Raw genomic sequence first — 53,309 nt, 5'->3', positions numbered from 1 at the left:
GTGTGCTGCGGTCCCCGGCCCCCCCCCCCCCCCCCCCCCCCCCCCCCGACCCGAGCTTGACCAGGGCCGAAGGCTCCTTTCACCGCATTAGACGCGGCGAAGGGAGCCTTCATCCCACCATCCGCCCGCCCAAGAACGCCACGTTTGCCTTACCCCGGATCTCTCCGGTGTGCCGACGCCGCCGCGGCAGCCATCCCCGTGCCGTGGGTACACCTCGCGGGTACACCCACGCGGCCGTCAAGGAATTTAAGCTCGGAGCCATGGAAAGCCTCGGCGTGTACCTCAAGAGCCGCCGCGACCGCGTGACGCCCGCCGAGATCGGCCTGCGCACCTATGGCACCTCGCGCCGCGTACCCGGGCTGCGCCGCGAAGAGCTCGCCCAGCTCGCCGGGGTGAGCGCCGGGTACTACACGCGGCTGGAGCAGGGCCTCGCCGAGACCGCTTCACGGCAGGTGCTCGACGCGCTCGCCCGCGCGCTCCGGCTCGACGACGTCGAGGCGGCGCACCTGCACAACCTCGCCCGGCGGTCCTCGCTCCCGAAACTGTCCGATCCCGGCCCCGAAGACCCGCATCCCCGGGTCCTCGCGCTGCTGGAGAACCTCGGCGAGGCCGTGCCCGCGCTCGTCTTCGGCCGCCGCGGCGACGTGCTCGCGTGGAACCACGCCGGGCACGCGCTCATGGCCGGGCACCTCGATTTCGACGCGCCGGGCGATCCCGAGCGGCGGCCGTCACTGCCGCGCATGTTCTTCCTCGACCCGCTCACCCGCGAGCTGCACCGGAACCGGGCCGAACTCGCGCCGATCCACGTCGCCTATCTGCGGTTGACCGCGGGCCGCTACCCCACCGACGCACGCCTGGCCGCGCTCATCGGCGAACTTTCGATGCGCAGCGACGAGTTCGCGACGCTCTGGGCGACCGGCGATGTCGCCGACTGCACCGTCGGCGCCATGCGGCTGAGCCATCCCACGGTCGGCGCGGTCGACGTCGACTATCAGGTGTGGCTCCAGCCCGACAGCCCCGACCACCGGCTGGAGATCTACACGCCGAAGGACCCGGCCTCCTCCGACGCGCTGAAGATCCTGACCCGATTCGATCGCTAACCTGGGGTCATGGGGGCATTTCGCAGCGTTCTCCGCAACGAATCCCGCACGATGGCCGGGCTCTGGCTGTATCTGAGACGCCGGCGGGACGGAATCGACGGGGACGCCGTCGCGGTGCCGTACGGCGCGAACGGCAAGCCGATCTTCATCGTGCTGGCGGCGGTGAGCGCCGTCGAAGCGGGCCTGTTCTGGCTGATCGACTTCGGTCTCGTCGTGGACGTTCTGCTGCTCGTCCTCGGGGTGTACTCGGTGCTGCTGGTGTTCGGGGTCTACACCGGCACCGTCGTCCGGCCGCACGTGATCTCGTCGCGCGAGGTGCGGGTGCGCTACAGCTCGTTCTACGACGTACGGATTCCTCGCGAGAACGTGGTCAGCCTGCGGCACGTGAAGGAGAGCCACGATCCGTTGAAAGCGAAGCCCTTTCGCGACGAAACCTGGCTCAGCCACGACAATTTCTACGAAACCAACCTGATCGCCGAACTGCGCGAGCCGATCACGGTGACCCGGCCGCTCGGCGCGACCGAGAGCGTCCGCGTCGTGAAATTCCAGGCGGACGACCCGAAGGCCGCCGTCGAAGCCTACGAACGGCTCGGTGTCAGCTGAGCATGTACGTCCTGGCCACGATGGCCCGAGCCAGCTCACTGACGCTCATGTCCCGCGCGAAGGCATGCGCGCGGATCAGCGCCAGCGCGTCCGAAGCCGTGCAGTCGCGTCCGGCCATCACCACGCCCGTGGCCTGGTGTATCACCACCCGGAGATCGACATCGCCGAACAGCGGGTGCACGGGCAGCCCGTCGTCACGGTCGAGCCGCACGTCCGGGTTCAGCGCGGTGGTGGTCAGCGCCTCGGCCAGGCTTTCGAGGGAACGGGCGATGTCGGGGCCGGGTTCGGGCTCGAGCCGGTACGCGGTGAGGGTGCCCATCGGCGCTTCCGCCACGCCCAAGCGAGCCGAAACCACCGCGCGCACCCCGAGTTCCCGTGCGGCGGGGCCGAACTGGGGCCATCGGCTCATGAGTTCCGGCTCGAAACAGATCCCCGGTCTCAGGGGCTCGTCCCGAGACGGCCCTTCGCCGAGAACGTATTCGAGGTCGTGCGCTCGGGCGGCGATCGGATCGGACACCACGACCGACGCGTTGCGCCCACCGGCGGTGAACAGCGCCACCGCCAGGCTCGGGATACCGGACGATTCGGCGACCGCCGTCATGAAAGTCGGGGGCAGGCCGGGTGTTCGCTCCGGCCGATCCGCCCAGCGCCCGACGGCGTCGAGGTAGCCGGCGTGCAGGTTCGCGGACGCCCGGTGCTTGCGTTCGGTGTCGCGGTGCAGGGCCGCCATCCGCTGGTGGAAGGGGCGCATCGACGCGCTGGCCGTCTCCAGCAGGCCTTCGTGCCGCCGGGCCACGGCCGCCGCGCGCTCCGCCCGCCCGCGCTCGGTTTCGATCAGCCTGCGCAAGGCCGGAGGGTCGAATCGACCACCGGTGCCGTCCCACATGGGGTGAGCCTACGCCCGCACCGGTTCCCCCGAACTGACCCGAACGGCTGAGCCCCTACGGGTTCCCCGTCGTCCGGTGGAGGACTAGCGTTGATTGCCCAGTGCCCATCGGACAAAGTCCGCAGGAAGGCCGGATTCTGATGCAGAATCGCGAAAGATGGGTTGCCGACACGTTGGTGGAGTTGGCCGACACTTTGGCACCCGCGCTCGATCCGAAGAATTATTGGCTCTGTGTGGCGAATCGCTACGCCGAATTGATCGGCTCGTCCTCGATCCGGCTGACCGTGGAGGCCGGTCGCGCCGACCGGCCGTTCGTGGTGCACACCGACGATCGGCTCGAAAAGCCGCCGCTCGGCGGTATTCTCCCCGAAGAGGGCCCTGGCATCGACTGCCACACCGACGAAACACCGGTCGTCAACGTACTTCTCGACGAAGCGGGAGAACGTTGGGAACGGCTGGCCCCGGCCGCTCTTTCCCTCGGCTTCCGGTCGGCGCACGCGTTCCCGTTCAGCCGCCGCGAAGACGTGCTCGGTGAGGTCACGATCCTGACCACGGAATCCGCACCGCTGCCGGTGGCAGACCTGCGGATCGCGGTCGCGCTCGCCGACGCGGCGACGATCGGCATGCTCAATCACCGCGCGATCACCGGCCTCACCAGGACTTCCGAGCAGCTGCAGGGAGCGCTGGACAGCCGGGTGATCATCGAACAGGCGAAAGGCCTGGTCTCCGCCCGGTTGGAGATCGACCCGGCGGACGCGTTCCGCGTGTTGCGCCACTACGCGCGCGGCCACAACCGCCGGATCAGCGAGCTGTGCGAACTGCTGGTCAGCCGCCGCATGACGGCGGCCGATCTGGTCGGCGCGCTCCCCAAACGCGTGAAGCGCGCCGAACGCGGGCGCTGATTCAGTCGCCCGACCGCTTTTCCGTCATCACCACGACTCCGCCGCCCGGTCCGCTCAACGGCGAGCAACTGACCGCGGCGACGAGCCGTCTGCCCTTCCTGTCCACCGCGTCGACCTCGACCTGGGCGGCCCGTTGCCCGGTCTCGTTGCAGAGTTCGACGTTGTCGCGGATCCCGGCGAGCGGCAGGCCGAAGTCGAGGGTGAAGAACTCCTCCAGATAGACCTCTCCGGCCCGCAGGCCCCACAGTTCCTCCGCGCCGCGATTCCAGCTGCGCACCCGGAGATCGCCGTCCAGGACGACCACCCCGGCTTCGACGCTGGACAGGACTCCTTCGAAGAACATGCGCGTCTCGTCCAGCTCCGCGGTGCGGATGCGCATCTCCTCGTTCATCGTTTCGAGTTCCTCGTTGCCCGACTGGAGTTCCTCGTTCGTGGTCTCGAGTTCCTCGTTCGTGGACTGGAGTTCCTCGTTCGTCGTCTCGAGTTCCTCGATGCTGGACTGGAGTTCCTCGTTGACCGTTTCGAGTTCGGCGTTCGTCGATTGGAGCTCCGCGTAAGCCGTGGCCAGATCTTCCTGCACGCGTTTCACCTCATGCTGGAGCCTGGTGGCCTCGGTGGTGTCGATGAACGTGATCGCGGCACCGATGTCCTCGCCGTCGAGCGTGAGCAAGGGCCGGACGACGATGTCGAAGTACTGGGTCTCTTCGGTGGTCTTCTGCCGCCGCACGGCGTCGATCCGGATGCTGCGGCGCTCGCTGTGCGCCTGGTCGACGACGGACCGGAGCTCGATCGGCCGGTAGGAGACCTCCAGATCGTGGAACGGCCTGCCCACGTCGTGCGAGGAAAGCCCGAACTGCAGCCTCGCCGAGCCGTTGATCAGGGCGACCGTGCCGTCGCGGTCGATGCCCAGCACCGAATCGGGCGAAGAGGCCAAGGCGAGTTCACTCACGTGACGCCTTCGATTGGCGTCCCGCACCCCCGCTCCCGCCCGGACGTCGAAGCGCGCCGGCCGCACGGTGGTACCGCCCATGCGCAGTTTGAACACCCGGTTCCGGATGTTGGCGACGTCGAACCGGACACCGTCGGAAAGCAGCATTTCGGCCTTTCCGAGGAACAGGTGGCCGCCCTCGTTCAGCGCGAAATGGAAACGTTCGATGATCTTCGCCTGCGCCTCGACGTTGAAGTACATCAAGGTATTGCGGCAGGCGAGCAGATCGACCCTGGAGATGGGGGCGTCGCGCGTGATGTCGTGCCTGCCGAAGATCACCCGGCGGCGAAGATCCCGCCGGAAGGCGAACAGATTCCCGCTCGGTTCGAAATACCTCTTCTTCATCTCGTCGGGCAGCCGCTCCAGCGCCTTCGACGAATACAGTCCCGTCCTCGCCTCGCGCAAGGCCTCTTCGTCGACGTCCGTCCCGTAGATCTTGACCCGCCGGGTGGCCTCCTCGATGCCGAGATGCTCCGCGAAGGCCATCGCGAGCGAATAGGCCTCCTCGCCACTCGAACAGCCGGCGCTCCAGATCCTGATCTCTTCGTGTTCGGCCACTTTCGCGGCGAGTTCGGGCACGACGGTCTTCTGCAGGAACGTCCAGGCCTCGGGATCCCGGAAGAAGCTGGTGACGTTGATCAGAATGGTGTTGAAGAGCTGCGGGAACTCCTCGGCGTTGATCTCCAGGAAATCCCGGTATTCGGCGTATCCGTCGATCTTCACGGCTTGCATCCGCTTTTGGATCCGGCGGGCCAGCGAAGTCCGTTTGTAGCCGGTGAAATCGAAACCACGGGAATCCCTGATGAAGGTCAGCAGGTCCTCGAGTTCCTCGCCGTGGTCTATTTCGCCGTCCGGCGTGCTCATAACGTCCTCGTTCCCTCGACCAGGCCCACGAGCGCACCGGCGATCTCGTCCAGCGGCAGCACCAGATCGACCGATACGGACTTCGTCACGGCCTGGGGCATACCCTCGAATTCGGCGGTCTCCGGATCCTCGGCGATCACGGTACCGCCCCGCGACTTCACCACTCCGGCCCCCGCCGCGCCATCGGAACCCGTCCCGGTCAAAACGCAGACGAGCGCCGCCGGACCGTAGACCGCGGCGACGGATTCGAAGAGCAGATCGGCCGATGGCCGGACGAATTTGACCTTGTCCACCATCGACAGGCTGAGCTTCCCGCCGGAATCCACCAGCAGATGCCGGTCCGGCGGTGCCACATGGACGACACCGGGCTCGAGGAGGTCCCCGGTCTCGGCCAGCTTGATCCGCAGCCTCGACTGACGGTCGAGGATGTCGGCGAGAATCGTGTCGTGACGCGGGTCGAGGTGCTGGACGATGACCACGGGCACCGGGAAACCGGCGGGCAGGGCACCCAGCACCGCGAGCAGCGCCTTGACTCCGCCTGCCGAAGATCCGATGGCGACGATCTCGTAAGCCGTCTGATGACGGCCGGGGCCGGGCATCTTCCGAGCGTAGTGCTCCGGGGCTAGGCGGAACCGCCCACGCGCCGGATGATCTTGGCGAGGATTCCGGTGACGACCATCCAGAAGACCGCGGCGATGCCGTAGTTGATCAGCACGCGGAGCTTGGCGTCCGCGGGCATGAAGAGATCCTTGAAGCCCAGCAGGAGCCCGTCCGCCCAGCCGCGGACGAACGACACGATGCCGTTGTCCGGATTCGCCTCGCCGATCACGAAGACGACGTGCAGCACCAGGATAGCCGCGAAGATCAACCCGGCCCAGCGGACGACGCTCGCCAGGATCCCGGCCGCGCGACCGCCGCCCGCTCGCCAGTCGACCTTGCGCCTGGTCTCCTGATCAGCGGTTTCCTTCTCTTCAGCGTGCTCGCCCATGCCGGGCAGTGTGGCACGCCGCCTGGTCCGATTGCTACCCGTGAGTAACCCGAATGGGCGCCACTGTGGTCACGGTTCGATCGCGGCCCGGGTTTCCTTTCGGGAGATCGCGCGGTTAAGGTGGCGTCGTGGCTCGAGCTCTCCTGCTTCGCTGCCGCGACGGGGCCTGATCGGACCGGCTCCCCGTCGCGGGGCTTCGTGGTGCCGGTCGTCGCACCCGATTCTTCAGGAGAACCGTCCCCTCATGAGCATCCGCAAGCCCACCCGTCCTGCCCCTTCCGAGCAGGCTTCGTGGAACACCCAGCGCGGCACTTCGATGCCCGTACACCGCTACCGCCCCTGGTACGACCTGGTCGAGGACATCTCGCTGCCCGACCGCACCTGGCCGGACAAGCGCATCGACACCGCGCCGCTGTGGTGCGCCGTCGACCTGCGTGACGGCAACCAGGCCCTGATCGACCCGATGTCGCCCGCGCGCAAGCGCAAGTTCTTCGACCTGCTGGTCCGCATGGGCTACAAGGAGATCGAGGTCGGCTTCCCGGCGGCGTCGCAGACGGACTTCGACTTCGTCCGCGAGATCATCGACGAGGGCGCCATCCCGGACGACGTCAGCATCCAGGTGCTGACCCAGTGCCGCCCGGAGCTGATCGAGCGCACCTTCAAGGCGCTCGAAGGCGCGCCGCGCGCGATCGTCCACATCTACAACTCGACGTCGATCCTGCAGCGTCGCGTCGTGTTCCGCGAGGAGCGCATCGGCATTACGAAGATCGCTTCGCAGGCCGCTGAGCTGGTCGTCGACTACGCGGCGAAGCAGCCGGACACCGACTTCCGCTTCCAGTACTCGCCGGAGTCCTACACCGGCACCGAGCTGTCGTACGCGCTCGAGGTCTGCAACACCATCACCGAGATCTGGCAGCCGACGCCCGAGAAGCCGGTGATCCTGAACCTGCCGGCCACCGTCGAGATGGCGTCGCCGAACGTCTACGCCGACTCGATCGAGTGGATGCACCGCAACCTGGAGCGCCGCGATTCGGTGATCCTGTCGCTGCACCCGCACAACGACCGCGGCACCGGCATCGCCGCCGCCGAACTGGGCTTCCAGGCGGGCGCGGACCGGATCGAAGGCTGTCTCTTCGGCAACGGCGAGCGCACCGGCAACGTCGACCTGGTCGCGCTGGGCATGAACCTGTACAGCCAGGGCGTCGACCCGCAGATCGACTTCTCCGACATGGACGAGATCAAGCGGACCGTCGAATACTGCAACCAGCTGCCGGTGCACGAACGCAGCCCGTGGGCCGGTGACCTGGTGTTCACCGCGTTCTCCGGCAGCCACCAGGACGCGATCAACAAGGGCCTCGACGCGATGAAGGCCGCCGCCGACAAGGCGGGCACGCCGGTCGACGAGCACCCGTGGGAGGTCCCGTACCTGCCGATCGACCCGAAGGACATCGGCCGCAACTACGAGGCCGTGATCCGGGTGAACTCGCAGTCCGGCAAGGGCGGCGTCGCCTACATCATGAAGGCCGAGCACCAGCTCGACCTGCCGCGGCGGCTGCAGATCGAGTTCTCGAAGGTCGTCCAGCGCCACACCGACACCGAGGGCGGCGAGGTCGACCCGGCCACGATGTGGAACGCGTTCTCGGCCGAGTACCTGGAGCTGAAGACGCCGCTGGAGCTGGTACGCCAGCACGTCAGGGACAACGGTGACGGCGAGTACGACATCACCGCCACCGTGCGGGTCGAAGGTGACGAGCACGAGGTCACCGGCCGCGGGAACGGCCCGATCGCGGCGTTCTTCGACGCGCTGTCGACCGTCGGGTTCGACCTGCGGCTGCTGGACTACAGCGAGCACACGCTCTCGCCGGGCGACGACGCGCGGGCGGCGTCGTACATCGAGTGCGCGATCTCCGACCGGGTGTACTGGGGCATCGGGATCGACCCGTCGATCGTGACCGCTTCGCTGCGGGCCGTCGTCTCGGCGGTGAACCGGGCGAACCGGTAGTTTCCGGCGTTCCGTGAAGGCCTCCTTCACTACCTTGAGGGTAGGGAAGGAGGCCTTCACGGCATTCGGCTCAAAGGACGGCGGCGACTACAGGGCCTTCACAGCGGCCAGGACGTCGGCCGGATCGGTGCGGGTCGTGTAGTCCGGGTGCACGTCGATGTACCGGATGACGCCCTCGCCGTCCACGACCAGGACGGTCGGATACGGCAGTTCCCACTCCGCCGCGCCGTTGATCTTCTCGACGTCGCCGATGAGCGAGTCGAAAGCCGGCTTCGTCTCGGGGGCCAGCCGGAACGTGATGCCGAGCGCGCGCCCGAGCTCGTTGTCCACATCGGACAGCACGGCGAACTCCAGGTCCTTCGTGGACAGTGAGCCGTCCGGCAGCTGCGGGCTGACCGCGATCAGCTTCACGCCCAGATTCTCCAGCCGCGGCAACAGTTCCTGCTGATACGTGCGCAGGGCGAGGTTGCAGTACGGACACCACGCGCCGCGATAGAACACCACGACCGCGGGCCCGTCCGCCACCCGCACCCGGTCGCCACCGGCGTCCGGCAACGCGAGATCCGGCATCGCCGTTCCCGGCTTCGCGGCCGCTTCGGCGACCACTCCCATGAACGTCGCACGGTCGGCCTTGAGCACCTCGGCGACCTCGGCCGGGACGTGGCTCGCGACGGATTCCCGCAGCTCGGCGAGGTCGGTGTTGAGATCCCCCATGGTCAGCTCCTTTGATTGTACTGATCGGTACAGTGAAGCCGACTGTACTATTCGGTACATGAGTGGTCAACCGGCGAAGACGCCGCAGGGGCGGATGACGAGGGACGCGATCGTCGACGCGGCGGCGGAGCTGATGTACGTCAACGGCGTCGCCGGGACCAGCGTCGACAAGGTGCTCGCGGCGAGCGGGGCCGGGAAATCGCAGATGTACCACTACTTCAAGAACAAGGACCAGCTCGTCGAAGCGGTCATCACCCGCTTCCTCGAAAACATCCTCGGCAACCAGCCGACCATCTTCGAGCTGCGCGACTGGGCCGATTTCGACCAGTGGGCGAGCGAGATCCTGGCCATCCAGACCACCCCCAAGGGGCCGATCGCCTGCCCGCTGGGCAACCTCACCGGCGAACTCGGTGACGACCCCAAGATGGCGCCGCTGCTCGACAAGGCCTACCGCGAATGGGAGTCCTATCTCCAGCGCGGCCTGGAATCGTTGCGGGAACAGGGAAAACTGGCCGAGGACGCCGACCCGGCGCGGCTCGCGCAGGCCGCGATGACCTGCGTGCAGGGCGGTCTGCTGATGGCGCACCTGCGCCACGACATCACGCCGATCGCCGACGCGCTCAAGATCGCGCTGGACCACCTGAAGAGTCACGCTCGCCCGTGAGCGCCGCGACCTCGTCGGCGAGCGCGTCGAGCACTTTCGCCACAGCGGGCCGGGAAGACGCGCCGAGCCGGTAGACCGCCTCCACATGCCGGGCCGCCTTGATCCCGGAGAGCGGGCGGCACACCAGGCCGCTGCCGCGCCGAGTGTCCATTGTGTACCGGGGCAGCAGCGCGATCCCGTGCCCGGCGGCGACGAGCCGTTCGGTGATGCGGAAATCGTTGATGCGCTGGACGACCTGCGGCCGCACCCCGGTGCGGATGATCAGCGACTGGAGGATGTCGTCCACCGGGAAGCCGGCGTTGACGCTGATCCAGCGTTCGTCGGCCAGCTCGGCGAGCTCGATGCGGCGCCGTTTCGCGAGCCGATGCCCGGCGGGGAGCGCGACGTCGAGCGGTTCCCGCAGCAGATGCCGGGTTTCCAGCCGGTCCGAGCCCAATGACGGCGCGTGCTCGTCCCGGTGTGCCACCACGATGTCGTAATCCGCGACGAGCCCGGGAACCTCCGGCGGGGTCATGTCGACGTCGCGCACGATGACGTCCAGCCCGTCGAATTCCGCCGTCCGGTGCAACAGTCCGGGCAGCAGCATCAGCCCGGCGGACTGGAAGATCGCCACCCGGACCCGGCCGCGCGGGGCGCTGCGGTAAGTGTCCAATTCGGACTCCGCGCGCTCGAGAGCGGCGAGCACGTCGTCCGCGCGGGCGACTAGCGCGCGCCCGGCGTCGGTCAGCCGCAGACCTCGTCCGGCCGGTTCAGTCAGGGCGAGACCGACGTCACTCTGCAAGGCGCGCAGCTGCTGGGAAACCGCGGACGGGGTGCAGTGCAACGCCTTCGCGGCCGCCGTCACGCTGCCGCGGTCGGCGAACTCCCGCAGGGTCCGCAACCGGCCGATGTCCATCCCGCCAGCATATGTGAAGCCGAACTGAACGGTCGCTGCAAATATTCTCGCTGGTCCTAAATGGTCGTTCCCCGTAAGAGTGAAGACATGCCCGCCCGCGATCGTCTGCTCGCCCTGCTCGTCGCCGTCCTCTGGGGCTGCAACTTCCTCGCCATCCACGCCACCCTCGGCCAGTTCCCGCCCGTCTTCGCCGGCGGGCTCCGCTTCGCGGTCATCGCGATCCCGACGATCCTGTTCGTGCCGTGGCCGAAGGTGAAGATCCGCCACCTGCTCGGCTACGGGCTGGGCTTCGGCACCGGGCAGTTCGTGTTCCTCTTCATCGCGATGGACACCGGCATGCCGACCGGCCTCGCGTCGCTGGTGCTGCAGGCGTCGGCCCCGTTCACCGTTCTGCTCGGCGCCGTCTTCCTGCGCGAACGCGTGTCCGGACGGCAGCTCACCGGGATCCTGCTCGCCGTCGCCGGGATGGCGACGATCGCCTGGCAGCAGGCCGGGAACGCCGCCCTGCTGCCGGTGATCCTGACCCTGCTCGGCGCCCTGAGCTGGGCTTTCGGCAATCTGAGCACCCGGCAGGCGGCACCGGACAACCCGCTGAACTTCGTCCTGTGGATGTCGGTGGTGCCGCCGCTGCCGATGTTCGCGCTGTCGCTGGTCATGGAAGGCCCGGCCGAGATCGGGCACTCGCTGAGCACGCTGGGCACCAGCACCGGGCTGATCGGGCTCGGCGGCCTCGCCTACGTCGTGCTGTTCGGCACGATCGTCGGCTCCGGGATCTGGACGTCGCTGATGCGCCGCAACCCGGCGGGTGTGGTCGCGCCGTTCTCCCTGCTGGTGCCGGTCGTCGGGCTGTCGATGGCGTTCCTGGTCCTCGACGAACGCCCCTCGCTGGTGGAGATCGTCGCGGCGGCCGTGGTCATCGGCGGCGTCCTGTTCGGTTCGACGAAGCGCCGCGTGCGCGAGCCGGATTTCCTCGCCGAAGCCGAAACGCCTCAGCCCACTGGTGTGCGGTGAGGCGTTTGGGCACGACCTCCTTGCCGGGACGGGTGAACACCCGCCGCACGAAGTCCTGGTAGCGCCGACGATCCGCGTCGTCGACGAGCGGACGCTCGCGGCGCGTCATGGTGAGCAGACCGCCGTCGACGCCGGGCCTCGGGCGGAACGCCGCCGCGGGCACCCGGCTGGCCAGCCGGAAGTCGAACCACGGCCACCACTGCGCGGTCATCATGGTGGCGCCACCGACCCCGGCCCGGCGGCGCGCCACCTCCCACTGCATGAGCAGGACGGCGTCCGTCCAGCCCGGAGCGGCGAGGAGGTGGCGCAGGGTCGCGGTGGTCAGGTGGAACGGCAGGTTTCCGACCAGCACATGGGGCGTCTTCGGCAGCGGGAACCGCAGGTAGTCCGCGGTGACGATCTTCGTCGGCGACTGGACGCGGCGCGCCAGCCGGGCGGCGCGGCGGGCGTCGATCTCGACGCCGGTCAGTGGCCTGCCGAGGCGTTCGAGCGGCAGCGTGAGCGCGCCGTCGCCCGTGCCGAATTCGATGATCGGCCCGTCCGTCCAATCGACGAGCTTCACGACGGTTTCGATGACGGTCCGGTCGATGAGGAAGTTCTGGCCGAGTTCGTGACGGCCAGGACGTTGTGTGCGCAAGGGATCTCCGCGGCTTCGAGGTGAGCCGGGCAGCACGAGGCAGGCCCGGCGATGGCTCGCTCGGGCGGCGGTTCCTTGCTGAATGCGCGGGATCCGCCGCTAGGCGCGGCGGATCCTGGTGAACGCGGAAGCACACATGGCGGCGAAACTACCTCGGGCGCGAGGCCGCACGCCAACCGTTTTCTACGCGCCGATCCGGCTGGTGCCGAGGTGCTCGACCGGTCCGGCGAGCGCGGCCTTGACCTGGCGGGTGAGGTCGTCGGCGAGCACCTCGGTCTCGCCCTTTTCAAGGCCGTCGACGACCTGGCGGGCGACGTCGCGCGGGTCGTTCTTGGGGATGTCGAGACCCTGGGTCATGTCGGTGTCGGTGTAGCCGAGGTGCACGCCGACGACCTGGGTGCCCTGCTCGGCGAACTCGATGCGGAGCGAGTTGGTGAGCGACCAGAAGGCCGCCTTCGACGCGCCGTAGGACCCCGAGCCCGCCGCCCACGACAGGACAGAGTGGACGTTGACCAGTGCGCCGCCGTCCTTGAGCAGCGGCGCAAACGCTTGCGCGATCCGCAGCGCGCCGAAGACGTTCGTCTCGAAGACCGAGCGGTGCGCGTCGACGTCTTCGGTGAGCAGCGAACCGAGGCCGAGGGTGCCGGCGTTGTTGAAGACGATCGTGGCGTCACTCGCCCGCCCGGCCAGCGCGCGGACGGATTCCGGGTCGGTGACGTCGAGCGGGAGCGGGACGATCCGCGGATCGGTCTCCGCGCGCGGCGCCCTGGCCGTCGCGTAGACCTTGGCGGCGCCACGGTCGAGCAGTTCGGCGACGAACGCCTTGCCGAGCCCGCGCTGTCCGCCGGTGACCAGGACGACGGCGCCTTCGATGGAGGTCATGACTTGCTCCCTTGACAGAAGTGTTCGACTTTTGCCTCTGTCATCAGCATGGCGACGGCCGAGGACAGAGTCAAGTACGCTTGACCTATGTCATGGACCGCGACGGACCGGTACCGGTTACGCACCGCCCCCTCGGGGCTGGCGCTCGTTCAGGACTTCCTCAACACGAAGGCGATCCAGACCTACGGCCTCGACCTGCTGAGCGACGCCGACCTGGCGCGCCCCTGGGCCGCCGAGGCACTGGCGGAATGGTCGCGGGCCCGGGACGCCGAGGTGCCCGAGATCACGCTGGGCCAGAGCGACGTTCGCGCGCTTCGCGACCTGCGGGAGTCGTTCGTTTCGCTCGTGGACGGCGACGACATCGTGGTGGAAAAGCCGATCAAGGCGGACCTGGCCCTGCGCGACGGCGTCGTCCGGCTGTTCCCGTCCGGCACCGGACGGCAGTGGCTCGCTTCGGCGCTGTGGACGGAGACGCTGCTCGCGCAGCAGGCCGGGATCTGGCCGCGGCTGAAACTGTGCCGTCTCGACGGCTGCCGTTCGGCCTTCTACGACGTCTCGCGCAACAACAGCGGCGTCTGGCACGACGTTCGCACCTGCGGGAACGTCGCGAACCTGCGGGCCGCGCGGGAGCGGAAGAAGGCGCTCAGCCCAACGACGCCAGCGCCGACGGAATCGGGATCTCACCGCCGATGACGTCGAAACCCTGGTTCTCGGTGAGCGGCTCTTCGAGCGTGGCGACCAGGACGGCGGCGACGTCCGCGCGGGAGACGCGGCCCGGTTCGAGGTGACCGGCGAGCTTGACGTGGCCGGTGGGCAGGTCGTCGGTGAGCGTGCCGGGACGGACGATCGTCCAGTTCAGGCTCGAACGACGCAGGACGCTGTCGGAGATCTGCTTCGCCATCAGGATCGACCGCACCAGGCGATCGCCCTGATCCGGTGAGTCCGCGAACTGCGCGGAAAGCTGCACGAAGCGCGAGACTCCCGCCTTCTCGGCGGCGTGGATCGCGGTGATCACACCATCGCGGTCGACGAGGTCGACCGACGCCTGGTCCGGATCGGGCGCGCCGATCGCGCTGATCACCACTTCGGAACCGGCGAGCGCCTCGACGAGGTCGTCCGCGTCGGCGGTGACGTCCGCGACCACGGTTTCGGCGCCGAGCCCGGCGACCTGCTCGGCGCGGCGGCGGCTGCGCAGACCCGCCCGCACCTGATGTCCCCGGCCCCGCAGAAGCCGGACCACGTGGATCCCCGTCCGCCCCGACGCTCCCAGCACTGTGACCCGCATGACACCGAGTCTGCCCGAAAGCGGCGGTGAATGCCTGGTCACCCGGGTCGGGGGGGGGGGGGGGGGGGGGGGGGGGGGGGGGGGGGCGGGGCCCCCCCGCCCCCCCCCCCCCCCCCCCCCCACCACCTGGACCGAACGGCCACGTGACCTCGGTACCGGCTAGAGGATCTCCGCCGCCGAGCCGACGTCCGGCAGGCCGCCGACGTCGGGGTTCAGCTCTCCGGCACCGACGAGTTCCGCCTTGACCTCGTGCGGTTTGATCCGCCCGTCACGGATGTCCTCCGCGTAGTGGCACGCGACCCGGTGCCCGGCGCCGATCTCCCGCAGCTGCGGGCGGTCGGTGTCGCACAGGCTCTGCTGCTTCCACGGGCACCGTGTGTGGAACCGGCAGCCGGACGGCGGCCGCGCCGGCGAGGGCAGGTCACCTGCGAGCAGGATCTGCTCCCGGGTGTCCTCCACCGTCGGGTCCGGCACCGGGATGGCCGAGAGCAGCGCCCGCGTGTACGGGTGCAGCGGGTTCTCGTACAGCGTGTCGGCGTCGGCCTCTTCGACCAGCGAGCCGAGGTACATCACGCCGATGCGGTCGGAGATGTGCCGCACCACCGCGAGGTCGTGCGCGATCACCAGGTACGTCAGCCCGAGCTTCTCCTGCAGATCCTCCAGGAGGTTGACCACCTGCGCCTGCACCGAGACGTCCAGCGCGGACACCGGTTCGTCGGCGACGATCAGGTCCGGCTCCACCGCGAGCGCCCGCGCGATGCCGATGCGCTGACGCTGGCCGCCCGAGAATTCGTGCGGGTACTTCTGCAGCGAGGACTCCGGAAGACCCACGGCGGCCAGGAGTTCGCGCAGCCGCTTGGCCGTCGCCTCCTTGTCCTTGGCGAGGCCGTGCGCCCGCATTCCTTCGGTCAGAATGGATTCCACCGACTGCCGAGGGTCCAAAGAGGACATCGGGTCCTGGAACACCATCTGCATCCGGCGACGGGCCTTGCGCAGGTCCTCGCCCTTGAGGCCGGCGACGTCGGTGCCGTCGAAGACGACGTTGCCGTTCGTCAGTTCGGTCAGCCGGAGGATCGCCCTGCCCAAAGTGGACTTCCCGCAGCCGGATTCCCCGACCAGGCCATAGGTCTCACCCTTGCGGATGGCCAGATCGACGCCGTCCACGGCGTACACGTACCCGACCGTCCGGTCGATCACGATGCCGCGTTTGATCGGGAAGTGCACCTTGAGGTCGTTGACCTCGAGCAGTACTTCCTGCGGCGCTACCGCGTGCGTCATCGGACCCCTCCTTGTGCGGCCACGGCCGGGATCACCGGGTTGTGGCAGCGCAGCAGCCCACCGCGATCGGGGGTCAGCTGCGGTGAAACCTCCCGGCACACGCCGAGAGCGTTCGGGCAGCGGGGCGCGAAGGCGCAGCCGCCGTCCCACGGGATGTTGTCGGAGACGGATCCCTTGATGGGGATCAGTTTCTCGCCGCGGCCCGCGTCGAGACGCGGGATCGAGGCGAGCAGGCCGTGCGTGTACGGATGCCGCGGCTCGGCGAACAACGCGTGCCGCTCCGCCCGCTCGACGATCTTGCCGCCGTAGAGCACGTTGACCTGGTCGCAGAGACCGGCGACGACACCGAGGTCGTGCGTGATCATGATCAGCGCGGTCCCGGTGTCCTGCACCAGTTCCCGCAGCAGCGCGAGGATCTGCGCCTGGATCGTCACGTCGAGCGCGGTGGTCGGCTCGTCGGCGATGAGCAGCCGCGGACGGCACGCCAGCGCGATCGCGATCAGCGCCCGCTGCCGCATCCCGCCGGAAAGCTGGTGCGGGTACTCGGAAAGCCGCCGCGTCGGGTCGGGGATGCCGACCTTGTCCAGCAGTTCCGCCGCCTCCACCGACGCCGCCTTGCGCGACATCCCGCGATGCCGCTCCAGCACCTCGGTGATCTGCAGCCCGATCGGGATGACCGGGTTCAGCGAGGACAGCGGGTCCTGGAACACCATGCCGAGATCGCGGCCGCGGCGGTCCCGCATTTCCTTGTCCGACAGGCGAAGCAGGTCCGTGCCTTCGAAGGACACCGAACCGCTGACCTGGTTGCCGCGCTTCGCGAGCAGCCGCATGATCGCCAGCGAGGTCACGGACTTGCCGCAACCGGACTCGCCGACGAGACCGACCGTCTGGCCGGGTTCGACGTCGAAACTGACCTCGTCCACCGCGGTGAACGGCTTCTCGCCGCGTCGCTGGAAAACGACCTTGAGGTCGCGTACTTCGAGGAGTGCCATCAGAAAATCACCGCCTGTTCTTCGGATCGAGGGCTTCCCGCAAGGACTCGCCGAGCAGCGTGAACCCGAGCGCGACGATGATGATCGCGATGGCCGGGTAGTACGCCAGCTCGGGACGGATGTCGAGGAACTGCCGAGCGCTGCGGCTCAGCATGATGCCCCATTCCGCCCGGTTCGGGTCCGGGTCGCCGAGACCGAGGAACGACAGCGCCGCCGCCTCGAGGATCGCGGTCGCCAGCGTCAGCGTGGCCTGCACGATGAGCGGGCCGAGTGAGTTGGGCAGCATGTGCCGCAACACGATCGCCCCGCGTTTGACGCCGAGCGACGTCGCCGCGAGCACGTGGTCGCTGTTTCTCTGCGCGAGCATCGAACCGCGCAGCAATCGCGCGAAGATCGGCACACCGACCATCGACACGGCCACGATCACGGTCCACTGGCTCGGCTTCTGGAACAGCGCGGCGACCGAGATCGCCAGCAACAGCGACGGCACCGACAGCATGACGTCGACGAGGCGCATGAGCACCGTGTCGACCCAGCCGCCGAACGCGCCGGCGAGCCCGCCGATGATCATGCCGATCACGACACCGATGACCGTCGCGAGCACACCGACCAGCAGCGTGTTCTGCGCGCCGACCAGCAGCCGCGAAAGGTAGTCGCGGCCGAAGTCGTCGACACCGAGCGGGAAACCGGCCTGCGCGCCGGGGATGATGCCCTGGCCGAGGATGACCTCGCTCTGCAGATACCGCTCGTAGGGGTCCTTCGGCGCGATGAACGGCGCCAGGATCGCCAGCAGCAGGAACAGGCCGGTGATCACACCGCCGGTGATGGCCACGGGGCTCCGCAGCATCCGGCGGATCGCCTCTCCGCCGAGGCTGTGCCCCTTCGCCGACGTCGCGGCGAGCTTGTCGATCGGCTCTTTCTTCTTGTTCAGCAGAGTGTTCATCGGACACGCACCCTCGGGTCGATGAGCCCGTACGAGATATCGACCAGCATGTTCACCAGCACGTAGACCAGCGCGCCGAACAGCAGCAACGCTTGCAGACGCGGATAGTCACGCCGTTCGATGCCTTCGGCGAGCAGGAAACCGAGGCCGCGGAAGTTGAACACCCGCTCGGTCAGCACGGCGCCACCGAGCAGCGCGCCGGTTTGCAGGCCGATGACGGTGACCACCGGCAGCAGGCCGTTCCGAAGCACGTGACGGCGCCGGACGATCGGCTGGGTGAGGCCCTTCGAGTTGGCCGTGCGGATGAAGTCCTCGTTCTGCACGTCCAGCACCGACGCGCGGGTGATCCGGACGATCACCGCGAGCGGGATGGTGGCGAGCGCGAACGCGGGCAGGATCAAGTGGGTGATCGCGTCCCAGGCGGCGTCCCATTCCTGGGTGATGATGCCGTCCAAGACCGCGAACCCGGTGACGGTGGTGGCGTCGAGACCGGCCATCTGACGGCCCTGCGAGGGAAGTCCCAGCGGGGCGGCCAGCGCGTCCTGCATCATGTAGCCGAGGAAGAACACCGGCACGGCGACGCCGATCAGCGAGAGCACGATGATGACGTTGTCGATGGCCCCGCCGTGGAAGCGGGCGGCCAGGTAGCCGAACGGGATGCCGAGACCCACCGCGATGAGCATCGCGCAGAAGCCGAGCTCGAGGGTGGCGGGGAGGAAGTTCCCGATCTCCGACATGACCGGCTGGGCGGAGACCAGCGAGTTGCCGAAATCGCCGGTGATGGCCCGGCCGAGGAACTTGAAGTACTGGACGAAGATCGGATCGTCGAGGCCGAGGAGCTTGTTCAGGTCGGCGATCTTCTCCGGGGTCGCCTTGTCGCCCAGGAGGGCGCCGGCGGGGCCACCGGGCAGGGACCGGAGCCAGGCGAAGATCAAAATGGACAGGATCAAGAGCGTCGGTATCGCTTGTAGCAGCCGACGCACGAGAAAACGGAGCACGTGCGTTCCTTTGTTGCCAGCCCGGGAATGGACTTCAGGGGGTGAGCGCGGTAGCGCCCACCCCCTGAGCCACTAGTGGTGGAGGATCAGTTGACCGTGACGGTGTAGAAGCGCTCGTCGGTCAGCGGGCTGGCCACCAGGCCCTTCACCTTCGGGCCGACGACGATCGCCGGGGGGCCGTAGGAGATCGGGATGGCGGGCAGGTACTCCATGATCTTCTGGTTCACTTCCTGGTACGCCTTGGTGTGCTGCTCACCGGCGGGCGCGGCGTCCGCGGCCGAGATGGCCGAGAACAGCTCCGGGTTGTTGAAGCCGAACTCCGGCTTCTCGCGACCGAAGAAGGTACCGACGAAGTTACCGGCGTCGTTGTAGTCACCGGTCCAGCCGAGCAGGTGGACGTCCTGCTTGCCTGCCTTCTGCACGTCGTCCTTGTAGCCACCGTTCCACGGCTTGGCGATCGGCTCGACCTTGATGCCCATGGCCTTCATGTCCTCGGACAGCGACGTGAAGATGTCGGCCGGGTTCGGCATGTACGGCCGGGTGACCTCGGTCGGGTAGTAGAACTTCAGGGTCATGCCCTCGGCACCGGCCGCCTTCAGCAGGTCTTTCGCCTTCTGAAGGTCGTACGGGTACTTGGTGACGTTCTCGTTGTAGCCGTCGATCGCCTTCGGCACGAACTGCGTCGCGGTCTCGGCGCCCTCGGGGAGCTTCGACTTCACGAACTGCTCACGGTTGAGGCCGTAGGCCAGCGCCTTGCGGACGTTGGGGTCCTTCAGCTTCGGGTTGTTCTTCTGGTTGATGCCCAGGTACAGGATGTTGAACGACGGGCGGATGAGCACCTGCTCGCCGTCGTTGCGCAGCAGGCCGTAGTCCGCGGGCGACGGGTAGTCGTAGCCCTGGATGTCGCCGGCCTTGAGCGCCTGCTTGCGGGCGTTCTCGTCCGGGATGACCTTGAAGACCAGCTTGTCGAGCTTGGCCGTCTGGGTCGGCGAGTCGGTGGCCTTGGAGAGCGTGATCTCACCCTTGGCCTGGTCCCAGCTCTCGAACTTGAACGGGCCGGTACCGGTGGGGTGCTTCAGCGCGTACTCCGGGTAGGAGAACGAGTCGCCGCTCTGGGTGACCTGGTCCGCGTTGTACTTCTTCAGCGCGTCCGGGCTCTGGATCGAGAACGACGGCAGCGTGAAGGCCGCCGGGAAGGCACCCTTGGCCTTGTTCAGGTTCAGGACGGCGGTCGACTCGTCCTTGACCTGGCAGTCCTTGAACACCGGGTCGCCGGAGGCGTCACCCTCGTTCTTGGCGAAACCCTCGAAGACGTCGCCGTAGTAGATCATCTGGCTCTGGGCGGCGGCGCCCTTCATGTTGAACATGCGGTTGAAGTTGAAGCAGACCGCTTCGGCGTTGAACGGGGTGCCGTCGTGGAACTTCACGCCCTTCTTCAGGCTGAAGGTCCAGGTCTTGCCTTCGTTGCTGCCTTCCCACTTCTCCGCCAGGCCGGGCTCGAGGTCCGCGGTCCCCGGCTTGTTCATGATCAGGGTGTCCATCATCTGGCGGATGATGCGGAAGGTCTCACCGTCGTCGTTGAAGAGCGGGTCGAACGTCTTCGGGTTACCGGCGGCGCCGAAGACCATGGTGCCTCCCGAGCCACCCCCTGCGCCTTCTTCACGCTTCGATTCGGCACAGGCGGAAATGGAGACCGCGAGTGCGCCGGCAAGCCCGATCAGGGCCACACGGCGTGCTCGGGTCACCCGCAGTTGCTGCATCTGGCACCCCTTGAGGAGATTTTTGGTGTTTAGGCACCGTCCGGTCGGTCGGTAACTCGAACTCCACGGACGATCGGTGTGCCCGCCGACACTAGCGGGAACTCAGCCCGCACTTAAGCACGCGAGGTTACGATCGCGCTACACGACGGCCAATACGACCGCAAAGTGTCCGCAATTCCGGACGGAGTGTAATCAATTCCGGACCACTAACGCGCAGAGTGCCGGGTCACTGACTCAAATGGGTGTCCACCACTACAACCAATGGGTGCCGGTCAAAACAGGACAACGCCGGCCGGGAAGCCAGACCGCGGGTCGCGCCATCGGTCCTGTGTCGTGAGTGGTAAGTGACGTTCTAACGACACTTACCACTCACGAGAGGTGACCACACGATCTGCCACGGCCCTGGTCCCGTCGACGGCGAACCACCCGCGTTCGAACAGCTGCCAGCGCCGGAGCTCCACACGGGACCCCTCGCCGTCCCGGGAGGCGGCGCGGTCCAGGCGTTCGGCCTCGCTCCCGCCGTCGAGCCAGGTCAGCAGGGACAACGACGGCCGCATCCGCGCGCGGCCACTGGAAACGCCTTCCAGCACCAAAACCTCGGGGACCGGGATCTCGACCTCTTCACCCGGCAGCGGGGCGCCAGTGGACCAGTCCACTCGGCGGTAGCGGCCGGGCCGTCCCGCGCGCAGCGGTTCCAGCACGCCGGCCTCCAGCCGAGGCCACCACGAAACGGGTTCGTCCCAGGTGGCGAACTCGTCGGTGCTCACCAGCGCCACGCGGGCACCGCGGCCCCCGAGTCCGGCCACGATCTTCCCGGCCAATGTGGACTTCCCGGAGCCGGAAGGGCCGTCGACGGCGAGCACGCGGACGGCGCCCAACCTCGGCGGGGCGGCGAAAAGGGCGTCGATCAGCGGACGCGTGCGGGGCTCACTTCGGGGAGCCCTTTGACGTTGTCGGGCGTGGCCGTCCGTGCTTCGAGCGCGGCGACGCGTTCTTCCAGGTCACGCTGGGCGTCGGCGAGTTCGCAGCGGAGCAGCGCGATCTCCTCGACGGAGGTCCGGACCTCTTCTTCGAGATGCCCGACCTCGGTGGACAGATGCAACGCGACCAGCGCCAGCACCACACCGGCCAAGAGGAATACGAAGTTCGACGGCGTCTGCACGCCGGTTATCCGCGCCAGGAAGTCGGCGGCCTGCGGAACGAGGGCGAGCACGACCACGCCGACGGCGAGGACGAGCCAGACCCCCGCGTACTTTTCCCGCAGTTTCCGCCGCCGCATCATCTCGAGGACGACGAACAGCACCAGACAGGCGACGACGATGCTGAGAATGCGCCAGCCAGCCATAATCAGCTCCTTTTACGCCGAATCCGACGAGTCGACGGCGGGACGACGGCGCACGAGCGCCAGCAGCAGGGCGAGTCCGGCGCGGCCGAGGTAGACGGCCGATTTCACCGGCGAATGGCTCGGTGTGCCACCGGCCCGTTCCCGCATGATCACCGGGATTTCCTTGATCTTCAGTTCGGCGCGGATCGCCATCACCAGCGATTCGACCGTGTCGCCGAGGTATTCGGCCGGGTAGTACGCGGCGAACAGTTTGATCGCGCGCGGGCCCATCGCCTTGAACCCGGAGGTCACGTCGGTGAGCTTGGTCTTCCCGAGCCGGGAGAAAACGAGCGAGAGCGCGACCATCGCGTATTTCCGCGGGCCGCTCGCCTTGTACGAACCCTTGCCCGCGAACCGCGAGCCGATCGCGATGTCGGCGTCGTCGAGCGCGTCCAGCAGGGCGGCGACCTCGTCCGGGTCGTGCTGGCCGTCCGCGTCCACCTGGACGACGACGTCGTAGCCGCGGGCGGCCGCGTACCGGAAACCGGTGCGCATCGCCCCGCCGACGCCGAGGTTCACCGCCAGACGGGCCACCTCCGCGCCCGCCGAGCGGGCGAGCTTGGCCGTGTCGTCGGACGAACCGTCGTCGACCACCAGCACGTCCATACCCGGCAAAGACTGCTTGACCTGGGAAATGACCGCGCCGACGCTGGCCTGCTCGTTCAGAGCGGGCATCACGATGAGTACGCGGCGGGTGGTCACGGACGTACTGGACACTGGATCACTCTATCTTCTTACTGGCCGTGAGCGGTGTCGGACCCGGCGGGGGCGCCGTCGGCGACCACACCTTGCTGACCTTCGATTTCGTAAACCGACGCGTCGAGGTTGTGGAAGACGCGTTTGAAACCCGGAGTGATGTCGAGCCGCTGGAGCCCCACCGCGGACTGCGCGTTGGGGGCCACCTTGCCCTTGCCGACCAGCACGTAACGCACCTTGAGGTCGGTGAGCGCCTCGCGCACGCGCGGCTCGCGGTTGATGTCGTTGAGGAACACGCTGAGCCAGCCCGCCTTGGTGGTGAACTCGGCGCCGTAGTTGGTCCACTCGACCGGCTGAACCCCCGAAAGGGCGTACATCCACACCGAGCCGTCGGCCTTGTCGTTCATGACGCGCTCGCCGGGGACGACGTGCTTCCCGAGCCAGGCGTAGGCCTCTTCCTCGCCCTTGCTGACCGAGGGGCCGTCCGCGCCGTAGTTCATCGCGAGCCGTGCGGAGTTGCGGCCGATGTAGCCGCCGCGGCTCAGCACCGTGACGATCAGGCCGACCACCAGCGCGCCCGCGATGGCCGCGGTGACCGGGTTCAGGTTCGGTTTGCGCTCGCCGAGCTTCTCGGCGAACTTGCCCGACGCGGTGTGCACGAACTCGCCGAACGCGACGGCGCCCGCCAGCGGCACGAGCGCGCCGATCCGCCAGTGGTCGTTGTAGAACACGCCGGTCAGGGTGTGGATGAGCGGGGTCTCCAGCGAGATCGTCGCGGCGAACAGGCCGCCGAGCACCACGTACGCGCCGACCATCCAGAGCATCCGCCGGTGCTTGACCAGGAAGAACACACCGATGATCGCCGGGATGCCGATCCACCACTGCGGGAACGCCGCCATCGGCGAGAACGTGATCGTCTGCCCGAGCGCGCCGGACACGCTGGTCTCCGACGCCCAGAACGCGCTCGTCACGCCGCCCGCGTTGTAGAGCGCGGGAAGGACCTGCGGCACGCCGAGCACGACCGCCAGCCCGACCGTGGCCACCAGCGAAGCGGCGCTTCGGCGCCAGCCGATCTTCTCGAAGCGGAACAGCACCGCGAGCAGGATAAGCAGGAAGTAGACCATGATCACGAAGATCAGGCTGGTGTGCAGGCCGGCCAGCCCGGCGACGCCGACGCCGATCGCGACCGGCCCGGCGACGCCGTTCGGCTTGAGCAGCAGGCGGGCGAGCGCGAGCATCGCGGGCACGAGCGCCACCCCGGCGACGTACGGCCACAGCGGGCCGCGCCACAGCGAGTCGTACGGGAACGCGGTGAACCAGGTGGACACGGCCGCGGCGGCGGCGGTCGCGAGGACCGGCATGCGCCAGGCGCGGCACATCGCCGCGACGCCGACCGGGACGGTCAGCACGACCATGAGCGCCGCCAGGTTCAGCGTCGGCATCATCGTCAGGCCGCCCTTGCCGAAGATCAGGGCGAGCAGCGCGTGATAGGTGTCCGGGTAGAAGTAGTCGGTCTGGTTCGGCAGGTTCGCGATGGTGCCGACGGTCGACGCGCGCGCGTCGCCGTGTTCGGCGATCCAGCGCACCAGGTTGCCGTGGAACGGGGCGTCCCAGCCCTGCTGGACGTTCTCCAGCGAATGCGAGCCGCGCAGGAAGGTCACCGTGCCGACGCCGAGACCGACCAGGACACCGGCACCGATCAGCAGGTGGTCGCGAAGGGAGCGCTTCGTCTCGTCGTCGTCTTCGTCCTCTGCCCATTCCGGGTGACGCTTCGCGGTGAAGCGGAGCACGAGGAACGAAAGGCCGAAGCCGACGAGGGACAGCAGCAGGACCCAGAGGCCGACGTTCAGCATGGTCCAGCGGATGCCGAACCGGCCGAGGATCGGGATGCCGATGGCGATGAGGCCGAAGGTGAGCAGCGGGGCCGCGGCGGCGAGGGTCCAGCCGCGCAGCCTGATCGCGGCGCCGAAGACGAGCCCCGGCAGCCAGAACGCCAGCAAGACCAAAAGAACGTTCATCGAATTCGCTGTCCAACCCTATTCGGCGTCAAGACGCCATCCGCTCGCGGCGCGCGATGACGCGGCCACACTATCGAGACGTATCGGACGGCTTCGCGTTGCCCGTCTCGGGCGTGCCTCTCACCACGAAAGCCATCACGACCAGCAGCCCGACCGTCGGACCGGCGGCGAGGCCGACGACGGCGCGCACAACCGTGTCGCCCGGGAAGAACAGCAGGACCAGCGCGGTCGCGACGACGACCGCGGCCCAGGTGATCAGCACCTTCGTGGCCTTGGCCTGCGCGACGAGCACGGCGGCGAGCAGCTGCATCGCGGCCAGCAGCACCGAGGACCAGACCAGCCCGGCCATCCACCAGGCCTCGGGGTCGTTCTTGGCGCCGTAGACCAGGCGGACCACCCACGGGCCGATCAGCCAGCCGATCAGCGCGCCGAGCGCCCCGAGCGCCAGCGCGCCCGCCGAACCGAGCGCGAGCAGCTTCCGCAGCCGGTGCTTGCCCTCCTCGGTGCTGGAGAGGCGCACCACGGTCGGGACCGCGAGGGCCTGGACCGGCGCCATCAGCGTGAGCGGCGTCCTGGCCACGAACAGGGCGAGGAAGAGCACGCCGAGCTTGTCCTTGTCACCGCCGGGGGCGAGCAGGCTGACCAGCGCGGGGTAGCCGGTGATGACGCTCGCGGTGAGCCCGGCGCCCGCGAGGAGCATCAGCATGTTCGTGACGACCGGCTTCGCGGGCACGTCGGTTTCGAGCTTGGGGTCGACCAGCTTGGCGGCGCCGCGGGCGAACAGCAGCCAGGCGAACGAGCCGGTCGCGGCGGCGATGGCGAACCAGTAGAGCTGGGTGAGCCCGGCGACCACCAGCGCGGCGACCACCAGGATCCGCACGGCGGCCTCGACCAGGATCAGCCACGAGTAGGACCGGACGTGGTCCTGGCCGATCAGCAGACCGCGCGCGGCGAACTGGAAGGCGAACGAAAGCCCGCCAGCGAGCACGATCACAGCGAGCGCGAACTGGCCGCCGTAGACCTTGTCGGTGATCGGCGGCAGCAGCGTGACCAGTCCGACGAGCACCACGGCGATCGCGCTGGTGACGAAGGCGATCACCGCCGGGCGGCCCGCCTTGCGACCGGCGAGCGCGGCGTGCGCGGACTGGCGTGAGATCTCCTGCTCGAGCGGGGACAGGGCGGCGCCCAGCCCCATCAACATGCCCCAAAAGGAGAGCAGGACCGCGTTGTCGGCCTTGGACAGCGTCCTGCCCCACACGACGGTGAGGACATAGCCGAGCGCGATCGCGATCAGCAGGTAGACGCCGATCCGCCCGGCGGATTTCCCGGTGTCCTTCGCCAGTTTTTCGCTGCTCACCGAAGTGCTCATTTACGCAGCCGGGCTCGCAGCGCCATGAAGAGACCCCGCAGTGCCCCGGCGCCGAAGCCGGCGGCGAACACCGGGGTGAGCTGGGCGACGGCCTTGGCCTCGGCCTTGGTCGCGCCGAACTTCGTCACCGCGAAGCCGGCGGCCGTCGACCCCGCGGCGGCCAGCGCGACGGCGGTCTTCGGGCGCTTCGCGGCGACACCGAGGCCGAGCACTCCGACGGCCATCGCGGCGAACAGGCCGTTGCGCGCGGGACCGGGCGACGCGAGATACGAATCGACGAACGTGGTGCCGCGGAAATACGACTGCCCGACGAACTTCTTGAAGGAATCGCGGCCGTGGTAGGTCGCGGAGAACTCCGGGGCGAGGAAGATACGGTGGCGTTCCGCGATCCAGCGCAGAACACCCGTGTCGTCACTGGCGAAACGGACGTCTTCGAAGAGCGACTCGAACGCGTTGGACGAATCCTCGAGAACGTCCTTCGGCGCGGAAAAGAATCCCGTGCCTTTCGGGAAGACGTCGAACTCGTCGATACCGAACGACATCAACCGCGGGTTCGCGCAATAACGGCGCCACGGGATCTTGACCAGCCCCGCCATGAATCCCGCATACGGATTGTGTTCGGACGCGACGTTGATGTGACCGTTCCACACCGTGCGTTCGGGATGGTCGACGAGCTGGTCGCGGAGGAAGGTGAGCGAGCCGGAGTCCACGATCACGCGGCTGTCGAGCAGCAGGATCTGCCGCCCCGACGCCTTCGCGATCCCCGCGCGGCGGGCTTCGAACCGGCCGCTGTTCGGCTGGGTGAGGACGGCGATGCCGTACAGCTCCTGCAGCTTGGCGAGCTTGTCGCCGGTGCCGTCGGTGCTGCCGTCGTCGACCACGACGACCTCGACCGGCCAGTTCGCCGCCTGTGCCGACGCGATCAGCGCGCCGACACTGCGATCGATCCAGTCCTGCTCGTTGTAGACCGGTATCACGACGGACAGGGCCGGGAGGAGCGAATTCGCACTCACCCCGGCGAGGCTACCTTGCGCGGCCCACCAGTATCCTTCGGGCACCGCAGACCCCGACAGAATGGCTCTTCCGGTGATTTCCTTCATTCTCGGCACCACGGCGGAACTGATCAAAATCGCGCCGGTCTACCACGGCATCCTCGAACGCGGGGTCCGGCCGAAGATCTGGTTCACCGCCCAGCACGTCGACGAGGTCTCGGACGTTCTCGCCGATCTGAACCTCCCCGAGCCCGACGTCTGGCTCGTGCCGAAGGAGAAGGCCCACAACCTGGAGTCGCCCGCGCAGGTGCCGGGCTGGGCCGCGCAGGTGCTGCGCACCGCGTGGAGCCGCCGCGCCGAGCTGAAGGCCGCGCTGGTCGAGGACGGGCGTCCGCCGCTGGTGCTGGTGCACGGTGACACCTTCACCACGCCGTACGGCTCGCTCATCGGGAAGCGGATCCTCAAGTCGCGGGTCGGGCACGTCGAGGCGGGCGCGCGGTCGGGCAGCATCATGTCGCCGCTGCCGGAGGAGCTGAACCGGAAGATCGCCGCGAAGATCGTCGACATGCACTTCGCGCCCAGCGCGCGTGAGGTGAACAACCTCCGCAACGCGCGCGGCGTCGTCGTCGACACCGAGGCGAACACCGCGATCGACGCCATGCGGATGGCCATCAACGGGCCGCTCGACGTCGAGGGCCTGCCGGAGAAGTTCGGCCTCGCCACCCTGCACCGCTTCGAGCTGGTCTCGCGCGCGGACAAGTACCGCGAGGCGCTGGAGATCCTGCGCGAGCAGAGCAAGCAGATGCCGATCCTCTACATGGCGGGCGCGCCCGAGCGCGAGAAGATCCGCGCGCTCGGCCTGGCGAACCTCTTCGACGAGAAGAACTTCATCATCCAGCCGAAGATGCGGTACCTGAAGTTCCTGCCGCTGGTCGCGCGCGCCGAGTACGTCGTCACCGACTCGGGCGGCCTTTCGGCCGAGTGCTACTACCTCGGCCTGCCGTGCGCCGTGCACCGCGAGCGCACCGAGACGCCGCAGCACCTCGGCGAGACCGTCGTGCTGACCGAGATGCGCGGGGACAAGCTGCAGAACTTCCTCGACACCTACCAGAACCGCCGCGGCGAGTCGTGGGTCGACAAGTTCCACCCGTCGGAGATCATCGTCGACACCCTGGCGCGCCTGGGCTACTGCTGACGTTTTCCGCTTCGCGCGTGAAGGCCCCCTTCCCTCGGCTGAGCCGGGGGAAGGGGGCCTTCACGCGTTGGAAGCTAGAGAGCCCGGCGTCCCGAGAGGGCCCGGCCCAGCGTCAGCTCGTCCGCGAACTCCAGGTCACCGCCCATCGGCAGCCCCGACGCCAGCCGCGTCACGGTCAGGCCGGGGAAGTCGCGAAGCATCCGCACGAGATACGTCGCGGTCGCCTCGCCTTCGGTGTTCGGGTCGGTCGCGATGATGATCTCGCTGATCTCCGCGCCACCGATCCGGGCGAGCAGCTCCCGCATGCGCAGCTGCTCGGGCCCGATGCCGGACAACGGGTCCAGCGCGCCGCCGAGCACGTGGTAGCGGCCCTTGAACTCGCGCGTCCGCTCGACGGCGAGGACGTCCTTCGGCTCCTCGACCACGCAGATGACCGTGAGGTCGCGGCGGGTGTCGCGGCAGATCCGGCAGGTCTCCTGCTCCGAGACGTTGCCGCAGACCTCGCAGAACTGCACGCCTTCCTTGACCTTGCCGAGCACTTCCTGCAAGCGCGAGATATCCGCGGGATCGGCCGCCAGCAGGTGGAAGGCGATCCGCTGCGCGCTCTTGGGACCGACGCCGGGCAGTCGCCCGAGCTCGTCGATCAGATCCTGGACGACACCCTCGTACAAGCTAGCCGCCGAGCCCGGGGAAGCCGCCGAGGTCCGGCATCCCGCCGCCGAGACCGCCGGCGAGCGGGCCGAGCTTCTGCTCGGTGAGCTTCTGCGCGTTGGCCGAAGCGTCGCGGACGGCCGCGACGACCAGGTCGGACAGGGTCTCGACGTCGTCGGGGTCGACCACCTTGGGGTCGATGGCCAGCGACTTGAGCTGGCTGTCGCCGGACACGGTCGCGGTGACCAGACCGCCTCCGGAAGTGCCGGTCACCTCCGTGTTGGCCAGCTCTTCCTGGGCCTCGACCAGCTTCTGCTGCATCTGCTGTGCCTGCTGCATGATCTGCGACAGGTCGAAGCCGCCACCGGGTTGCACCATGATCCGATCGGTCCTCTCCTGGAAAATCCCGTGCCGCCTACCAGCCTAGCCGTCACTCGTGTGGCACCGTGGGCGCCGTGCGACGACGGATGGGCCTTGTGGTGGCGATCGGATTGACGCTGTTCACGGCGTGCGGGGTCGACACCCCGGCGTCGCCACCGTCGAGTGCGCCCCCGCCAGGCACCACCACGGTCCTCACCACGCTTCCGCAGCCGAGCCCCACGACGAGCGCTCCACCTTCGAGCGCGCCGTCTTCGAGCAGCCGTCAGCCGAAGACCGGCAAGGTCGTCGTGCTCGATCCCGGCCACAACGGCGGGAACTCCGGCAGGCCCGGCGAGATCAACAAGCAGGTCCCGGCGGGGCGTGGCAAGACGAAACCGTGCAATACCACCGGAACTTCTACGAATTCCGGCTATTCCGAGCACGCGTTCACCTGGGACGTCTCGCAGCGGATCTCTCAGGCCTTGGTGGCCAAGGGAATCCGCGTCGTCCTCACCCGGCAGAACGACACCGGCGTCGGGCCGTGCGTCAACGAACGCGCCGCGATCGGGAACGACGCCGGGGCGGACGCGGTCGTGTCGATCCACGCGGACGGCTCGACTTCCGCCGGGGCACACGGTTTCCACGTCGCCTACTCGGCGCCACCGCTGAACGCCGAGCAGGGCGAGCCCTCGGTGAAACTCGCGACCGCGTTGCGGGACGGCCTCCGCACCGGCGGCTTCCCGACGTCGACGTACCTCGGCTCGAACGGGCTCGCCCCGCGCGCCGACCTCGGCGGGCTCAACCTCTCGACCCGGCCCGCCGCGCTCGTCGAATGCGGGAACATGCGCCACGCCGCCGAAGCCGCGGCGATGGCGAGCGAAGAGGGACGTCAGCAGTACGCCGCCGTCATCGCGAAGGCCATCGAGGACTACCTCGCCGGGTCGTGAGTGGCGTTTCGGGTTCTACCCTGGTCCGCTGTGCCGTGAAGGCCTCCTTGAGGGACCCAGAGTCCCTCAAGGAGGCCTTCACGGACTCGATGATCGCCCTGTACGCCCCATGCGCACCAGTAGTCACAGAGGCTGCGCGTGAAGGCCCCCTTCCCTCGGCTGAACCGAGGAAACTTGACCTTCACACCCTCCCAAGTACACGCGGCCCAGCAGCGCCGGAAAGTGGCGGGTCCAGGTGGGGGGGGGGGGGGGGGGGGGGGGGGGGGGGGGGGGGCCCGCCCCCCCCCCCCCCCCCGCGGGGGGGGGGGGGGGGGCGGGGCGGGGGCGGCGGGGTGGGCGTGGGGGGGGCCGCCCCCCCCCCCCCCCCCCCCCCCCCCCCCCCCCCCACCACCTGGACCTAGGGCTTCAACAGCACCGGGCTGCCGGTGACCTCGACGGAGCCCGTCTCGATCTCCGGCCGTGTCCCGTCGAGACGTTCCGCCGAGCCCGGCGCGGACAGCCGCGCGGTACCCGAAGGGGCCCACGCGACCCGGAACTCCGCGCCGTCCCGGACGAACCGGCATTGCCACAGGTTCTCCGGCAGCCCGGCCCGCGTGCCCTCGCCGCAGGACCGGATCTTCGCGCCGTCGAGCCAGCGGCCGAGCCGTTCGACGTGGGCGGCGGCGCGGGTCGGCGGCCCGCCCGCCGGCTGGAGCACGATCGGCACGCGGTCGCTTCCCCAGTTGTAGAAGTACATCCGCTTGAAGCGTGCGTAGAGGCCGGTCAGGAAGAAGCGGGCGGCGTAGTCCGCGGCGACCGGGGGGTCCACCGCCGGCTGCAACGGGACGTCGAAATCGGTGCCGGTGCTCCACAGGTTCGCGTGCCCGTTGGTGCGATGGAAACTCCGCTCGACCTCGTCCGCGACGGCGAGCATGGTCTCCGGCGGATCCGCCATCCGGGCCGGGTGCAGCTTGACCGCGGCGGCGTCACAGCTCTCGTAGCCGCGGAGTTCGCCGAACCGTTCCAGGACCCGCCGGTACGCGGGATCGGTGAGCTGCCCCATCGACGGGCAGACCACGACGGCGCCGGGATCACCCGCCTTGATGATCCGGCTCGCCCGCCGGACCATCTCCACCAGCCGTTCGACCGGGCCGGTGAAGTACTTCGGGTGGTTGGCCATGTCCCACAGCTCGTAGGACTCGATCCGGCCGCGATACCGCTCGACCACTTCCCCGACGAAGGCGTCCCAGTCCGCGAGGTCGTCGGGCGGCGCCGCCCGGGAGCCGTCCGGATAGGCCGACGGCGGCCCGCCCGGCGCCGCCCAGCCAGGGGTGCCACCGAAGACGTACAGCACCGGGAGCCCCGCCCGGTTCGCGCCGTCGACCAGCCTGTCCAAAGTGGACCAAACGGGCCTGCCGCGGTCCGGTTCGAGGTTCTGCCAGCGGGTTCCCGAGTCCCAGAGCCGGACGGCGCCGACGCCGAACGTGGGCATCAGCCCGGTCTCGCTGTTCGCCGTCACGCCGAAGAACGCACTGTCCACAACGGACGGGACATCCGTCCACATCCGGGCGTGGAGCGCCGGCGCGGCCGGTTCCGTCGCGGGTATCGCGCTCGCCCCGACCACGGTGACCATGACGAGCGAGGCCAGCAGCGGCCACCACCCGATCCGGCTCCGCCCCCGTGGCTCCGGAACCGGATGCGCGGCGGGAGGCGCGGACGCGACCTCTCCCCGTGCCGCGTCCGCGCGTTCCCACAGCCGGAAGAGCCTCGACAGTTCGTCGCGCTCGGCCTCGCAGACCGTCGCGATCCGTTCCAGCGGGCCGAACGCGGCCGGCAAGCTGACCCCGCTGCAGTAGCGGTGGACGGTCGATCGGCTCAGATGCGCCTTGGCACCGATCCGTTCGTAGCTGTGACCGCTACGCCGTTTCAGCCCCTCCAGCAGTTCCGCCAAGGCCCGGCCGTGTTCTCCTCCTGCCATGGGTCCCTCCCCCGGGTGTTGCCCACGAAGCGTCACCGATGCTCCGCGCACGGGACACACCTTTTCGTCCCAGCGAAAACATCACCGCGCCCGGACGTCGCGGAAACATCTCACGCGCCCGCGTCTCCGCAGGTCAGGGCCGGGTCTTCGTCCCACCCTCCCGGATTGGTCCGATCGGCTTGTCTCAGGGCGTCCGGCACGTTTGAGTTACCGCCGGAGAAGAAAATGCCGTCTTGAGGGGGACGAGGCATGACTCTGCGCATGATCTTCGATCGGAAGGACCTCCAGGGGATCCGGATAGCCGAGGCGCCGGACCCGCTGTGGGAGCTGGTCCTCGGTTCGCATCAGCTGAGGGAGGACCGCCCGTCGGCCTGGCGGCGGCGGGTCCAGCTGGACCTGCGCCAGAACGAAGAAGCGGCGAGATCTCTGAAGACGCTGTTCACCCTTGTCCCGCCGAAGGGGAACTTTCCCGATTTCCTGACCCCGCCCACGTCGGCGGGCTCCTTCGAAAGCGGGCTCGAAGCGGTGGCGTGCACCCCTCGCGGGCGGCTGTGCGCCGACCTCCGGACCGTGTTCACCGGCACCGCCCCGACCTGGGTGAAACGGCTCGCCGACGGCGATCGCGACGAGGTCCACGGCGTCGTCGGCGCCCTGCGCGACGCGTACGACCTGGTGATCGCGCCGTTCTGGCACACCATGCGCGAGACCGTCGCCGCCGACCGGGCCGGGCGGGTGCGCACGCTGGCCACCGAGGGCGCGGGAGCGATGCTGCGCGGCGTCCCCGGCGTCCGCGGCTGGGACGGCGAGGTACTGGAGATCGCGTACCCCCGGCAGCGGACCGTCCAGCTGGGCGGCCGGGGGCTGACCTTGATCCCGAGCCGGTTCTGCGCGAACACGCCGGTCACCTTCATCGATCCGGCGCTGCCGCCGGTGCTGCTCTACCCCGCGAGCGTGACGAACGCGCGCCCGGTGGACGTGTCCCCGGAACTGGTGGCGCTCCTCGGCCGGACCCGTGCCGAAAGCCTCGGCGCGCTGCGCGTCCCGCGCACCACCAGCAAGCTGGCCGTCTGCCTCGGCACCTCGATCGGCACGGCCAGCAAACAGGCGGCCGTGCTGCGCGAAGCCGGGCTCGTCACCAGCGTCCGGCAGGGCAGCGCCATCCTGCACCACCTCACCCGGCTCGGCACGGCACTGCTCACCGGGGAACTCGACGAGGCGACCGCTCCCTGAAATGCGGTCGTCGCGTGTGCAAGGACCCGCTGACCCCGCGTTTCGTCCTCTGGATGCGGTCGTTGCGTGTGCAAGGACCGCATTCAGAGGACTACTTGCGCTCGTCGAGCGGACGGGCGTTGAGGTGATCGGCGAGCAGCTTCCGGGCGATCTCTTCCGGATCCTTCTCGGGCGGGAGCGGCGGAGGAGGCGGCGCGGGGCTCGCGTCCTCGTTGTAGAGGTCCTCGTCCTCCTCGACCGGCTCGGGCGGGAGCGGGATGTCCGGCTCGCTGGTCGTCACCTTCGGCCGCTGGGGCTCCGGTTTCGGCGCGGGGGCCGCAGGAGGGGCGCTGGGCGCTTCGGCGGACCGGCGGGTGAAGGATCGCTCGGGCGCGGATGGCGGCGGCGCGGCCTTCGGCGCGGCGGCCTGCCGGGGCTGCGCGGCACCGTGGACACACTGGATCTGCCAGTCACCTTCGAAGACCGCCTTGAAGGCGGCGGCGATGCGCTCCGTGTGCAGCGGTTCGGAAAGGCGGCGGATCACCGGTTCCGCGTTGTGCGTGAGCGTGACGGCGTTGCCCTCGACGTTCACCACGCTCGCCTGCGTGAGCATCGCCCCGGTGACGGTGCCGCCCGGGATCTTGCGGATCGCGGCCTGCACCTGCGGCCACCGGGCGCGGATCCCGTCCACGTCCGATGCGGGCGCCGCGTCACTCGAAGCTGCGGGCGCGGCGGGAGGCGGCGGTGTCGGCGCGGAAGGACGTTGCGGGGCGGGCCGCTCGGCGACCGGCTCGGGCCGCGCGGCGGGTTGGGGAGCCGGTGCCGCCTGCTGAGCGGGCGCGGCGGATCGCTGTGACGGCCGCTGGAACTCACGGACGGGCTCGCCCGAGGGAGGAGCGGCGGGCGCGGGCGCGGACTGCGCCACCGGAGCGGCTTGCGCGACCTGGGCCGGAGCACCGGCGACGGGCGCCGGAGCCGAAGCGGCACGGCGCTCGAGCCGTTCGAGCCGGGCGAGCAACGCGTCGGTGCCCTCGGCGACCGACGGCAGCAGCATCCGCGCCGTCAGCAGCTCCAGCACGAGCCGCGGCGAGGTCGCGCCCCGCATCTCCAACAGTCCATTGTGGACGATGTCGGCGTAGCGCGAGAGCGTGGCGGGCTCCAGCTTTCCCGCCTGCTCCTTCATCTTCTTGAGCTCGTCGTCCGGCGCGGCGACGAGGCCGCGCTCACCCGCGTCCGGCACCGAACGCAGCATCACCAGGTCACGCAGGCGATCGAGCAGGTCGGTGGCGAACCGGCGCGGGTCGTGCCCGGCCTCGGCGAGCCGCTCGACGGTGCCGAACACGGCGGCCGCGTCGTCCGCGGCCAGCGCGTCGACCATGCCGTCGATGAGCGCGACGTCGGTGACACCCAGCAGCGACACCGCGCGCGAGTAGTCGACGCCGTCCGGCCCGGCTCCCGCCAGCAGCTGGTCGAGCACCGACTGCGTGTCCCGCGCCGAACCCCCGCCTGCCCGGATGACCAGCGGATACACCGCGGGCTCGACCGTCGCGCCCTCGGCGGCGACGTTGCGTTCCAGCAGCTCGCGCATGGAGCTGGGCGGGATCAGCCGGAAGGGGTAGTGGTGCGTCCGCGACCGGATGGTGGGGAGCACCTTGTCCGGTTCGGTGGTCGCGAAGATGAAGATCAGGTGCTCGGGCGGCTCTTCCACGATCTTCAGCAGGGCGTTGAAGCCCTGCGTGGTGACCATGTGCGCCTCGTCGATGATGAAGACGCGGTAGCGCGAGTCCGCCGGGGCGTAGAAGGCCCTGTCCCGCAGCTCGCGCGCGTCGTCGACACCACCGTGGCTGGCCGCGTCGAGCTCGGTGACGTCGACGCTGCCGGGGCCTTCGGGCGCGAGGTTGCGGCACGAATTGCACTCGCCGCACGGATCCGGCGTCGGACCCTTCGCGCAGTTCAACGACCGCGCCATGATGCGGGCGCTGGACGTCTTGCCGCAGCCGCGCGGGCCGGAGAAGAGGTAGGCGTGGTTGATGCGGCCGGCGGCCAGCGCCGTACGCAGCGGATCGGTCACATGCTCCTGCCCGACGACCTCGGCGAAGGTAGCCGGACGGTACTTTCGGTATAGAGCTAGAGCCACGCGTTGAATCTAACAGTGGCGCGTAGCGTCTCCGTTGAGGGCGGCGGCGGGGGCATGGATGGATACCGGGAAGGTCCGACGGTGAGACCAGCACCGACCCCAGGCAGGTATCCGGTCCGCTTCGGCACCGCCGAACTGCTCCAGGACGCCGACCGTCCCAACGCCTGGATGATCTCGGTCGACGGCGTCGCCCAGTCGCATGTCAACCTCGACGACCCCACGGATCTCGAGTTCGACTACATCCGCAGGATCGCCGACGTCGTCGACTGCCTCGGCGAAGGCCCGCTAGACGCGCTTCACGTCGGCGGGGCGGCCTGCACGTTGCCCCGCTACATCGCCGCCGCACGGCCGCGCTCACGGCAACTGGTCTTCGACGCCGACGGTGAACTCGTCGCGCTCGTCCGCGAGCAGCTGGGCTTGAAGGGGCTGAAGGTCCGGGTCGGCGACGGCCGCGAAGGCGTCTCCGGCCGGTACGACGCTTCGGCCGACCTGGTGATCGTGGACGCTTTCGAACGCGGAATCCTGGCCGGCGGGCTCGCGACCGTCGAGTTCACGCACGAGATCGCGCGCGTCCTCCGCCCGGCCGGAACCTACGTCGCCAACGTGTCGGACGGGCCGAACCTGCCGTTTCTCCGCCGTTTCCTGGCGACACTCGCGACGTCGTTCCCGCACCTGGCCCTGCTCGCGGAGCCGGGCGTCCTGCGGGGCCGCCGCTTCGGGAACATCGTGGTCGCCGCTTCCCGCGTCGAACTCCCGGTCAAGGATCTGAGCCGCCGGGCCGCATCCTCGGCGTACCCGGCGCGCTGTGTCGCGGGCGATGACCTCCGTGACCTGCAAGGCAAGGCGAAACCCATCACCGACGCCGAAGCCCTGCCTTCGCCCGTGCCGCCGAAGGATGTGTTCGGGATCTTCTGACCCCAGAAATGAAAGGGGATCCCGCGCACCCGTCAGAGCTTGCTTATCCTTGCTGCCTTCCGGCCCTGGGGAGGTTCACAAGATGGACGCCGCGCGGGATCCGAGGACCAGTGTAGTCACTCCCGCCCCAGCATGGAGGACAGTGGGGGGTATGAGTACTCCGACCTGGGAAGATGTCCTGAAGGCCGCCGAGGCCGTTCATCCGTTCGTGCGGCGGACGCCGGTGCTGCGCGCCGAGGTCGACGGGCGGCCACTGGTCCTCAAACTGGAACATCTGCAGCGGAGCGGGTCGTTCAAACTGCGGGGCGCGGTGAACGCGCTGGCGAGCGGCCCGTTGCCGGAGCGCGTGCTGACGGCGTCCGGCGGCAACCACGGGTTGGGCGTGGCGACGGCGGCTTCGCTGCTGAATCTGCCCGCGACGGTGTACGTGCCGGAGTCGGCTCCGGAGGCGAAGACGGCCCGGATCGAGGCTGCGGGCGCGAAGCTCATCCGCCACGGAGCGACGTACGCCGAGGCCGCAGCGAAGGCGCTCGAAGCCGCCGCTGAGCCGGGGACGCGGTACCTGCACGCGTACGACGATCCCGCCGTCGTCGCCGGTCAGGGCACCGTCGCGGCCGAAGTGGTCCAGGACGCGCCGGACGTCGACGCGTTCCTGGTCGCGGTCGGCGGCGGCGGGCTGGTCGCGGGGACGTCGCTGGCCGGGTTGCCGACGTTCGCCGTCGAGCCGGAACGATGCCGCGCGCTCGGCGCCGCTTTGGAGGCGGGCGAGCCGGTGGACGTGGAGATCGACTCGGTGGCCGCGTCCGCGCTGGGCGCGACCAGGGTCGGCGGCGTCCCGTTCGCCGTGCTCCGGGATCGGGTGACGTCGGTGCTGGTCAGCGACGCGGAACTGCTCGCCGCGCGGGACCGGCTCTGGGACGAGTTCCGGCTCGCCGTCGAACCGGCCGCGGCGGTGCCGTTCGCCGCGTGGCTGGCCGGGCGGACCGAGGGCGAGCTGCCCTGCGTCATCCTCTGCGGCGCTAACAGTGACTGGAAGCCCTGAGCACGACCCGGAACTCCGTGTGCCCCGGACGGCTGACGACCCCGACCCGACCGCCGTGCGCGGCGACGACGGCCGCGACGATCGCCAGGCCGAGCCCGGTGCTGCCCGCGGCCCGTGACCGCGAATCGTCGCCGCGGGCGAAGCGTTCAAAGACCTCCGGGAGGATCCCGGGCGGGATCCCCGGCCCACCGTCGACAATGGACAGTGTCACCGTCGAGTCCACCATGGACAAAGAGGTGGCGACCTCGGTGCCGGCCGGCGTGTGCGTGCGCGCGTTGCCGAGCAGGTTGATCACCACCTGGTGCAGCTGATCCGCGTCACCGAGGACGGTGATCGGTTCCGGCGGGACCTCCAAGAGCCATTTGTGCTCCGGCCCGGCGACGTGCGCGTCGGCGACGGCGTCCGCGACCAGCCTGGACAGATCGACCGGCTGGTGCACCACCGGGCGGCCGGAGTCGAGCCGCGCGAGCAGCAGCAGATCCTCGACCAGGCCGGTCATCCGCGTCGATTCCGACTCCACCCTGCCCATCGCGAACGCGATGTCCGGCGGCACCTCGGAGCCGGACCGCCGGGTGAGTTCCGCGTAGCCGCGGATGGCCGCGAGCGGCGTCCGCAGTTCGTGGCTGGCGTCGGCGACGAACCGGCGCACCCGGCTTTCACTGGCCTGCCGGGCGGAAAGCGCGTTCGAGATATGGCCCAGCATGCGGTTGAGCGCGAACCCGACTTTCCCGACCTCGGTCCGCGGATCGGTGTCCACTTCGGACACTCGCTCGGACAGCGCGACCTCGCCGCGGTCCAGCGGGAGCTCGGCGACCCTGGTCGCGGTGGCGGCCAAGCGGTCGAGGGGTTTCATGGTGCGCCGCACGGTCACCGCGCCGAGCGCGCCCGCCAGCAGGATGCCGCCGACGGCGACCCCGCCGAAGATGAAACCGAGGTTCCACAAGGTGTCCGTGACGTCCTTGGTGGGCAGTCCGGTGATCGCGATCCCGCCGTTGGCCGACTGTTTCGCCACCACGCGGTACTCCCCGAGCGACCCGAGGTCCACGTCGGTGGGCTTGTCACCCGTCGTCGACCGCAGCAGAGTGGTGACCTGGGCATGGCTGATCTCGTCGTGCGGGAACGGATCGGTGACCTTCGCGTCGTAGCTGGACCGCAAAACCGCCGCGAGCACACGTCCGTCCGGGAACACGTTGACGAACAACGAACCGGTGCTCTGCCCATACGCCCGAAGGCCCTCGGGAACCCTTTCCCCGCCGGGACGGCCCGGTGGCGGCGGACGGCCGGCGCGTTCGCTGGTCTCGGCGAGGCGGGTGTCGAGCTGGTCGATCAGGAAGTCCCGCAACGCCAGCTCGGTCACCACGCCGACCACCAGGCAGACGAGCGCGAGCAGGCCCGCGACCTGCGCGATCAGCCGTCGTCGCAGGGACCACGGCCGCCTACCCCGCGGGTTTGAGGACATACCCGGCGCCGCGCATCGTGTGGATCATCGGTTCCCTGTCGGCGTCGATCTTCTTGCGGAGGTAGGAGATGTACAGCTCGACGATATTGGCCTGGCCGCCGAAGTCGTAGCTCCACACCCGGTCCAGGATCTGCGCCTTGGACAGGACCCGCTTCGGGTTGCGCATGAGATACCGCAGCAGTTCGAACTCGGTCGCGGTCAACGGCACCAGATCGCCGCCGCGGTGCACTTCGCGGCTGTCCTCGTCGAGGGTCAGGTCGCCGACGACGAGCGTCGACCCGCTCGGCCCGGCGACCCCGCCCGTGCGGCGGAGCAGCGCGCGCAACCGCAGCGCGACCTCCTCCAGGCTGAACGGCTTGGTGACGTAGTCGTCGCCGCCCGCGGTGAGCCCGGCGATCCGATCCTCCACCGCGTCCTTCGCGGTCAGGAACAGCACCGGCAGGTTCGGTACCTCGGAACGCAAGCGGCGCAAGACTTCCAGGCCGCTCATATCCGGCAGCATGACGTCCAGCACCACCGCGTCCGGCCGGAATTCGCGCGCGACGCGGACGGCCTCGGTGCCGTCGGCGGCGGTGCGGATGTCCCAGCCCTCCATGCGCAGCGCCATCGACACGAGTTCGGACAAGGTCGCCTCGTCGTCGACGACCAGCACCCGCACGGGGCTGCCGTCGGCACGGCGCAGGCCGGCCTTCGCGGAACCGGACGAAGGGACGTTCACACTGGTCATGCTGCCATCCTGGGCGGTCCCGATGAGGCTTCTCTGTGTCCCGCCTGTGCGTTTCCTGTGAACGATCACCCTGCCGGGGAGCGAAACACAGCGCGTGCCCACCGGCGGCACAGCTCCCGCACAGCGACGGCGCCGACCATGGCCGCAACCGACCATACGGAGGCGACCAGATGACCGAACCGACCAAACCCGCCGAACCCCCGGCGGACGAGCCCGCCGCCTGGGGCGCGCCCGCCCCGGCGGGCGAGCCCAAGAAGACCTGGTCGGGCCGCAAGACCGCGATCGCGGCCGGGGTGGCGGTGGTGATCGCCGCCGGCGGCGGGGCCGCGATCTGGGCCGGGACCGCCGCGAACGGCGCCGAACAGGGCGGGATGATGGGCGGCCCCGGCGGCGGCCGGGTGCTGATCGGCCCCGGCGGGGGTATGCCGCGCGACGCGCTGCACGGCGACTTCGTCGTCTCCGACGGCAATGGCGGTTACAGCACCGAGCGGACGCAGACCGGCGAGATCACCGAGATCAGCGCGACGTCCGTCAGCCTGACCAGCAAGGACGGCTACAAGCAGGTCTATACGATCGACGCGTCGACGAAGAAGACCGGCGAGCCCAAGGTCGGCGAGACGGTGCTCGTGAACGCCAAGGTCACCGGGGACACCGCGACGGCGACGAGTATCGGCAAACCCGGGCAGAACCAGCGCGGCGGGCCGCCCGGTCAGGGCCAACCGGGACAGGACGGCCAGCGGCGCTACTGACCCAGGACGGCGAGAAGCGCGGCGGCCGTCTCGGCGGGTTCCTGTCCGGAGGTGTCGAGGACGACGCGGTCTCCGCCGGAACGCCGCATCCGGGCCGCCTCGGCGACCGCGCGGGCGGCCACCCGGTCCCGCACCCCGGGTGGCGCGCCGCGTAGTTCGTCGCCCGCCAGCAGCGCGGACTCGCCCTTCGCCCGGCGCCCGACCCGCTCGGTGAGCGTGGTGTCGTCCGCGTCGAGGTGCACGACGTCGACCTCTTCGAAGACCCGCCGGTGCTCCGGGCGGAATTCCCTGGCGACGACGATCAGCCGCTTCGCTCCGGCTTCGCGGTAGCCGCGCCAGACGGCCGCGAGGTTCGCCGCCTCCAGTGCCGGATCCGGGCCGGGGTTCACGAACCCGAACTGCGCGAGATCGACGTACGCGACGGGCATCTCGCGCGCCCAGAGGTCCCGCAGCGCGCTGAAGGCGGCCGTCGATTTGCCGACCGCCGTCGGGCCGGTCACCACGGTCACCGGACCGGGCAGCGGGGGCTCGGGGTCCGGACGCCGTACTGTTCCGGTGTCCACCACACAACGGTGAAACAGCGCTTCCACGGTTTCCTCGGGCCGTTGCCCGGTGGTGTCCATCCGTTCGCCGAAACCGGTGCGGTCGTAGGCGTCCGCCACCGCGAAGAGGTCGGGCAGGGCCGCGGCGGGTGAGCCGCGGCCGAGGAAGCGGCTCTCGAGTTCGTCGCGTTCACACGTCAGGCGGATGAGCGTGAGGTCGAAGTCCCGGCCCTCGATATACGGCTTCGCCGGGTCCACCACGCCTGACACCACGACCTGCGCGGTGCCTCGCAGGACTTCCAGTACTCGCAGCAGGTTGGCCGCCTTGATCGCGTGCGCGGCGTCCCCGCCGCCGGGTGGCGGGCCGATCAGGCCGAGCTGGTCGATGTCGACGTACGCGACGTCGCCGCCGGATTCGACGAGGCGCGTGTACAAACCCCAGGCGGTGGTCGATTTCCCCGTTCCCGGCGCCCCGGTCGTCCAGAGCACGGGCGTCGTCGCGGTCCCCATGGGTTTCGATCTTAAGAACCCCTGTCCAGCGAAATAGGGCAGAGTTGTGCCCGTGCGGGACATCAGTGGTTCGCTGGCGAGACAGGCCTGGGCGGTCGCGGCCGTCTGCCTCGTCGCCGACGCCGGCCTGTTCCTCATCTCGGGACCGCCGCTCTCGCTCGGCTGGCAGGCATGGCTGGTCCTGATCGGCGGGATCATCGCCAACGCCGCGCTCGCCGGGCCTTCGCGGTATTCCGGCTGGGTTTCCGCCGCGCACGGCGCGCTGCTCATCGCCGCGCCGCTCCTGCTGTACCCGTACGACCACTATTTGCAGGCCACCAACGCGGGCGTGCTGATCGCGGGATACCGCGCGGGCGCCTGGCTTTCGATCAAACCGGCGCTGGCGGCGCTGGCCGCGATCCTCACCGGGCTCTTCGCCTGCATCCTCATCCCGGCCGACCGGGGCGACCGGGACTGGCGGCTCGTGCTCATCGACGTCGGCGTGAGCGGGCTGCTGCCGTGGATGGTCGGCCGCTACACGACCGCGCGGCGCGCGTACATCGCCGATCTCCAGCGCGCGGAGGAACAACGGCGGCAGCACGAAGCCGAGGCGGTCCGCCGTGCCGTCGTCGAAGAACGCACGACGATCGCCCGCGACCTGCACGACGTCATCTCCCACCACGTCAGCGCGATCGGCGTGCACGCCGGTGCCGCGCGGCTCGGGCTGCCGGAGGGCGAACCGGCCGTACGGCGTTCGCTCTCGGCCGTCGAATCGTCGAGCCGGGCCGCGATGGCCGATCTGCGCCGCCTGCTGGATCTGTTGCACGGCAAGGAGAACGGCGACGTCCAGCGGCAGCCGGGGCTGGACAACCTCGACGAGCTGCTCGACAACCTCCGCACCGCCGGGCTGCCCGCGCGGCTGATCAGTCATGGCGGGCCGAGGGAACTCCCGGCGTCGGTGGACATCGCGTTGTACCGCATCGCGCAGGAGGCGCTGACGAACGCGCTCCGGCACGGCTCCGGCGGGATCGTCGAGATCGACCTCGCCTACCGGCAGACGGAGGTGCTCCTCACGATCACCAACGAGATCGGCCGTCCGAACACGTCCGCCGACTCGACGAAACGCGGCCTCGCCGGGATCAGGCAGCGGGTCGCGTTGTTCGGTGGACAGGCCGAATGCGGACCGCTCGACGACGGGCGGCACTGGCGGGTTCGAGTCGGTTTTCCTTTGGAGGCACAGTGATCCGGGTTCTGCTGGCCGACGACCACGCGATGTTCCGGTCCGGGATGCGCGCGGTACTGGACACCCAGGCGGATTTCGAATGCGTCGGTGAAGCGGCGGACGGACGCGAGGCCGTCGCGCAGGCGGCCGCGCTGCGCCCGGACGTCGCCGTGCTCGACGTCCGGATGCCCAAATTGGACGGTCTCGCCGCGACCGAGGCGATCATGTCCGCGCCCGGCAACGACACCCGTGTCCTCGTGCTGACGACGTACGACTCCGACGAGTACGTCTACCGCGCGCTTCGGGCCGGTGCGAGCGGGTTCCTGCTGAAGAGCCTCGCCCCCGAAGAACTCGTCTCGGCCATGCGGGTGGCCGCGCGCGGCGACGCGCTGATCGACCCGGCGGTGACCCGGCGGCTGGTGTCGACCTTCGCCGGCAGCATCGAACCCGCGGCCGCCGAACCCGCGGAACTGGAACGGCTCACCTCACGCGAACGCGAAGTGCTCCTGCTCGTCGCCGACGCCTCCAGCAACGCGGAGATCGCCGAGCGCCTGCACGTGGGCGAGGAGACGGTGAAGACCCACGTTTCCCGGATCCTGGCGAAGCTCGGGCTGCGGGACAGGGTGCACGCCGTCGTCTACGCCTACCGCAACGGTCTCGTCGGCGGCCGGTGATCGGTTCGCCGGACGGGGCTCCCGGTGCCAGAATCGCCACAGGGCACGTCGAAGCGGGGAGCTGTGGATGAAACGCTGGGTCACGCTCACGATCGGGCTGGTCTTCCTGCTGGTCGGCGGGGTCTGGGTGCTCCAGGGCGCCGGCGTGCTGACCGGCAGCTTCATGACCGGGCAGAAGCTGTGGTTCCTGATCGGGCTCGTCGCGTTCCTGGTCGGGGTGGTGCTGGTGGCGGCCACCGCCCGTCGTACGCGCCGGGCCGCTGGTGACGACAAGACCGGCTAGGTGTCTCTCCTCGGCCTCAACGCCGAACTCGCGTGATCAGAGGCGTGACTCGCGTGCTTGGAGGCGTAACTCGCGTGATCAGGCGATCTTGAAGATCGGGTAGCCGGGCGCGATCTCCAGCAGCTTTTCGTCGGACGCCTTCGCGTCGACACCATCGAAGAACACACCGACCTCGAACTTCCAGCGCTTGAGGTACGCGCGCAGGATCTCGGGCTTTTCGTCGTCGGCGAGCTCGGTGTAGGTGAACGCCTCGGTGCGGCGTCCGACGGTGAGCTGTCCCTCACCGGCGACGCGCAGGTTCCGCACCCACTGCGTGACACCGCGCGGCGCGACCAGGTAGCGCTCGCCGTCCAGCTTCAGCAGGTTGACCGGGACAGAGCGCAGCTCGCCGCTCTTGCGACCGCGGACCGAGAGCACCCGGCTGCCCAGGACGCTGACGCCGAGCTTCGTCAGCTTGAGCACGAACTCGTTGAACGCGTTGGTCGCCTTGGCGGGCTTGAGGTAGCGGGTGGTGGCAGTGCTGGCGGCGACGGCGGGGGTGGTGGTCATCTCGTCTCCTCGAAGTCTGCGAGAGCAGTGCTCTCTGTTAAGAGCAGTGAACACCAGAGCGGTGCATCATGTCAAGAGCACTGCTCTCGTTTAGGTGCAATGCTCTACAGTGAGAGCATGGCCGCCACTCAGACCGCGCGCGAACGTGCGCGCGCCGAGCTCACCCGTGAGATCAAGGACGAAGCCCGTCGCCAGCTCGCCGAAGTCGGTGCGCTCGGCCTCTCACTCCGCGCCGTCGCGCGAGAACTGGGCATGGTCTCGTCAGCGCTCTACCGGTACTTCTCCAGCCGCGAGGAGCTGCTGACCGCCTTGATCGTCGACGCCTACAACGCCGTCGGAGAAGCCGCGGAGGCCGCCGACGACCCCAAGAAGGCCCCGCTGGAACGGTGGGAGTCGATCTGGCACGCGGTCCGCGCCTGGGCGAAGGCTCACCCGCACGAGTACGCCCTGATCTACGGTTCGCCGATCCCCGGCTACCAGGCTCCGCAGGACACCGTCGCCCCCGCGGGCCGGGTGGCGTTCGCACTGGTCGCGGTCCTGCGCGACGCGAATCTCCGGGTCGAGACCGAGGTCGGTGAGATGCCGGTCGAGCTGCTCCACCAGCTCGACGCACTCACCGAGATCCTGAAGGTCAACCTCGGCCCCGAGACCGCCTCCCGGCTGATCATGGCCTGGACCCAGCTGTTCGGGATGATCAATTTCGAGCTGTTCGGCCAGTACGTCGGCTCCGTCGACCCGGCGGACGCCTTCTTCGCGCACGGGATCCGTCAGATGGCCGAGTTCACCGGGATCAAGATGACCGGCTGAGCGCGGTCCACGAGCGCATCAACAGCTGGACGGCGTCGACCACGTCCTTGTCGCCCGTCCCCTCCGGGCTGAGGAAGCGCTGCAACAGGAGACCGTCCTCGAGCGCGTGCAGGATCAACGCGAGGAAGGCCGGATCGGCGGGCGGTTCCGCGCCCCGCGCGGCGAGCTCGGCCCGGATCGAAGTCTCCAGCAGCGCCCTTGTCGACTTCTCGCCTTCGCCGACGAGCGGACGGGCATCGGGATTGCGCAGTGCGTAAAGGGCCAGCTCGGTGCGCAGCGTCAGCCAGCCGGCGAGGTGTTCGGCGCGCTCGACGTTCCAGGCGCGCAGCCGGTCCATCATCTCGGCGAAGGAGCCGACGCCTTCACGCAACGCCGCGACCTCCTCGGCCTCGCGCTGGGTCCGGCGGCGCAGCAGTTCGACGACCAGCTCGTGCTTCCCGTCGAAGTTGCCGTAGAAGGCACCACGCGTGAAGCCCGCCCGTTCGGCGATCTGCTCGACGGACGTGCCGTTGACCCCGCGTTCGGAGAACAGCTCGGCGGCCGCCGCGAGCAGGCGCTGCCTGGTCTGCTCGCGGCTTTCCTCCCGCGTCAAGCGTTTCGCCGTCACACGGCGATCTTAGAGTTCGGAGCCGGCCTTCCGGCCGGACAGCCACACTCCGCCCGCGAGGACGGCGGCGGCGACCACGACGGCCAGTGCGGTGAGCGGCCACAACGCCTGGCTCGCCAGGAACGCGGCGACGGCGCCGAAGAGGACGGCGACGAGGAGCAACGGCGTGGTCCGGACGGCTGCGGCGGCGGGGACGGTGGCCATGGGAGCTTTCCCTTCGGGGGTGGTGCGCGGAACACTCGGTTTTCGCGGAGGGGACCTCGCCGGCTCGGTGGCCTTACGCCGAGTGGGGCACGGATCACCCATCCGGGCGAGATATCGGTGTGGCGGCTAGCGTCACGACGGGACGACATCGAGGGAAAGGCGGCTCGCGGTGGAGAAGTGGGCGGAGCAGGTCGGCAGGATCCGGGTCATCGGAACCGGGGTGATGGGCCGGGGCATCGTCCAGCTCGCCGTGACGGCCGGGCTCGAGGTCGAACTCGCGGACGCCCGGCCCGAGGCGGTCGGCGAGGCCATCGACCACGTCGGCGCGATGCTGGGCAAGCTCGCCTCGAAGGGCAAGATCACCGAGGAAGCCGCCGACGCCGCGAAGGGCAGGCTGATCGCGGCCGAGAGTCCGCTGGCCCCTGCCGACGGCGTCGACCTGGTCGTCGAAGCGGTCCGCGAGGATCTGGAGATCAAACGCGCGCTGTTCGCCGAGCTGGAACGGGTCTGCGGCCCGGACACCGTGTTCGCCACCAACACCAGCTCGCTTTCGGTCACCGAGATCGGCGCCGCGCTGACCGATCCCGGCCGGTTGCTCGGCCTCCACTTCTTCAACCCGGTCCCGCTGATGCGGCTGGTCGAGGTCGTGCCCGGCGCCCGGACCGCCACGTGGCTGCCGCCCGCCGTGACCGAACTCGTCCGCGGCTGGGGGCACGAACCCGTCCTCGCCCGCGACGCGCCGGGCTTCCTGGTCAACCACGCCGGCCGCGGGCTCGGCACCGAGGCGTTGCAGATCCTCGCCGAGGGGATCGCGAGCCCGGCCGAAGTGGACCGCGTCGCCCGTGACGTTCTCGGCCTGAAGCTCGGCCCGTTCGAGCTGCTGGACCTCACCGGTCTCGACGTCTCGCACGCCGTGCTCGAAAGCATCTGGAGCGGCTTCCACGGCGAACCGCGGTTGCGGCCGTCGTGGCTGACGCGTCCCCGGGTCGCCGCAGGGCTCTTCGGCCGCAAGAACGGCGAAGGCTTCTACAGCTATGTCGACGGGCAGCAACAGGTCGAACCGGAACCGGCCGCGCCGGAAGCCCCGAGCACCCCGGTGTGGGTCGACGACGAACGCCTCGGCACGCTGCTGTCGGCGGCGGGCATCCAGGTCGTGCACTCCGCCTACCCGGACACGGTCCTGATCGTCAGCCCGATCGGTTCGTCCACTGTGGACACGGCGCTCGCGGCGGGCCTCCCGGCGGAACGGGTCGTCGGCGTCGATCCTCTTGGCGGCTACGGGAAACGCCTGACGCTTTCGGTCCACCCCGCGCTCGACCCGGCCGCCGGGCGCACCGCCTGGGGCGCGCTCGCCGCGACCGGCCTGCCGGTGACCGTGGTCCGTGACGGCCCCGCGCCGATCGCGCAACGGCTGCTCGCCTCGATCGTCAACACCGCCTGTTTCATCGCCGGGCAACGGCTCGCGACGCCGGAGGACATCGACACCGCCGTCCGGCTCGGCCTCGGTTACCCGCGCGGGCCCCTGACCTGGGGTGACGAAGCGGGCGCCGATCTCGTGCTGCGCGTCCTGCGCGGTCTCGTCGCGAGCACCGGCGACCAGCGCTACCGGCCGAGCGCCTGGCTCACCGAACGCGTCGCGCTCGGCCTGCCGCTGACATCGACGGGCACGTCACCGGCCGATCTGCTGCACTGAGACCCCGAAGCGCGTGAAGGCCCCCTTTCCTCGGTTCAGCCGAGGAAAGGGGGCCTTCACGCGCGATTACCGCTTACCAGCGACGGTCGGTCACCGCCCCATTCGACGCGTTCCAGAACACGTATCCGCCCTGGAAGTTGTTCTGCCGTCCGCCGGAAACGGCGAACTCGTCGGTGGTCGGATACCTCAGATACCCGGCCTCCCAGCCGAGCGCCTCCCAGCGCTGCCGGATGGCTCCGTAGACGCCGTGCGCGTCGGTCTGCATCGTCCAGTAGATCGACCCGGCCTTGGTGAAGTGGACGTACCGGCCGATACCGTCCGGCGTCGTCGCCTCTTCCATGGTCGGATACCCCATGGGCCCGGTCTCCCAGCCGAGCGCTTCCCACCGGACGCGGATCCGGCCCCAGATGGCCTTGGCGTCCGTCTGCACCGTGTAGTAGATCGACGCGTTCTTGCTGAAGTGGTTGTAGCGGCCGATCCGGTCGGGCGTGATGCCTTCGTCCGTGGTCGGGTAGCCGATTTCACCGGCCTCCGCGCCCAGCGCCTTCCACCGCACCCGGATCCGGCCGAACACCGGATGCGCGCCCGTGTTCACCGTGTAGTAGATCGACGACTGCATCTTGCCGGGCCACATCGGGAAGTCGTTGTAGCGGCCGATGGTGTCCGGTGTGGTCATCTCGTCGGTCGCGGGCGGGCCGAATTCCTTGTGACCGCCGGCGGCGAGGTACTTCTTGAGGATCTCGCCCTCGATCTGCTTCACGCCCGTGTCCTTCGACCAGTACAGCCGCCCGCGCTCGTAGGTGCGGAAGCGGACCGTGCCGTCGACGGCCTCGGGCGCGGTCGGCGCGCCGAGTCGTTGGGCCAGCGCGGGTTCGTCGCGGTAGCGCTTGTCGATCGGGGTGATGTAGTTCGCCGTGATCGTCTGGTCGGCGGTGCCCATGGTGATGTTCGTCAGCCGCCCGGTGGCCCCGTTGGACCAGCCGGTGAACGTCGACGCGCCGTCCGAAGCGACCTCGGCCGCCTGGACCTCCACGGTCGCGCCTTCGACCACCATCGCCGACGAGGCCCCGCCTTCCGGCGTGATGCCCAGCGCCGCGGCGACGTTGCTGGTCAGCGTGAGCCGGTGCTCGCGAGGCTTCGCGATGTAGGTCTTCGAGACTTTGACGCCGGCGCTGTCGGTCGCCGTCGCGGTGAACTCCAGGTTGGAGTCCGTGTGATCGGTGAACGGCATGGCGAACGCGGGGCCGGTGCCGCTCTGGTCCGGATGCGCGTGACAGACCGCGTTTTCGGGGCAGTGCCGCACCAAGGTGGTCCAGGTGACCGGAAGGTCGCCGTCCTCGGTGTCGGTCACGGTCGCGCCGACCTTGACCTCCTCGCCGACGGCGAACAGGTGCTCACCGGGGTCGGTCATGGTCAGCTTCGGCGAGTGGTTCCCGGGCGCCACGGCGATATCCGTGCTCCCGGCCGCCTGCAGGCCGTCCTTCACCGTCAGTTTGGCGGTGAACTTCTCGGCGCCCGCCGGGTAGGCGTGGCTGACCTTCGCGCCGGTGCCGGTGGTCCCGTCACCGAAGTCCCACTCGTAGGTCAGCTGGTCGCCGTCGAAGTCGTACGAACCGCTGCCGTCGAAGGCGACCGTGCGGGTTTCGGGGTTCGTCTCGGAAGTGGCGACCGCGACCGGCGCCTTGTTCCCGGTGGTGTAGCTGAGCCGTCGCAGCAGGCCGCTGTAGATGTCGGCGTAGACGATGTCGCCGTTGGCCGCGGCCAGGAACTTGACCGGACCGCCGATACCGGTGAACTTCGGCGGCGTCTCCTGCGGGCGGACGACCCTGCCCTGCGTGTCGTACTTGGCCGTCCAGATCTTCTCGGTGGCGTAATCGCCGAAGAAGTACGCGCCCCGGTATTCCTCCGGGTACGACTCTCCATTGTAGACAATGCCGGCGGTGACGCTGTTGCCGTTGTCGATGCCCTGCCCGTGGCGGATCGCCAGCATCGGCGGGGTGTTCACAGCCGAGGCGCACTGCGGCATCGCGGAGAAACCGTCCGCGGGCTGGTTTCCCTCGAAGCAGGGCCAGCCGAGATTCGCGCCCTTCTGGACGAAGTTGATCTCTTCCCAGGTGCCCCAGCCGACGTCGCCGACCACCGGGAGGCCGGTGGCGGCGTCGAGGGTGAACCGGAACGGGCTGCGGAAGCCGCTCGCGAACACCTTTGAGCGCAAGGAGTTCGGGTTCGCCGCGGTGTAGTAGGGGTTGTCCGGCACGCCGGCGCCGTCCGCGGTGATGTGGAAGATCTTGCCGAAGATCTTGTCGAGGTCGTACACGTTGAGCGCGAACGGGTCGGCCGCGCCCTGGAACCGGGAGCTGTCGCCGGTCGAGACCCACACCGTGCCGTCGGGGGCGGCCACGACACCGGTGATGCCGTGGATGTCGGTGTTGGCGGCGCCCTCGATGAGCACCTTTTCGCCGGTCAGCCCGGTCGGCTGGGCGCTGCCGGTGACCGTCCAGCGCGAGGCGCGCAGGGCGATCCCGCCGGCGACGTCGACCGCGCGGGCCGTGTAGATCGTGCGGGAGGTGGCGTAGTCGGGCGCGATCGCGATTCCGACCAGGCCGAGGTCACCACTGCTGTGCACCGCCAGGGTGGCGATGCTCTGGGTCTGCCCGGTGGTGGACACCCAGGCGACGTTGCCCTGCTTTCCGGTGGTCAGCATCGAGCCGTCGGGCAGGTAGGCGAAGTCGGTCAGATCGTATGGAGCCTGCCCGCTCTGCTGGTCACGCAGGACGAAGCCGGGCGGCAACACGGGCACCGCGGACGCCGGAGTGGACGTCAACGGCACCAGCAAGGTCACTATCAGCAACGTCACGAGGGCGTGACAGAGCGCACGGAATCTCGAAGGCATGCAAGGGCCCCTTTCCCCAGTCGAACGTCTCATCGATGGGGCCTACGTGGGCATTTCACACTTTCGAGTGCCTTTATCGAACTGTGATCACCACCGTCGGTCGATCACCTGACCCGTGCTCCGGTTCCAGGTGACGTAGCCGCCCTGGAAGCTGTTCTGCCGTCCGATGGGGATGCCGAACTCGTCCGTCGTGGGGTAGCGCAGGTACGACCGCTCCCAGCCGAGCGCGGCCCATCGCTGCCGGATCGCCCCGTAGATCGCGTGCGAATCGGTGGCCATCGTCCAGTAGATCGAGCCCGCCTTGGTGAAATGGTTGTAGCGGCCGGCGCCGTCCGGCGTAGCGGATTCGTCCGTGGCGGGGTAGCCGAGCGGGCCGGTCTCCCAGCCGAGCGCCTCCCACCGCACCCGGATGCGGCCCCAGATCGCGTGCGCGTCGGTCGGCACCGTGTAGTAGATCGACGCCTTCTTGCTGAAGTGGTTGAACCGGCCGATCCCGTCGGGGGTCGGGAGTTCGTCGGTCGTGGGGTAGCCGAGCGGGCCGGCCTCCCAGCCCAGCGCCGCCCATTTGACCCGGATCCGCCCGTACACCGGATGCGCGCCGGTCGACGGCGTCCAGTAGATCGACGCCTGCATAGTGCCGGGCCGGTTCGGGAAGTGGTTGAAGCGGCCGAGGCCGTCCGACGTGGCGGTCTCGTCGGTCGCGGGCGGCCCGAACGTCCGGTGCCCGCCCAGCGCGAGGTACTTCTTGAGGATCTCGCCCTCGATCTGCTTCACGCCGGTCTCGGCGCTCCAGTAGAGCCTGCCGTTCACGTACGGCCGGTAGCGCACGGTCCCGTCGGCGACCTCCGGCCCGGACGGCGCGCCGAGTCGTTGCCGCAGCGCGGGTTCCGCCTGGTAGCGCTTGTCGATCGGGGTGAGGTAGTTCGCGATCAGGGTCAGGTCGTTCGCCGGAACGGTGATGGTCACCGTGCGCGAAGTGCGCCCGTCGGACCAGTTCGCGAACGTCGAAACGCCGTCCGCGGCGATCTCCTCCGCCACGACCTCGAAAGTCGCGCCTTCGGTCACCATCGCGGTGCTGACCCCGCCCTCGGCCGGAATGCTCAAGGCCGCGGGCACGGAACCGGTCAGGGTCAGCCGGTGCTCACGCGGCATGGCGACGTACGTCTTGCTCGCCGTCACCCCGGCACTGTCGGTCACCGACGCGGTGATTTCGACGCGGGAGTCCTGGTGGTCGGTGAAGGGCACGGTGAAAGCCGGTCCGCCGCCGGGCGAACCGGGATGCGCGTGACAGGTCGCTTCTTCCGGGCAGTGGCGGATCAGCGTGGTCCACGAGACCGGCAGAACGCCGTCCTCGGCGTCGGTCGCCGTCACCCCGACGACGACCGGTTCCCCGACCGCGAACGTCCGGGAGCCGGGATCCGTCATCACCGGCATCGGCGAATGGTTGCCCGGCACCACGACGACGTCGGTGCCGTCGTCGGCACCGAGACGGTCCGTGACGGTCAGCCGCGCCGTCGCTCTCGTCAGCTCGGTGCCGTAGGTGTGGGTCACGCGGACGCCGGTCTGGCTCGTGCCGTCGCCGAAATCCCAGTGGTACGTCAGCGGATCGCCGTCGAAGTCGTAGGAACCGCTGCCGTCGAAGGTCACCGTCCGCGTCGACGGTTCGGTGCTCGACGTCGCCACCGCGACCGGTTCCGCGTTCGTCCCCGGATAGCTGAGGCGGCGCAGGTTTCCGGTGTGGATGTCGGCGTACACGATGTCGCCGTTGGCCGCGGCCGCGAATTTGACCGGCCCGCCGACGCCGGTGAACCTCGGCGGCCGCTCCGGTGCCCGGACGAGCCTGCCCTGGCTGTCGTACGTCATCGTCCAGATCTTCTGCGTGACGTAATCGCCGAAGAAGAAGGCGCCCCGGTATTCGTCCGGATAGGACGATCCACTGTAGACGATCCCGGCGGTGACGCTGTTCCCTTCGTCCGCACCGGATCCGTGGTGGTACGCGGTGACCGGCGGCGTGTTGACCACACCCGCGCAGCCCGCCAGCCCGGAATACCCTGGCGTGGGGGCGTTTCCTTCCCAGCAAGGCCACGCGTGGTTCGCCCCCGGCCGTACGATATCGACCTCTTCCCACGTGTTCCAGCCGACGTCACCCACGACCGGCAGGCCGAGCCGCGGGTCGAGGGAGAACCGGAACGGGCTGCGGTAGCCGCTGGAGAACACCTTGGAGCGATGGGCATCCGGCGCGTTTGCGGAGTAGTACGGGTTGCCGGGGACGCCGGCTCCGTCCGGGGTGACGTGCAAGATCTTGCCGTAGAGCTGATCGAGGTCGAGTGAACGCAACGCGCCCGGATCCATCCTGGTGAAGTCGGCGGCGTCGCCGATGGAGATCCACAATGTGCCGTCGGGCGCCGTGACGAGCCCCGTGATGCCGTGGACGTCGTAGAACCCGGGAAGGTCGACGAGCACCCGTTGGTTCGCGAGACCGGTGGGGACGTCCGTGCCGGTCACCGTCCAGCGCGCCACCCGCATGGTGAACGCGCCGCCGCTCGTGTCGAACGACCACGCGAGGTAGATCTGGCGCGTCGTGGCGAAGTCCGGTGCGACGGCCAGACCGACGAGGCCGAGATCCCCGTTATCGTGGACCGGAAGGTTCGCGACAGTCCGGGACGGACCGGTGACCGGCACCCAGGCGACCTTGCCGCTCTTGCCGATGCTGAGCACGGAACCGTCCGGCAGATAAGCGAAATCGGTCAGGTCGAACGCGGCCTGACCGCTCGGCTGGTCACGCAGGACGAAGCCGGACGGCAGTGTGGGCGCCCCGATCGCTCGCGGTGCGCCCACCCAGCCCGGGAGAAGCAGGATTGAAACCGACAGCGCGATGAATACGCGAGTGAGTACCCGGTTCTTGATCATCGGCGCTTCCCCATTTCCGGCGTGTCCTGGGCAGGTCGCCGGAACCGGGGAAGTCATTGCCGCCGGGGGCTTTCATTTATCTCAAAGCAACCGAACCGCAATGATCCGTACGAGAAGAGCGCGGCGGTGAGGCCTCGGTGGGGTGGGGGGGGGGGGGGGGGGGGGGGGGGGGGGGGGGGGGGGGCGCCCGAGCCCGCCCCCGCAGCCCCGCGGGGGGCGCCGGGCCGGCGCGCCGCC

General features: G+C 69.3%; 50 protein-coding genes and 1 other RNA gene. 18 read left to right on the top strand and 33 right to left on the bottom strand.

The window, feature by feature from the left end; all coding sequences use genetic code 11:
• Positions 1 to 260 precede the first annotated feature (260 nt).
• Together ACIRGA_RS18345 and ACIRGA_RS18340 are read left to right on the top strand one after the other, a co-directional pair.
• On the top strand, positions 261 to 1,100 hold the full coding sequence (locus ACIRGA_RS18345; RefSeq protein ID WP_400942500.1) for a helix-turn-helix transcriptional regulator: 840 nt from the start codon (positions 261 to 263) through the stop codon (positions 1,098 to 1,100).
• 9 nt (positions 1,101 to 1,109) lie between these two features.
• Positions 1,110 to 1,703, top strand: a complete 594-nt coding sequence (locus tag ACIRGA_RS18340; protein WP_400942499.1) for a hypothetical protein — start codon at positions 1,110 to 1,112, stop codon at positions 1,701 to 1,703.
• Here ACIRGA_RS18340 and ACIRGA_RS18335 read toward each other — a convergent pair.
• Positions 1,696 to 2,589, bottom strand: coding sequence for an ANTAR domain-containing protein (locus tag ACIRGA_RS18335; RefSeq protein WP_400942498.1), 894 nt, complete (start codon positions 2,587 to 2,589; stop codon positions 1,696 to 1,698). The genes ACIRGA_RS18340 and ACIRGA_RS18335 overlap by 8 nt on opposite strands.
• Before the next feature lie 176 nt (positions 2,590 to 2,765).
• Here ACIRGA_RS18335 and ACIRGA_RS18330 point away from each other — a divergent pair, with 176 nt between their 5' ends.
• Positions 2,766 to 3,491 carry an ANTAR domain-containing protein gene (locus tag ACIRGA_RS18330; RefSeq protein WP_400942496.1) on the top strand — a complete coding sequence of 242 codons (726 nt, stop codon included), beginning with the start codon at positions 2,766 to 2,768 and terminating at the stop codon, positions 3,489 to 3,491.
• Position 3,492: 1 nt separating this feature from the next.
• Here the strand turns inward: ACIRGA_RS18330 and ACIRGA_RS18325 are convergent, their stop codons facing one another.
• From ACIRGA_RS18325 to ACIRGA_RS18315, 3 genes are read right to left on the bottom strand one after another with little or no spacing between them, the layout of a single operon-like run.
• Positions 3,493 to 5,343: a CheR family methyltransferase gene (locus ACIRGA_RS18325; protein ID WP_400942495.1), complete on the bottom strand. Its 1,851-nt coding sequence runs from the start codon at positions 5,341 to 5,343 to the stop codon at positions 3,493 to 3,495.
• Positions 5,340 to 5,942, bottom strand: coding sequence for a chemotaxis protein CheB (locus ACIRGA_RS18320; protein ID WP_400942493.1), 603 nt, complete (start codon positions 5,940 to 5,942; stop codon positions 5,340 to 5,342). The genes ACIRGA_RS18325 and ACIRGA_RS18320 overlap by 4 nt, the downstream gene beginning before the upstream one ends.
• Before the next feature lie 23 nt (positions 5,943 to 5,965).
• The gene (locus tag ACIRGA_RS18315; protein ID WP_400942491.1) at positions 5,966 to 6,331 is read right to left on the bottom strand and encodes a hypothetical protein; all 366 of its coding nucleotides are present in this window, start codon (positions 6,329 to 6,331) and stop codon (positions 5,966 to 5,968) included.
• Between the two features lie 244 nt (positions 6,332 to 6,575).
• On the opposite strand from ACIRGA_RS18315, the gene leuA reads away from it, so the two are divergent.
• Positions 6,576 to 8,333, top strand: a complete 1,758-nt coding sequence (leuA, locus tag ACIRGA_RS18310; RefSeq protein ID WP_400942490.1) for a 2-isopropylmalate synthase — start codon at positions 6,576 to 6,578, stop codon at positions 8,331 to 8,333.
• Positions 8,334 to 8,420: 87 nt separating this feature from the next.
• On the opposite strand, the gene ACIRGA_RS18305 is transcribed toward leuA, so the two are convergent.
• Entirely contained in the window at positions 8,421 to 9,047 is a 627-nt protein-coding gene (locus ACIRGA_RS18305) for a peroxiredoxin-like family protein (RefSeq protein WP_400942488.1), read from the bottom strand.
• Positions 9,048 to 9,105: 58 nt separating this feature from the next.
• Between ACIRGA_RS18305 and ACIRGA_RS18300 the strand changes: the two genes are divergently transcribed.
• Positions 9,106 to 9,711 (top strand): TetR/AcrR family transcriptional regulator, encoded by a 606-nt coding sequence (locus ACIRGA_RS18300; protein WP_400942486.1) that lies wholly within the window; start codon positions 9,106 to 9,108, stop codon positions 9,709 to 9,711.
• Here the strand turns inward: ACIRGA_RS18300 and ACIRGA_RS18295 are convergent.
• The gene (locus ACIRGA_RS18295; RefSeq protein WP_400942485.1) at positions 9,668 to 10,606 is read right to left on the bottom strand and encodes a LysR family transcriptional regulator; all 939 of its coding nucleotides are present in this window, start codon (positions 10,604 to 10,606) and stop codon (positions 9,668 to 9,670) included. The two genes, ACIRGA_RS18300 and ACIRGA_RS18295, sit on opposite strands and share 44 nt — an antisense overlap.
• An 87-nt stretch (positions 10,607 to 10,693) precedes the next feature.
• Here ACIRGA_RS18295 and ACIRGA_RS18290 point away from each other — a divergent pair, with 87 nt between their 5' ends.
• Complete coding sequence (locus ACIRGA_RS18290) at positions 10,694 to 11,617, top strand: EamA family transporter (RefSeq protein WP_400942483.1); 924 nt, start codon at positions 10,694 to 10,696, stop codon at positions 11,615 to 11,617.
• Here ACIRGA_RS18290 and erm read toward each other — a convergent pair.
• Both erm and ACIRGA_RS18280 read right to left on the bottom strand, forming a co-directional pair.
• Positions 11,520 to 12,254 carry a 23S ribosomal RNA methyltransferase Erm gene (erm, locus tag ACIRGA_RS18285; protein WP_400942482.1) on the bottom strand — a complete coding sequence of 245 codons (735 nt, stop codon included), beginning with the start codon at positions 12,252 to 12,254 and terminating at the stop codon, positions 11,520 to 11,522. The two genes, ACIRGA_RS18290 and erm, sit on opposite strands and share 98 nt — an antisense overlap.
• 183 nt (positions 12,255 to 12,437) lie before the next feature.
• Positions 12,438 to 13,136 carry an SDR family oxidoreductase gene (locus tag ACIRGA_RS18280; RefSeq protein ID WP_400942480.1) on the bottom strand — a complete coding sequence of 233 codons (699 nt, stop codon included), beginning with the start codon at positions 13,134 to 13,136 and terminating at the stop codon, positions 12,438 to 12,440.
• Positions 13,137 to 13,223: 87 nt separating this feature from the next.
• Here ACIRGA_RS18280 and ACIRGA_RS18275 point away from each other — a divergent pair, with 87 nt between their 5' ends.
• Positions 13,224 to 13,829 carry a CGNR zinc finger domain-containing protein gene (locus tag ACIRGA_RS18275; protein WP_400942479.1) on the top strand — a complete coding sequence of 202 codons (606 nt, stop codon included), beginning with the start codon at positions 13,224 to 13,226 and terminating at the stop codon, positions 13,827 to 13,829.
• Here ACIRGA_RS18275 and ACIRGA_RS18270 read toward each other — a convergent pair.
• The 12 genes from ACIRGA_RS18270 to ACIRGA_RS18215 form a co-directional block, all read right to left on the bottom strand.
• Positions 13,780 to 14,421 carry an SDR family oxidoreductase gene (locus ACIRGA_RS18270; RefSeq protein WP_400942477.1) on the bottom strand — a complete coding sequence of 214 codons (642 nt, stop codon included), beginning with the start codon at positions 14,419 to 14,421 and terminating at the stop codon, positions 13,780 to 13,782. The two genes, ACIRGA_RS18275 and ACIRGA_RS18270, sit on opposite strands and share 50 nt — an antisense overlap.
• 159 nt (positions 14,422 to 14,580) lie before the next feature.
• Entirely contained in the window at positions 14,581 to 15,699 is a 1,119-nt protein-coding gene (locus ACIRGA_RS18265; RefSeq protein WP_400942475.1) for an ABC transporter ATP-binding protein, read from the bottom strand.
• Positions 15,696 to 16,691 (bottom strand): ABC transporter ATP-binding protein, encoded by a 996-nt coding sequence (locus ACIRGA_RS18260; RefSeq protein WP_400942473.1) that lies wholly within the window; start codon positions 16,689 to 16,691, stop codon positions 15,696 to 15,698. The genes ACIRGA_RS18265 and ACIRGA_RS18260 overlap by 4 nt, the downstream gene beginning before the upstream one ends.
• 7 nt (positions 16,692 to 16,698) lie before the next feature.
• Positions 16,699 to 17,634 carry an ABC transporter permease gene (locus ACIRGA_RS18255; RefSeq protein ID WP_400942472.1) on the bottom strand — a complete coding sequence of 312 codons (936 nt, stop codon included), beginning with the start codon at positions 17,632 to 17,634 and terminating at the stop codon, positions 16,699 to 16,701.
• A complete protein-coding gene (locus ACIRGA_RS18250; protein WP_400942470.1) occupies positions 17,631 to 18,632 on the bottom strand; it encodes an ABC transporter permease in 1,002 nt (333 codons plus the stop codon). The genes ACIRGA_RS18255 and ACIRGA_RS18250 overlap by 4 nt, the downstream gene beginning before the upstream one ends.
• A gap of 86 nt (positions 18,633 to 18,718) precedes the next feature.
• Positions 18,719 to 20,260 carry an ABC transporter substrate-binding protein gene (locus tag ACIRGA_RS18245; RefSeq protein WP_400942469.1) on the bottom strand — a complete coding sequence of 514 codons (1,542 nt, stop codon included), beginning with the start codon at positions 20,258 to 20,260 and terminating at the stop codon, positions 18,719 to 18,721.
• A 494-nt stretch (positions 20,261 to 20,754) separates the two neighbouring features.
• Positions 20,755 to 21,303: a uridine kinase gene (locus ACIRGA_RS18240; protein WP_400942605.1), complete on the bottom strand. Its 549-nt coding sequence runs from the start codon at positions 21,301 to 21,303 to the stop codon at positions 20,755 to 20,757.
• A complete protein-coding gene (locus ACIRGA_RS18235) occupies positions 21,300 to 21,737 on the bottom strand; it encodes a DUF2304 domain-containing protein (protein WP_400942467.1) in 438 nt (145 codons plus the stop codon). The genes ACIRGA_RS18240 and ACIRGA_RS18235 overlap by 4 nt, the downstream gene beginning before the upstream one ends.
• Positions 21,738 to 21,749: 12 nt before the next feature.
• Complete coding sequence (locus ACIRGA_RS18230; protein WP_400942603.1) at positions 21,750 to 22,451, bottom strand: glycosyltransferase family 2 protein; 702 nt, start codon at positions 22,449 to 22,451, stop codon at positions 21,750 to 21,752.
• A 59-nt stretch (positions 22,452 to 22,510) separates the two neighbouring features.
• Positions 22,511 to 24,490 carry a DUF6541 family protein gene (locus tag ACIRGA_RS18225; RefSeq protein ID WP_400942465.1) on the bottom strand — a complete coding sequence of 660 codons (1,980 nt, stop codon included), beginning with the start codon at positions 24,488 to 24,490 and terminating at the stop codon, positions 22,511 to 22,513.
• Between the two features lie 70 nt (positions 24,491 to 24,560).
• Positions 24,561 to 25,859, bottom strand: coding sequence for a hypothetical protein (locus tag ACIRGA_RS18220; protein WP_400942463.1), 1,299 nt, complete (start codon positions 25,857 to 25,859; stop codon positions 24,561 to 24,563).
• A complete protein-coding gene (locus ACIRGA_RS18215) occupies positions 25,856 to 26,872 on the bottom strand; it encodes a glycosyltransferase family 2 protein (RefSeq protein WP_400942461.1) in 1,017 nt (338 codons plus the stop codon). The genes ACIRGA_RS18220 and ACIRGA_RS18215 overlap by 4 nt, the downstream gene beginning before the upstream one ends.
• A gap of 61 nt (positions 26,873 to 26,933) precedes the next feature.
• Between ACIRGA_RS18215 and ACIRGA_RS18210 the strand changes: the two genes are divergently transcribed.
• Positions 26,934 to 28,046, top strand: a complete 1,113-nt coding sequence (locus tag ACIRGA_RS18210) for a UDP-N-acetylglucosamine 2-epimerase (RefSeq protein ID WP_005166261.1) — start codon at positions 26,934 to 26,936, stop codon at positions 28,044 to 28,046.
• A 74-nt stretch (positions 28,047 to 28,120) separates the two neighbouring features.
• On the opposite strand, the gene recR is transcribed toward ACIRGA_RS18210, so the two are convergent.
• Both recR and ACIRGA_RS18200 read right to left on the bottom strand, forming a co-directional pair.
• A complete protein-coding gene (gene recR / locus ACIRGA_RS18205) occupies positions 28,121 to 28,717 on the bottom strand; it encodes a recombination mediator RecR (RefSeq protein ID WP_125784957.1) in 597 nt (198 codons plus the stop codon).
• Position 28,718: 1 nt separating this feature from the next.
• Positions 28,719 to 29,075, bottom strand: coding sequence for a YbaB/EbfC family nucleoid-associated protein (locus tag ACIRGA_RS18200; RefSeq protein WP_005166259.1), 357 nt, complete (start codon positions 29,073 to 29,075; stop codon positions 28,719 to 28,721).
• Positions 29,076 to 29,164: 89 nt separating this feature from the next.
• Here ACIRGA_RS18200 and ACIRGA_RS18195 point away from each other — a divergent pair, with 89 nt between their 5' ends.
• Positions 29,165 to 30,004, top strand: a complete 840-nt coding sequence (locus tag ACIRGA_RS18195) for an N-acetylmuramoyl-L-alanine amidase (protein WP_400942601.1) — start codon at positions 29,165 to 29,167, stop codon at positions 30,002 to 30,004.
• Positions 30,005 to 30,401: 397 nt separating this feature from the next.
• Here the strand turns inward: ACIRGA_RS18195 and ACIRGA_RS18190 are convergent, their stop codons facing one another.
• Positions 30,402 to 31,961: a helix-turn-helix domain-containing protein gene (locus ACIRGA_RS18190; protein WP_400942458.1), complete on the bottom strand. Its 1,560-nt coding sequence runs from the start codon at positions 31,959 to 31,961 to the stop codon at positions 30,402 to 30,404.
• Between the two features lie 249 nt (positions 31,962 to 32,210).
• Between ACIRGA_RS18190 and ACIRGA_RS18185 the strand changes: the two genes are divergently transcribed.
• A complete protein-coding gene (locus tag ACIRGA_RS18185) occupies positions 32,211 to 33,191 on the top strand; it encodes an ArsR/SmtB family transcription factor (RefSeq protein WP_400942457.1) in 981 nt (326 codons plus the stop codon).
• 91 nt (positions 33,192 to 33,282) lie between these two features.
• On the opposite strand, the gene ACIRGA_RS18180 is transcribed toward ACIRGA_RS18185, so the two are convergent.
• Complete coding sequence (locus tag ACIRGA_RS18180; RefSeq protein WP_400942456.1) at positions 33,283 to 35,307, bottom strand: DNA polymerase III subunit gamma and tau; 2,025 nt, start codon at positions 35,305 to 35,307, stop codon at positions 33,283 to 33,285.
• An 81-nt stretch (positions 35,308 to 35,388) separates the two neighbouring features.
• Between ACIRGA_RS18180 and ACIRGA_RS18175 the strand changes: the two genes are divergently transcribed.
• Complete coding sequence (locus ACIRGA_RS18175; protein WP_400942454.1) at positions 35,389 to 36,222, top strand: spermidine synthase; 834 nt, start codon at positions 35,389 to 35,391, stop codon at positions 36,220 to 36,222.
• Between the two features lie 10 nt (positions 36,223 to 36,232).
• Here ACIRGA_RS18175 and ffs read toward each other — a convergent pair.
• Positions 36,233 to 36,327, bottom strand: an RNA gene (gene ffs / locus ACIRGA_RS18170) — signal recognition particle sRNA small type.
• Between the two features lie 46 nt (positions 36,328 to 36,373).
• Between ffs and ACIRGA_RS18165 the strand changes: the two genes are divergently transcribed.
• Complete coding sequence (locus tag ACIRGA_RS18165) at positions 36,374 to 37,264, top strand: serine/threonine dehydratase (RefSeq protein ID WP_400942453.1); 891 nt, start codon at positions 36,374 to 36,376, stop codon at positions 37,262 to 37,264.
• On the opposite strand, the gene ACIRGA_RS18160 is transcribed toward ACIRGA_RS18165, so the two are convergent.
• Together ACIRGA_RS18160 and ACIRGA_RS18155 are read right to left on the bottom strand one after the other, a co-directional pair.
• Entirely contained in the window at positions 37,242 to 38,723 is a 1,482-nt protein-coding gene (locus ACIRGA_RS18160) for a sensor histidine kinase (protein ID WP_400942451.1), read from the bottom strand. The two genes, ACIRGA_RS18165 and ACIRGA_RS18160, sit on opposite strands and share 23 nt — an antisense overlap.
• Positions 38,701 to 39,450, bottom strand: coding sequence for a response regulator transcription factor (locus ACIRGA_RS18155; RefSeq protein ID WP_400942449.1), 750 nt, complete (start codon positions 39,448 to 39,450; stop codon positions 38,701 to 38,703). Before ACIRGA_RS18155 ends, ACIRGA_RS18160 begins: the two co-directional genes overlap by 23 nt.
• A gap of 170 nt (positions 39,451 to 39,620) precedes the next feature.
• Here ACIRGA_RS18155 and ACIRGA_RS18150 point away from each other — a divergent pair, with 170 nt between their 5' ends.
• A complete protein-coding gene (locus ACIRGA_RS18150; RefSeq protein ID WP_400942447.1) occupies positions 39,621 to 40,199 on the top strand; it encodes a hypothetical protein in 579 nt (192 codons plus the stop codon).
• Here the strand turns inward: ACIRGA_RS18150 and ACIRGA_RS18145 are convergent.
• Positions 40,193 to 41,251 (bottom strand): hypothetical protein, encoded by a 1,059-nt coding sequence (locus ACIRGA_RS18145; protein WP_400942446.1) that lies wholly within the window; start codon positions 41,249 to 41,251, stop codon positions 40,193 to 40,195. The two genes, ACIRGA_RS18150 and ACIRGA_RS18145, sit on opposite strands and share 7 nt — an antisense overlap.
• Positions 41,252 to 41,303: 52 nt before the next feature.
• On the opposite strand from ACIRGA_RS18145, the gene ACIRGA_RS18140 reads away from it, so the two are divergent.
• From ACIRGA_RS18140 to ACIRGA_RS18130, 3 genes are all read left to right on the top strand, one after another.
• On the top strand, positions 41,304 to 42,473 hold the full coding sequence (locus ACIRGA_RS18140; protein ID WP_400942444.1) for a sensor histidine kinase: 1,170 nt from the start codon (positions 41,304 to 41,306) through the stop codon (positions 42,471 to 42,473).
• Positions 42,470 to 43,126 (top strand): response regulator, encoded by a 657-nt coding sequence (locus ACIRGA_RS18135; RefSeq protein WP_400942442.1) that lies wholly within the window; start codon positions 42,470 to 42,472, stop codon positions 43,124 to 43,126. Before ACIRGA_RS18140 ends, ACIRGA_RS18135 begins: the two co-directional genes overlap by 4 nt.
• A 67-nt stretch (positions 43,127 to 43,193) precedes the next feature.
• Positions 43,194 to 43,409: a hypothetical protein gene (locus ACIRGA_RS18130; protein ID WP_400942441.1), complete on the top strand. Its 216-nt coding sequence runs from the start codon at positions 43,194 to 43,196 to the stop codon at positions 43,407 to 43,409.
• Between the two features lie 78 nt (positions 43,410 to 43,487).
• On the opposite strand, the gene ACIRGA_RS18125 is transcribed toward ACIRGA_RS18130, so the two are convergent.
• Entirely contained in the window at positions 43,488 to 43,958 is a 471-nt protein-coding gene (locus ACIRGA_RS18125) for a nitroreductase family deazaflavin-dependent oxidoreductase (protein WP_400942439.1), read from the bottom strand.
• A gap of 117 nt (positions 43,959 to 44,075) precedes the next feature.
• On the opposite strand from ACIRGA_RS18125, the gene ACIRGA_RS18120 reads away from it, so the two are divergent.
• Positions 44,076 to 44,765, top strand: a complete 690-nt coding sequence (locus ACIRGA_RS18120; RefSeq protein ID WP_400942437.1) for a TetR/AcrR family transcriptional regulator — start codon at positions 44,076 to 44,078, stop codon at positions 44,763 to 44,765.
• Here the strand turns inward: ACIRGA_RS18120 and ACIRGA_RS18115 are convergent.
• Together ACIRGA_RS18115 and ACIRGA_RS18110 are read right to left on the bottom strand one after the other, a co-directional pair.
• Entirely contained in the window at positions 44,749 to 45,372 is a 624-nt protein-coding gene (locus ACIRGA_RS18115; protein WP_400942436.1) for a TetR/AcrR family transcriptional regulator, read from the bottom strand. The genes ACIRGA_RS18120 and ACIRGA_RS18115 overlap by 17 nt on opposite strands.
• 9 nt (positions 45,373 to 45,381) lie before the next feature.
• Entirely contained in the window at positions 45,382 to 45,576 is a 195-nt protein-coding gene (locus tag ACIRGA_RS18110) for a hypothetical protein (protein ID WP_400942434.1), read from the bottom strand.
• A gap of 169 nt (positions 45,577 to 45,745) precedes the next feature.
• On the opposite strand from ACIRGA_RS18110, the gene ACIRGA_RS18105 reads away from it, so the two are divergent.
• Positions 45,746 to 47,269, top strand: a complete 1,524-nt coding sequence (locus ACIRGA_RS18105; RefSeq protein ID WP_400942433.1) for a 3-hydroxyacyl-CoA dehydrogenase — start codon at positions 45,746 to 45,748, stop codon at positions 47,267 to 47,269.
• A gap of 73 nt (positions 47,270 to 47,342) precedes the next feature.
• Here the strand turns inward: ACIRGA_RS18105 and ACIRGA_RS18100 are convergent, their stop codons facing one another.
• Both ACIRGA_RS18100 and ACIRGA_RS18095 read right to left on the bottom strand, forming a co-directional pair.
• Positions 47,343 to 50,162 carry a PQQ-dependent sugar dehydrogenase gene (locus ACIRGA_RS18100; protein ID WP_400942432.1) on the bottom strand — a complete coding sequence of 940 codons (2,820 nt, stop codon included), beginning with the start codon at positions 50,160 to 50,162 and terminating at the stop codon, positions 47,343 to 47,345.
• An 87-nt stretch (positions 50,163 to 50,249) separates the two neighbouring features.
• Positions 50,250 to 53,072, bottom strand: coding sequence for a PQQ-dependent sugar dehydrogenase (locus tag ACIRGA_RS18095; RefSeq protein ID WP_400942430.1), 2,823 nt, complete (start codon positions 53,070 to 53,072; stop codon positions 50,250 to 50,252).
• Between the last annotated feature and the right edge of the window lie 237 nt (positions 53,073 to 53,309).

Origin of the sequence: Amycolatopsis sp. NPDC102389 (assembly GCF_044765885.1) — a bacterium.
Classification (GTDB): Bacteria; Actinomycetota; Actinomycetes; order Mycobacteriales; family Pseudonocardiaceae; genus Amycolatopsis.
Note: the sequence above shows the minus strand (reverse complement) of the source record. Positions and strands in the feature narration are given on the sequence as shown.

Excerpts from the sequence above, each read along its gene's own strand:
- ACIRGA_RS18305 (WP_400942488.1), bottom strand. The coding sequence starts at position 9,047 with ATGGGGGATCTCAACACCGACCTCGCCGAGCTGCGGGAATCCGTCGCG.
- ACIRGA_RS18290 (WP_400942483.1), top strand. The coding sequence starts at position 10,694 with ATGCCCGCCCGCGATCGTCTGCTCGCCCTGCTCGTCGCCGTCCTCTGG.
- ACIRGA_RS18245 (WP_400942469.1), bottom strand. The coding sequence starts at position 20,260 with ATGGTCTTCGGCGCCGCCGGTAACCCGAAGACGTTCGACCCGCTCTTC.
- ACIRGA_RS18280 (WP_400942480.1), bottom strand. The coding sequence starts at position 13,136 with ATGACCTCCATCGAAGGCGCCGTCGTCCTGGTCACCGGCGGACAGCGC.
- ACIRGA_RS18225 (WP_400942465.1), bottom strand. The coding sequence starts at position 24,490 with ATGAACGTTCTTTTGGTCTTGCTGGCGTTCTGGCTGCCGGGGCTCGTC.
- ACIRGA_RS18210 (WP_005166261.1), top strand. The coding sequence starts at position 26,934 with ATGGCTCTTCCGGTGATTTCCTTCATTCTCGGCACCACGGCGGAACTG.
- ACIRGA_RS18190 (WP_400942458.1), bottom strand. The coding sequence starts at position 31,961 with ATGGCAGGAGGAGAACACGGCCGGGCCTTGGCGGAACTGCTGGAGGGG.
- ACIRGA_RS18260 (WP_400942473.1), bottom strand. The coding sequence starts at position 16,691 with ATGGCACTCCTCGAAGTACGCGACCTCAAGGTCGTTTTCCAGCGACGC.
- ACIRGA_RS18145 (WP_400942446.1), bottom strand. The coding sequence starts at position 41,251 with ATGGGGACCGCGACGACGCCCGTGCTCTGGACGACCGGGGCGCCGGGA.
- ACIRGA_RS18320 (WP_400942493.1), bottom strand. The coding sequence starts at position 5,942 with ATGCCCGGCCCCGGCCGTCATCAGACGGCTTACGAGATCGTCGCCATC.
- leuA (WP_400942490.1), top strand. The coding sequence starts at position 6,576 with ATGAGCATCCGCAAGCCCACCCGTCCTGCCCCTTCCGAGCAGGCTTCG.
- ACIRGA_RS18275 (WP_400942479.1), top strand. The coding sequence starts at position 13,224 with ATGTCATGGACCGCGACGGACCGGTACCGGTTACGCACCGCCCCCTCG.
- ACIRGA_RS18295 (WP_400942485.1), bottom strand. The coding sequence starts at position 10,606 with ATGGACATCGGCCGGTTGCGGACCCTGCGGGAGTTCGCCGACCGCGGC.
- ACIRGA_RS18100 (WP_400942432.1), bottom strand. The coding sequence starts at position 50,162 with ATGCCTTCGAGATTCCGTGCGCTCTGTCACGCCCTCGTGACGTTGCTG.
- ACIRGA_RS18155 (WP_400942449.1), bottom strand. The coding sequence starts at position 39,450 with ATGACCAGTGTGAACGTCCCTTCGTCCGGTTCCGCGAAGGCCGGCCTG.
- ACIRGA_RS18255 (WP_400942472.1), bottom strand. The coding sequence starts at position 17,634 with ATGAACACTCTGCTGAACAAGAAGAAAGAGCCGATCGACAAGCTCGCC.
- ACIRGA_RS18335 (WP_400942498.1), bottom strand. The coding sequence starts at position 2,589 with ATGTGGGACGGCACCGGTGGTCGATTCGACCCTCCGGCCTTGCGCAGG.
- ACIRGA_RS18165 (WP_400942453.1), top strand. The coding sequence starts at position 36,374 with ATGAGTACTCCGACCTGGGAAGATGTCCTGAAGGCCGCCGAGGCCGTT.
- ACIRGA_RS18345 (WP_400942500.1), top strand. The coding sequence starts at position 261 with ATGGAAAGCCTCGGCGTGTACCTCAAGAGCCGCCGCGACCGCGTGACG.
- ACIRGA_RS18220 (WP_400942463.1), bottom strand. The coding sequence starts at position 25,859 with ATGAGCACTTCGGTGAGCAGCGAAAAACTGGCGAAGGACACCGGGAAA.
- ACIRGA_RS18265 (WP_400942475.1), bottom strand. The coding sequence starts at position 15,699 with ATGACGCACGCGGTAGCGCCGCAGGAAGTACTGCTCGAGGTCAACGAC.
- ACIRGA_RS18200 (WP_005166259.1), bottom strand. The coding sequence starts at position 29,075 with ATGGTGCAACCCGGTGGCGGCTTCGACCTGTCGCAGATCATGCAGCAG.
- ACIRGA_RS18185 (WP_400942457.1), top strand. The coding sequence starts at position 32,211 with ATGACTCTGCGCATGATCTTCGATCGGAAGGACCTCCAGGGGATCCGG.
- ACIRGA_RS18340 (WP_400942499.1), top strand. The coding sequence starts at position 1,110 with ATGGGGGCATTTCGCAGCGTTCTCCGCAACGAATCCCGCACGATGGCC.
- ACIRGA_RS18325 (WP_400942495.1), bottom strand. The coding sequence starts at position 5,343 with ATGAGCACGCCGGACGGCGAAATAGACCACGGCGAGGAACTCGAGGAC.
- ACIRGA_RS18160 (WP_400942451.1), bottom strand. The coding sequence starts at position 38,723 with ATGTCCTCAAACCCGCGGGGTAGGCGGCCGTGGTCCCTGCGACGACGG.
- ACIRGA_RS18315 (WP_400942491.1), bottom strand. The coding sequence starts at position 6,331 with ATGGGCGAGCACGCTGAAGAGAAGGAAACCGCTGATCAGGAGACCAGG.
- ACIRGA_RS18130 (WP_400942441.1), top strand. The coding sequence starts at position 43,194 with ATGAAACGCTGGGTCACGCTCACGATCGGGCTGGTCTTCCTGCTGGTC.
- ACIRGA_RS18300 (WP_400942486.1), top strand. The coding sequence starts at position 9,106 with ATGAGTGGTCAACCGGCGAAGACGCCGCAGGGGCGGATGACGAGGGAC.
- ACIRGA_RS18270 (WP_400942477.1), bottom strand. The coding sequence starts at position 14,421 with ATGCGGGTCACAGTGCTGGGAGCGTCGGGGCGGACGGGGATCCACGTG.
- ACIRGA_RS18110 (WP_400942434.1), bottom strand. The coding sequence starts at position 45,576 with ATGGCCACCGTCCCCGCCGCCGCAGCCGTCCGGACCACGCCGTTGCTC.
- ACIRGA_RS18120 (WP_400942437.1), top strand. The coding sequence starts at position 44,076 with ATGGCCGCCACTCAGACCGCGCGCGAACGTGCGCGCGCCGAGCTCACC.
- ACIRGA_RS18125 (WP_400942439.1), bottom strand. The coding sequence starts at position 43,958 with ATGACCACCACCCCCGCCGTCGCCGCCAGCACTGCCACCACCCGCTAC.
- ACIRGA_RS18235 (WP_400942467.1), bottom strand. The coding sequence starts at position 21,737 with ATGGCTGGCTGGCGCATTCTCAGCATCGTCGTCGCCTGTCTGGTGCTG.
- ACIRGA_RS18195 (WP_400942601.1), top strand. The coding sequence starts at position 29,165 with ATGGGCCTTGTGGTGGCGATCGGATTGACGCTGTTCACGGCGTGCGGG.
- ACIRGA_RS18150 (WP_400942447.1), top strand. The coding sequence starts at position 39,621 with ATGACCGAACCGACCAAACCCGCCGAACCCCCGGCGGACGAGCCCGCC.
- ACIRGA_RS18095 (WP_400942430.1), bottom strand. The coding sequence starts at position 53,072 with ATGATCAAGAACCGGGTACTCACTCGCGTATTCATCGCGCTGTCGGTT.
- ACIRGA_RS18230 (WP_400942603.1), bottom strand. The coding sequence starts at position 22,451 with ATGCCCGCTCTGAACGAGCAGGCCAGCGTCGGCGCGGTCATTTCCCAG.